This is a genomic window from Advenella kashmirensis W13003 (assembly GCF_000506985.1).
In the GTDB taxonomy this organism is placed as follows: Bacteria; Pseudomonadota; Gammaproteobacteria; order Burkholderiales; family Burkholderiaceae_B; genus Advenella; species Advenella kashmirensis_A.
This window is the reverse complement of sequence record NZ_KI650980.1, coordinates 807,401-864,755: the sequence shown is the minus strand read 5'-3', so window position 1 is coordinate 864,755 and position 57,355 is coordinate 807,401. Positions and strand designations below refer to the sequence as shown.

General features: G+C 51.7%; 59 protein-coding genes, 1 tRNA gene and 1 pseudogene (2 of these 61 cut by a window edge). 39 read left to right on the top strand and 22 right to left on the bottom strand.

Annotation, left to right across the window (positions count from 1 at the left end; genetic code table 11):
• From hisS to dnaG, 14 genes are all read left to right on the top strand, one after another.
• Positions 1-446: the final stretch of a histidine--tRNA ligase gene (gene hisS / locus W822_RS38715; RefSeq protein WP_051401770.1), read on the top strand. It extends 817 nt beyond the left edge of the window; only the last 446 of its 1,263 coding nucleotides appear in the window; its start codon lies beyond the left edge, outside the window; the stop codon is at positions 444-446.
• A gap of 74 nt (positions 447-520) precedes the next feature.
• On the top strand, positions 521-1,162 hold the full coding sequence (locus W822_RS38710) for a YfgM family protein (protein WP_024006090.1): 642 nt from the start codon (positions 521-523) through the stop codon (positions 1,160-1,162).
• A 2-nt stretch (positions 1,163-1,164) separates the two neighbouring features.
• Entirely contained in the window at positions 1,165-2,322 is a 1,158-nt protein-coding gene (gene bamB / locus W822_RS38705) for an outer membrane protein assembly factor BamB (RefSeq protein ID WP_024006089.1), read from the top strand.
• The gene (gene der, locus W822_RS38700) at positions 2,319-3,788 is read left to right on the top strand and encodes a ribosome biogenesis GTPase Der (protein WP_024006088.1); all 1,470 of its coding nucleotides are present in this window, start codon (positions 2,319-2,321) and stop codon (positions 3,786-3,788) included. Before bamB ends, der begins: the two co-directional genes overlap by 4 nt.
• A complete protein-coding gene (gene hisC, locus W822_RS38695) occupies positions 3,785-4,858 on the top strand; it encodes a histidinol-phosphate transaminase (protein ID WP_024006087.1) in 1,074 nt (357 codons plus the stop codon). Before der ends, hisC begins: the two co-directional genes overlap by 4 nt.
• A 126-nt stretch (positions 4,859-4,984) precedes the next feature.
• Complete coding sequence (gene hfq / locus W822_RS38690) at positions 4,985-5,227, top strand: RNA chaperone Hfq (protein ID WP_014750888.1); 243 nt, start codon at positions 4,985-4,987, stop codon at positions 5,225-5,227.
• Positions 5,228-5,293: 66 nt separating this feature from the next.
• Positions 5,294-6,382 (top strand): GTPase HflX, encoded by a 1,089-nt coding sequence (hflX, locus tag W822_RS38685; RefSeq protein WP_024006086.1) that lies wholly within the window; start codon positions 5,294-5,296, stop codon positions 6,380-6,382.
• Positions 6,369-7,700 carry an FtsH protease activity modulator HflK gene (hflK, locus tag W822_RS38680; protein ID WP_024006085.1) on the top strand — a complete coding sequence of 444 codons (1,332 nt, stop codon included), beginning with the start codon at positions 6,369-6,371 and terminating at the stop codon, positions 7,698-7,700. The genes hflX and hflK overlap by 14 nt, the downstream gene beginning before the upstream one ends.
• Before the next feature lie 11 nt (positions 7,701-7,711).
• Positions 7,712-8,632 carry a protease modulator HflC gene (hflC, locus tag W822_RS38675; RefSeq protein WP_024006084.1) on the top strand — a complete coding sequence of 307 codons (921 nt, stop codon included), beginning with the start codon at positions 7,712-7,714 and terminating at the stop codon, positions 8,630-8,632.
• 138 nt (positions 8,633-8,770) lie between these two features.
• Positions 8,771-9,934, top strand: coding sequence for an ATP phosphoribosyltransferase regulatory subunit (locus W822_RS38670; RefSeq protein ID WP_024006083.1), 1,164 nt, complete (start codon positions 8,771-8,773; stop codon positions 9,932-9,934).
• Between the two features lie 60 nt (positions 9,935-9,994).
• Positions 9,995-11,299, top strand: a complete 1,305-nt coding sequence (locus W822_RS38665) for an adenylosuccinate synthase (RefSeq protein ID WP_024006082.1) — start codon at positions 9,995-9,997, stop codon at positions 11,297-11,299.
• A 14-nt stretch (positions 11,300-11,313) separates the two neighbouring features.
• Positions 11,314-11,856 (top strand): phosphoribosyltransferase, encoded by a 543-nt coding sequence (locus W822_RS38660; RefSeq protein ID WP_024006081.1) that lies wholly within the window; start codon positions 11,314-11,316, stop codon positions 11,854-11,856.
• Between the two features lie 69 nt (positions 11,857-11,925).
• Positions 11,926-12,138: a 30S ribosomal protein S21 gene (gene rpsU / locus W822_RS38655; RefSeq protein ID WP_014750883.1), complete on the top strand. Its 213-nt coding sequence runs from the start codon at positions 11,926-11,928 to the stop codon at positions 12,136-12,138.
• Positions 12,139-12,147: 9 nt separating this feature from the next.
• A complete protein-coding gene (dnaG, locus tag W822_RS38650; protein ID WP_024006080.1) occupies positions 12,148-14,019 on the top strand; it encodes a DNA primase in 1,872 nt (623 codons plus the stop codon).
• 7 nt (positions 14,020-14,026) lie between these two features.
• On the opposite strand, the gene W822_RS46520 is transcribed toward dnaG, so the two are convergent.
• Complete coding sequence (locus tag W822_RS46520; protein WP_172642791.1) at positions 14,027-14,410, bottom strand: hypothetical protein; 384 nt, start codon at positions 14,408-14,410, stop codon at positions 14,027-14,029.
• Between W822_RS46520 and rpoD the strand changes: the two genes are divergently transcribed.
• Both rpoD and W822_RS38640 read left to right on the top strand, forming a co-directional pair.
• Positions 14,376-16,673 (top strand): RNA polymerase sigma factor RpoD, encoded by a 2,298-nt coding sequence (gene rpoD / locus W822_RS38645; RefSeq protein WP_031243076.1) that lies wholly within the window; start codon positions 14,376-14,378, stop codon positions 16,671-16,673. The genes W822_RS46520 and rpoD overlap by 35 nt on opposite strands.
• Before the next feature lie 8 nt (positions 16,674-16,681).
• Positions 16,682-16,758 (top strand) — tRNA-Ile (locus W822_RS38640).
• A 256-nt stretch (positions 16,759-17,014) separates the two neighbouring features.
• Here W822_RS38640 and W822_RS45930 read toward each other — a convergent pair.
• The 14 genes from W822_RS45930 to W822_RS38580 all read right to left on the bottom strand — a co-directional run bounded on the left by W822_RS45930 (position 17,015) and on the right by W822_RS38580 (position 27,244).
• Positions 17,015-19,750 carry a tape measure protein gene (locus W822_RS45930; protein ID WP_024006078.1) on the bottom strand — a complete coding sequence of 912 codons (2,736 nt, stop codon included), beginning with the start codon at positions 19,748-19,750 and terminating at the stop codon, positions 17,015-17,017.
• A gap of 338 nt (positions 19,751-20,088) precedes the next feature.
• A complete protein-coding gene (locus W822_RS0123810) occupies positions 20,089-20,643 on the bottom strand; it encodes an HK97 family phage prohead protease (RefSeq protein ID WP_024006077.1) in 555 nt (184 codons plus the stop codon).
• On the bottom strand, positions 20,636-20,935 hold the full coding sequence (locus W822_RS38635) for a hypothetical protein (protein ID WP_024006076.1): 300 nt from the start codon (positions 20,933-20,935) through the stop codon (positions 20,636-20,638). Before W822_RS38635 ends, W822_RS0123810 begins: the two co-directional genes overlap by 8 nt.
• Complete coding sequence (locus tag W822_RS38630) at positions 20,928-21,149, bottom strand: hypothetical protein (protein WP_024006075.1); 222 nt, start codon at positions 21,147-21,149, stop codon at positions 20,928-20,930. Before W822_RS38630 ends, W822_RS38635 begins: the two co-directional genes overlap by 8 nt.
• On the bottom strand, positions 21,142-22,152 hold the full coding sequence (locus tag W822_RS38625; protein WP_024006074.1) for a phage major capsid protein: 1,011 nt from the start codon (positions 22,150-22,152) through the stop codon (positions 21,142-21,144). The genes W822_RS38630 and W822_RS38625 overlap by 8 nt, the downstream gene beginning before the upstream one ends.
• 50 nt (positions 22,153-22,202) lie before the next feature.
• Positions 22,203-22,655, bottom strand: coding sequence for a hypothetical protein (locus W822_RS38620; RefSeq protein ID WP_024006073.1), 453 nt, complete (start codon positions 22,653-22,655; stop codon positions 22,203-22,205).
• 711 nt (positions 22,656-23,366) lie between these two features.
• Positions 23,367-23,852 carry a hypothetical protein gene (locus W822_RS45920; RefSeq protein ID WP_051401769.1) on the bottom strand — a complete coding sequence of 162 codons (486 nt, stop codon included), beginning with the start codon at positions 23,850-23,852 and terminating at the stop codon, positions 23,367-23,369.
• Entirely contained in the window at positions 23,849-24,085 is a 237-nt protein-coding gene (locus W822_RS38615) for a hypothetical protein (RefSeq protein ID WP_024006070.1), read from the bottom strand. The genes W822_RS45920 and W822_RS38615 overlap by 4 nt, the downstream gene beginning before the upstream one ends.
• A complete protein-coding gene (locus W822_RS38610) occupies positions 24,082-24,303 on the bottom strand; it encodes a helix-turn-helix domain-containing protein (protein WP_024006069.1) in 222 nt (73 codons plus the stop codon). The genes W822_RS38615 and W822_RS38610 overlap by 4 nt, the downstream gene beginning before the upstream one ends.
• Position 24,304: 1 nt before the next feature.
• Positions 24,305-24,547 carry a helix-turn-helix transcriptional regulator gene (locus tag W822_RS38605; RefSeq protein WP_024006068.1) on the bottom strand — a complete coding sequence of 81 codons (243 nt, stop codon included), beginning with the start codon at positions 24,545-24,547 and terminating at the stop codon, positions 24,305-24,307.
• A gap of 115 nt (positions 24,548-24,662) precedes the next feature.
• Complete coding sequence (locus W822_RS46380) at positions 24,663-25,274, bottom strand: hypothetical protein (protein WP_155848163.1); 612 nt, start codon at positions 25,272-25,274, stop codon at positions 24,663-24,665.
• A 100-nt stretch (positions 25,275-25,374) separates the two neighbouring features.
• Positions 25,375-25,620 carry a hypothetical protein gene (locus W822_RS38590; protein ID WP_024006065.1) on the bottom strand — a complete coding sequence of 82 codons (246 nt, stop codon included), beginning with the start codon at positions 25,618-25,620 and terminating at the stop codon, positions 25,375-25,377.
• Positions 25,621-25,630: 10 nt separating this feature from the next.
• The gene (locus W822_RS38585) at positions 25,631-25,888 is read right to left on the bottom strand and encodes a hypothetical protein (RefSeq protein ID WP_024006064.1); all 258 of its coding nucleotides are present in this window, start codon (positions 25,886-25,888) and stop codon (positions 25,631-25,633) included.
• Between the two features lie 57 nt (positions 25,889-25,945).
• Positions 25,946-27,244: a tyrosine-type recombinase/integrase gene (locus W822_RS38580; protein ID WP_024006063.1), complete on the bottom strand. Its 1,299-nt coding sequence runs from the start codon at positions 27,242-27,244 to the stop codon at positions 25,946-25,948.
• A 151-nt stretch (positions 27,245-27,395) separates the two neighbouring features.
• Between W822_RS38580 and W822_RS46375 the strand changes: the two genes are divergently transcribed.
• The gene (locus tag W822_RS46375) at positions 27,396-27,632 is read left to right on the top strand and encodes a hypothetical protein (RefSeq protein ID WP_155848162.1); all 237 of its coding nucleotides are present in this window, start codon (positions 27,396-27,398) and stop codon (positions 27,630-27,632) included.
• 87 nt (positions 27,633-27,719) lie between these two features.
• On the opposite strand, the gene W822_RS46370 is transcribed toward W822_RS46375, so the two are convergent.
• Complete coding sequence (locus tag W822_RS46370; protein WP_155848161.1) at positions 27,720-28,094, bottom strand: hypothetical protein; 375 nt, start codon at positions 28,092-28,094, stop codon at positions 27,720-27,722.
• Between the two features lie 260 nt (positions 28,095-28,354).
• Between W822_RS46370 and W822_RS38570 the strand changes: the two genes are divergently transcribed.
• The 5 genes from W822_RS38570 to W822_RS45915 all read left to right on the top strand — a co-directional run bounded on the left by W822_RS38570 (position 28,355) and on the right by W822_RS45915 (position 31,205).
• Complete coding sequence (locus tag W822_RS38570) at positions 28,355-28,849, top strand: hypothetical protein (RefSeq protein WP_024006061.1); 495 nt, start codon at positions 28,355-28,357, stop codon at positions 28,847-28,849.
• A gap of 81 nt (positions 28,850-28,930) precedes the next feature.
• Positions 28,931-29,152, top strand: coding sequence for a putative hemolysin (locus W822_RS38565; RefSeq protein WP_024006060.1), 222 nt, complete (start codon positions 28,931-28,933; stop codon positions 29,150-29,152).
• 82 nt (positions 29,153-29,234) lie between these two features.
• Positions 29,235-29,630, top strand: coding sequence for a GFA family protein (locus W822_RS46165; protein ID WP_437177158.1), 396 nt, complete (start codon positions 29,235-29,237; stop codon positions 29,628-29,630).
• Between the two features lie 361 nt (positions 29,631-29,991).
• The gene (locus W822_RS38560) at positions 29,992-30,402 is read left to right on the top strand and encodes a hypothetical protein (RefSeq protein ID WP_024006059.1); all 411 of its coding nucleotides are present in this window, start codon (positions 29,992-29,994) and stop codon (positions 30,400-30,402) included.
• A complete protein-coding gene (locus tag W822_RS45915) occupies positions 30,399-31,205 on the top strand; it encodes a Hint domain-containing protein (RefSeq protein WP_024006058.1) in 807 nt (268 codons plus the stop codon). The genes W822_RS38560 and W822_RS45915 overlap by 4 nt, the downstream gene beginning before the upstream one ends.
• 82 nt (positions 31,206-31,287) lie before the next feature.
• On the opposite strand, the gene W822_RS38555 is transcribed toward W822_RS45915, so the two are convergent.
• Positions 31,288-31,548 (bottom strand): type II toxin-antitoxin system HicB family antitoxin, encoded by a 261-nt coding sequence (locus W822_RS38555; protein ID WP_024006057.1) that lies wholly within the window; start codon positions 31,546-31,548, stop codon positions 31,288-31,290.
• Positions 31,549-31,623: 75 nt separating this feature from the next.
• Between W822_RS38555 and W822_RS38550 the strand changes: the two genes are divergently transcribed.
• The 6 genes from W822_RS38550 to W822_RS38535 all read left to right on the top strand — a co-directional run bounded on the left by W822_RS38550 (position 31,624) and on the right by W822_RS38535 (position 36,069).
• Positions 31,624-32,352, top strand: coding sequence for a class I SAM-dependent methyltransferase (locus tag W822_RS38550; RefSeq protein WP_024006056.1), 729 nt, complete (start codon positions 31,624-31,626; stop codon positions 32,350-32,352).
• A gap of 322 nt (positions 32,353-32,674) precedes the next feature.
• Complete coding sequence (locus tag W822_RS45910) at positions 32,675-33,586, top strand: Hint domain-containing protein (RefSeq protein ID WP_081724408.1); 912 nt, start codon at positions 32,675-32,677, stop codon at positions 33,584-33,586.
• Positions 33,587-33,692: 106 nt separating this feature from the next.
• On the top strand, positions 33,693-33,890 hold the full coding sequence (locus W822_RS38545; RefSeq protein WP_024006054.1) for a hypothetical protein: 198 nt from the start codon (positions 33,693-33,695) through the stop codon (positions 33,888-33,890).
• A 234-nt stretch (positions 33,891-34,124) separates the two neighbouring features.
• Positions 34,125-34,586 carry a GNAT family N-acetyltransferase gene (locus W822_RS38540; RefSeq protein WP_024006053.1) on the top strand — a complete coding sequence of 154 codons (462 nt, stop codon included), beginning with the start codon at positions 34,125-34,127 and terminating at the stop codon, positions 34,584-34,586.
• Between the two features lie 391 nt (positions 34,587-34,977).
• Positions 34,978-35,460: a hypothetical protein gene (locus tag W822_RS0123785; RefSeq protein WP_024006052.1), complete on the top strand. Its 483-nt coding sequence runs from the start codon at positions 34,978-34,980 to the stop codon at positions 35,458-35,460.
• A gap of 9 nt (positions 35,461-35,469) precedes the next feature.
• Positions 35,470-36,069 carry an OmpA family protein gene (locus W822_RS38535; protein WP_024006051.1) on the top strand — a complete coding sequence of 200 codons (600 nt, stop codon included), beginning with the start codon at positions 35,470-35,472 and terminating at the stop codon, positions 36,067-36,069.
• Between the two features lie 82 nt (positions 36,070-36,151).
• Here W822_RS38535 and W822_RS38530 read toward each other — a convergent pair whose 3' ends face one another.
• Complete coding sequence (locus tag W822_RS38530) at positions 36,152-36,514, bottom strand: pyrimidine dimer DNA glycosylase/endonuclease V (RefSeq protein WP_024006050.1); 363 nt, start codon at positions 36,512-36,514, stop codon at positions 36,152-36,154.
• A gap of 316 nt (positions 36,515-36,830) precedes the next feature.
• Between W822_RS38530 and W822_RS45905 the strand changes: the two genes are divergently transcribed.
• On the top strand, positions 36,831-38,039 hold the full coding sequence (locus W822_RS45905) for a Hint domain-containing protein (protein ID WP_024006049.1): 1,209 nt from the start codon (positions 36,831-36,833) through the stop codon (positions 38,037-38,039).
• Positions 38,040-38,277: 238 nt separating this feature from the next.
• Positions 38,278-39,222, top strand: a complete 945-nt coding sequence (locus W822_RS38520) for an alpha/beta fold hydrolase (RefSeq protein WP_024006048.1) — start codon at positions 38,278-38,280, stop codon at positions 39,220-39,222.
• Between the two features lie 83 nt (positions 39,223-39,305).
• On the opposite strand, the gene W822_RS46365 is transcribed toward W822_RS38520, so the two are convergent.
• Entirely contained in the window at positions 39,306-39,470 is a 165-nt protein-coding gene (locus W822_RS46365) for a hypothetical protein (protein ID WP_024006047.1), read from the bottom strand.
• 133 nt (positions 39,471-39,603) lie between these two features.
• Here W822_RS46365 and W822_RS38515 point away from each other — a divergent pair, with 133 nt between their 5' ends.
• A complete protein-coding gene (locus W822_RS38515) occupies positions 39,604-40,281 on the top strand; it encodes a class I SAM-dependent methyltransferase (protein WP_024006046.1) in 678 nt (225 codons plus the stop codon).
• Positions 40,282-40,410: 129 nt separating this feature from the next.
• Here W822_RS38515 and W822_RS38510 read toward each other — a convergent pair whose 3' ends face one another.
• Complete coding sequence (locus W822_RS38510) at positions 40,411-40,590, bottom strand: hypothetical protein (RefSeq protein ID WP_024006045.1); 180 nt, start codon at positions 40,588-40,590, stop codon at positions 40,411-40,413.
• Positions 40,591-40,774: 184 nt separating this feature from the next.
• Here W822_RS38510 and W822_RS38505 point away from each other — a divergent pair, with 184 nt between their 5' ends.
• From W822_RS38505 to W822_RS38490, 5 genes and pseudogenes are all read left to right on the top strand, one after another.
• Positions 40,775-41,407, top strand: coding sequence for a class I SAM-dependent methyltransferase (locus tag W822_RS38505; RefSeq protein ID WP_024006044.1), 633 nt, complete (start codon positions 40,775-40,777; stop codon positions 41,405-41,407).
• A gap of 513 nt (positions 41,408-41,920) precedes the next feature.
• Positions 41,921-42,004 (top strand): annotated as a pseudogene (locus W822_RS46795) (ESPR domain-containing protein); the annotation flags it as partial.
• A 228-nt stretch (positions 42,005-42,232) separates the two neighbouring features.
• Complete coding sequence (locus W822_RS38500) at positions 42,233-51,232, top strand: YadA-like family protein (protein ID WP_155848160.1); 9,000 nt, start codon at positions 42,233-42,235, stop codon at positions 51,230-51,232.
• Between the two features lie 72 nt (positions 51,233-51,304).
• Entirely contained in the window at positions 51,305-52,144 is an 840-nt protein-coding gene (gene bamE, locus W822_RS38495) for an outer membrane protein assembly factor BamE domain-containing protein (RefSeq protein WP_024006042.1), read from the top strand.
• A gap of 268 nt (positions 52,145-52,412) precedes the next feature.
• A complete protein-coding gene (locus W822_RS38490) occupies positions 52,413-52,667 on the top strand; it encodes a CsbD family protein (RefSeq protein WP_024006041.1) in 255 nt (84 codons plus the stop codon).
• A gap of 66 nt (positions 52,668-52,733) precedes the next feature.
• Here the strand turns inward: W822_RS38490 and W822_RS46355 are convergent, their stop codons facing one another.
• Positions 52,734-52,907: a hypothetical protein gene (locus W822_RS46355; protein WP_155848159.1), complete on the bottom strand. Its 174-nt coding sequence runs from the start codon at positions 52,905-52,907 to the stop codon at positions 52,734-52,736.
• Positions 52,908-53,060: 153 nt separating this feature from the next.
• Complete coding sequence (locus tag W822_RS38485; protein WP_024006039.1) at positions 53,061-53,351, bottom strand: hypothetical protein; 291 nt, start codon at positions 53,349-53,351, stop codon at positions 53,061-53,063.
• Between the two features lie 262 nt (positions 53,352-53,613).
• Between W822_RS38485 and W822_RS38480 the strand changes: the two genes are divergently transcribed.
• The 3 genes from W822_RS38480 to W822_RS38470 all read left to right on the top strand — a co-directional run.
• Positions 53,614-54,702, top strand: coding sequence for a metallophosphoesterase (locus W822_RS38480; protein ID WP_024006038.1), 1,089 nt, complete (start codon positions 53,614-53,616; stop codon positions 54,700-54,702).
• Between the two features lie 208 nt (positions 54,703-54,910).
• Complete coding sequence (locus W822_RS38475; protein ID WP_024006037.1) at positions 54,911-55,942, top strand: TRAP transporter substrate-binding protein; 1,032 nt, start codon at positions 54,911-54,913, stop codon at positions 55,940-55,942.
• Positions 55,939-57,355: the 5' portion of a TRAP transporter large permease gene (locus W822_RS38470; protein ID WP_024006036.1), read on the top strand. 467 nt of this gene lie beyond the right edge of the window; 1,417 of the gene's 1,884 nt are visible here — the first part of the coding sequence; the start codon lies at positions 55,939-55,941; its stop codon lies off the right edge, out of view. Before W822_RS38475 ends, W822_RS38470 begins: the two co-directional genes overlap by 4 nt.

The following is a 57,355-nucleotide window of genomic DNA, read 5'->3' as shown; positions in this document are numbered from 1 at the left end:
TATGCGGTGGCGGACGTTACGACGGCTTGATTGACTTGCTTGGCGGCAAGCCGGCACCGGCCATCGGCTTTGCTATCGGTCTGGAGCGCTTGCTGGCATTATGGCTGGATGAGGCGAAATCCCAGCCGAGCGACGAATGTGATGTATATTTCGTCCATAGCGATGCGCAATCGGCCAGAGCAGCGGCCAGACTGGCCGAAGGAGTGCGTGATCGGGGACTGCGTTGTATCGTCCATCCGGGTTCGGGTTCCTTCAAATCCCAGTTCAAACGTGCCGATGCCAGTGGTGCACGGCTGGCTGTGATTCTGGGTGAGTCGGAAATGGCCGATGGCACGGCGTCGGTGAAATTTTTGCGCGCAGGCGCAGACGGGGCAACAGCGCAGCAGTTCAGCGTAGCACAGGACGGGCTGGCAGACGCGCTTCTGGATAAACTCCAGGATCAGTAAATAACCAACAATCAACAGGCAGTCTTTTGACACGACCTGTAGTTTGAAAAATCAGTATAGGATAGTGGAAGAATATGGCTTTTGACCTTGAAGAACAGGAAAAGATCGATACGCTCAAGGCGTGGTGGGATCGTTTCGGCAGCATGATTCTGACTGCAATCATTGTTGTAATGCTTGGCATACTGGGCTGGTATGGATGGAATTGGTATCAGTCCTCGCAAGTCAAGCAGGCTTTGGGGTACTACGAGATCGTGCAGACATCTGCAATCTCTTCGGACGCGGACGGTGAAGCGCGCCTCGGACAGGCGGCGGCCGAGCTCAAGAAGGAATATGGCGACACGGCTTATGCTGCCAGGGGCGCCTTGCTGGCCGCGGATTTTTATATTCGTGGCCGCAATTATGAGAAAGCAGCAGAAGAGCTGAACTGGCTGGCTGCACGCGGCAGTGATTTCCCTGAGCTGGTACCCGTGGCAAAGCTGCGTCTGGCAAGTGTGTATGCTGATCAGAAAAAGTTTGACGAAGCACTGGCCCAGTTGAACAACCCGCCGGAGCCATTCAAGGCCCTGTACGATGACCGGAAGGGCGATGTCCTGGTTGCACAGGGCAAAAAAGCGGAAGCGGTCGCTGCCTGGAAGGCGGCGCTGGGTGACCAGCAGTTGCCCCCCGCATTTGTCAACACCATTCAATTGAAAATCAGCGCTTTAGGTGGAGAATAACCATGACGATTCAGTGTACTTCCCGTCGCTTTCTGAAACTTACGGTCCTGGCCGGCGTGCTGGCGCTTGGTGGATGTGGGTTGTTTTCCACGCCGTCCCAGTTTGAGCCGGTTGATTTGACTGAATACACCCAGACCACCGTCCCGGCCGCGTCCTGGAGTGCAACAATTGGCTCCGGCAGCGGGGTGGGCTTTGCGCCTGCCGTGGTGGGCGACAGCGTCTATGCGGCCACGCCCGATGGATCGGTCGTCAAGGTGGCGTTGTCCAATGGTGCTGTTCAATGGAAAACGTCAACGGAAAAAAATCTGTCCGCAGGCGTGGGAAGCGATGGCAATATTGCCGTGGTCGCGGCGGGTGATGGCACCATCATCGCGCTGGATGCCGCGGGCAAGAAGCTATGGACAGCCAAGGCCAGCACGCGTGTATCAACGCCACCGGCAGTTGGACAGGGCGTGGTCGTTGTCCGTGCCGATGACTACCGGGTACAGGGTTTTGATGCCGCCAGCGGCGAATTGCTCTGGAACTATCAGCGTACCAACGCTGCCCTGGCATTGCGTGCCGTTACCCGCATGATTATCGACAAAGGCAATGTGCTGGTCGCGGTTCCGAGTGGACGCCTGGTTGCCCTGGATCTGAAGACAGGCAGGCTGCAATGGGATATTCTGGCCGGTCCGATTCGTGGTATGACGGATCTGGACAGCGTGACCGATGTCGTGGGCGCGCCTGTGCTGGTGAACAACGGTATTTGCGTTGCGACCTATCAGGGCAATGCCGGCTGCTACACCCCTGGCCGTGGTAATGCACAGGCGTTGTGGTCACAGCCTTTTTCCAGTGCGACCGGCGTGACGCTCAATAACAATTCCTTGTATGCCACCGGCATCCATGGTGAAGTGACACGCATGGCTCTGGGGAATGGTCAGCAGCAGTGGGTTAATCAGGTACTGAAAAACCGTGGACTGACCAATGCGATATCCAATGGCAACATCGTTGCCGTGGGTGACTACGAAGGCTATATCCATTATCTGTCCGATGCCGATGGGCATCTGCTGGGCAGATCCGAATTTGGCGGCGAATCGATTGTTTCGCCTCTGACCGCGACGGCCCAGGGTATTCTGGTTCAAACCGGCGCGGGTAATCTTGTTATGCTTGGTGTGCGTTGAACTCCGTTTCCTTCAAACCCGTGGTGTCGCTGGTTGGCCGACCCAACGTGGGTAAATCAACCCTGTTTAACCGCTTGACGCGTTCACGCGCAGCGCTGGTGGCCGATTTTGCCGGTCTGACCCGCGACCGTCACTATGGCGAAGGCCGGGTGGGTGACATCCCGTTTCTGGTCGTAGACACGGGTGGTTTCGAGCCCGTTGCCAAAAGTGGCATCCTGATGGAAATGGCAAGGCAAACCAGTCTGGCGATTTCAGAATCTGATGTAGTGATCTTCCTGGTCGATGCCCGGGCAGGCGTCAATGCGCATGATCACGAAATCGCACGCCTCTTGCGCAAAACCCGCGCTCATGTATTTCTGGCGGTGAACAAAGCCGAAGGCATGAATCGGGGCGTGGCTACAGCCGAGTTTCATGAACTCGGGCTGGGTGAGCCGTATGCGATTTCTTCAGCCCACGGCGATGGCGTGGTCGACCTGATCGAAACGGCCCTGGCCGACGTATTGAAGAAAAGTGCGCCTTCGCTCGAATCTGTCGATGAAGAACAGGTCGACGACGAGGAATTGTCCGACGAGCAAATTGCGCAGGTCCTGGCTGCTGCCGAGACAGAAAGGGAAGAGGGCGTCGAGGTTCCGGTCGAAGAAACCTTTACCGATCACCGCTTGAAGCTGGCTATTGTAGGTCGCCCCAACGTCGGCAAGTCCACGCTCATCAATACATTGCTCGGAGAGGAGCGGGTCATTGCCTTCGATATGCCGGGCACCACCCGCGACGCCATCGAGATTGACTTTGAACGTAACGGCCGTCTATATACGCTGATTGATACTGCCGGTTTGCGCAAGCGCGGCAAGGTATTCGAGTCGATAGAAAAATTTTCAGTCATCAAAACATTGCAGGCCATTGAGGCCAGTAACGTTGTCGTGTTAATGCTGGATGCCCAAAGTGAGATATCGGAACAGGACGCCCACATAGCCGGGTTCGTGCTGGAGACGGGGCGCGCATTGGTCGTGGCTATCAACAAATGGGATGGACTCGATCGCGACAAGCGCGACTGGATCGAACGTGAGTTTGAACGCAAGCTGCGCTTTTTGTCCTTTGCAAAAATGCACACCATCTCGGCACTGAAAGGCGCGGGCATTACGCAATTGATGCGTTCGGTGCATGAGGCCCACGCCGCTGCCTTCGCCAAACTGTCCACGCCTCGTCTGACCCGCGAACTGCATGCCGCTGTTGAGCAGCAGCAGCCACCGCGCAAGGGCATATTCCGGCCCAAGATGCGTTACGCGCACCAGGGTGGCCAGAATCCGCCTCTTATTGTCATTCATGGCAACGCGCTGGATGCGATTCCCGAATCGTATCGACGGTATCTTGAATCGCGGATGCGCAGCGCCTTCAAGCTGCAGGGCACCCCTTTGAGGATCGAATTCAAGTCTTCCAAAAATCCCTACAAGAAAGCAGAGAAACAATGAGTGCGTACTGGAGTGATTTCGTCAAAACGCTGGACCCCTATGTGCCGGGGGAGCAGCCTAAACAGACCGATCTGATCAAACTCAATACCAACGAATCGCCCTTTGCGCCGTCGCCTGCCGTGCTCGACGCCATCCGCCAGGCGACTGCCGATCAGTTGCGTTTGTATCCCAGCCCTGAAAGCGATCGTCTGCGTGCCGCCGTGGCTCGATATTACGATTTGTCGGAAGATCAGGTGTTTCCGGGTAATGGCTCCGACGAAGTACTGGCGCATCTGTTTCTGGGATTGTTTCGGCATCAGGGTAAGCAGATTCTGTTTCCCGATATCACTTACAGCTTCTATCCCGTCTATTGCCGGCTTTATGATATTGATTATCAGAACGTGGCGCTGGCCGATGACTTCAGTATCCGCCTGCAGGACTATCTGGCGCTGCCGCCCGAAACGGTCAGTGCGGTTATCTTTCCGAACCCGAATGCGCCGACGGGCATGGCGATCGGGCGTGACGAGATTGAGCAGTTGCTGATCCAGCGTCCGCAATGGGTTGTCGCCGTCGATGAGGCCTATGTTGATTTTGGTGCGCAATCCTGCGTGCCGCTTATCAAAAAATACAAAAACCTCGTCGTGCTGCAAACGCTTTCAAAATCGCGCTCCCTGGCCGGTCTGCGCGTAGGCTTTGCATTTGCACAGCCCGAGTTGCTTGAAGGTTTGGTTCGCGTCAAAAATAGTTTTAATTCGTACCCCGTTGACCGGCTAGCCGAAGCGGGTGCGATTGCCGCTTTCGAAGATCAGTCTTATTTTGAACAAACGACCCGTGAGATTGTCCAAACTCGTGAGCAGTTGAGCGAGGCGATGCGCGCGCTTGGATTTACCGTCCTGCCGTCCAAAGCCAATTTCATCTTTGTTTCGCATTCCCAATACGATGCAGCGCAGTTGCTGGCATCCTTGCGTTCGCACGCCATTTTGGTGCGTCACTTTCGCCATCCGCGTATCGCTTCATTTCTACGTGTTACGATTGGCACAAAAAAACAATGCGAAACGCTCATTAAGTCATTGTCTGAAATAGTTTCTTAAACTAAGATAGTAAATTGCTGCTTTTTCCGATTATTCCTGTATTGTCATGTGTGGCTGAGCAGTGAACAGGATAATCGGTTAAGCCGTTTTTAGTTGCAAACCCAAATAACATATGGAGCCTAGCCAATGAGCACTAAAGGGCAATCACTACAAGATCCTTTCCTTAATGCATTACGTAAAGAACACGTTCCCGTTTCCATTTACCTGGTAAATGGAATCAAGCTGCAAGGACAAATCGAATCGTTCGATCAGTACGTGGTACTGCTTCGCAATACCGTTACCCAAATGGTATACAAGCACGCCATTTCTACGGTTGTTCCGGCAAGAGCAGTCAGTTTCCAAATTGATGCCCCTGCAGAACAGGAATAATTCTTTCAGGTCTATGCAAAAGCCCGCCAAGCCGTCTTGCGCGGGCCTTTTGTTTTTCAGGACGCTATGCGCGTATTAATTATTAGTGTGGATTCAGGTGACCTGGATCATGCGGCTCATGCCGAAGAATTTCAAATGCTGGCCGAAGGGGCAGGGGCGCAAATAGTCGCTACGCTGACGGTCAAGCGAGACCGGCCCGACGCGGCCTATTACATCGGAAAAGGCAAGCTTGAAGAAGCGGTGGCAATGGTCGAAGCCGAAGACGTCGATCTTATCCTTTTCGATCAGCCGCTGAGCCCGGCGCAGCAGCGTAACCTCGAACGCGCCTTCCAGCGACGCGTGGTAGACCGCGTGGCGCTGATTCTGGATATTTTTGCCCTGCGTGCCAAGAGCCATGAGGGCAAACTGCAAGTCGAACTTGCCCAGCTACAGCATCTCGTGACCCGTCTGACTCGCATGTGGACCCACCTGGAGCGGCAGCGCGGCGGTATCGGTATGCGCGGACCGGGCGAATCCCAACTGGAGATGGATCGCCGGATGATCGGCGCCAAGGTCAAAGTCTTGCGAGAACGCCTGGCGCGCGTCGAACGCCAGCGCAAAACCCAGCGTCGTTCGCGCGCCCGTGGCAATACGTTGTCCGTGTCACTGGTGGGATATACCAATGCCGGAAAAAGTACCTTGTTTAATGCACTGACGCGGGCCGACGCCTATACGGCCGATCAGCTCTTTGCCACTCTGGATACAACCACCCGGCGCATCTGGATCGAAGGCGCCGGCAATGTGGTCATTTCCGACACGGTCGGGTTCATCCGCGATCTGCCCACCACGCTGATTGCGGCCTTTAAGGCGACCCTTGAGGAAACGGTCCATGCGGACCTTTTATTACATGTCGTTGACGCCGCCAGCCCGCAAAGAGACGAGCAGATTGCCGAAGTTGATAAAGTTTTAGAAGAAATTGGGGCCAGTGAGGTCCCGCGCATACTTATTTACAATAAAATAGATCAAGCGGGCTATGAACCGCAAGTAGAAAGAAACGAAGAGGGCGTTCCAGCCCGCATATTTGTCAGTGCACTACAACGAACCGGTCTGGACGGATTGCGCGGGGCAATCGCACAGTTCAGGCCTTCAATAGGAAACGAAGTTGCGATTCTTTAATCTATTCAATCTTAACGATCCAGGCTGGGGACGCGGAAACCAGAACAACAATGATTCGGAGGATCCGTCCAAACGCCCTGGCAGGCCCAACGATGGCCCGCCAGATCTCGACCAGGTCTGGAATGATTTCAACAAACGGGTCAAAAACATCTTTGGTAAAAAGCAGGGTGGCGGCAACAACGGGTTTAACCGTCCTCCTCAGAACAACGGCTTTTCTCCTTCTCCAAAAGCGACACGCCTGGGCATTATCTTTATCCTGATCGCGGTCGTGGCCTTGTGGCTGGTGAGCGGCTTTTATATCGTACGTGAAGGTTACGTGGGTGTTGTCACGCAGTTTGGACGCTATCAGACCACGGTGTTGCCTGGCATGCACTGGCATCTGCCTACCCCTATCCAGACCGTAGAAAAAGTCGATATTGCCAATGTACGCAGTTTCACGTTCGGCTATAAAACCGATCTGAACAATAAGGTGCCGGCCGAATCGCTGATGCTGACCGAAGACGAAAACATCGTAGAGGTCCAGTTCGCAGTGCACTATCGCCTGAAATCCGAGCTCACACCGAACGAAGCGACACAGCGCTCGCCGGCAGCCGACTTCCTGTTTTCAATGGTCAATCCTACCGAGGCGGTGCGCCAGTCCGGTGAAACGGCCATGCGCGAAATCGTGGGCAAGGAATCCATGAACAACATTCTGTACGAAAGTCGTACAGCTGCGGCCAACAACGTGATGAAGCTGATGCAGCAGATTCTGAACCGTTATCGCTCAGGTATTGAAGTGACCTCGGTCGCCATCCAGAACGTACAGCCGCCGGAACAGGTTCAAGCCGCATTTGAAGACGCCATCAAGGCCGGTCAGGATAACGAGCGCCAGAAAAATGAAGGTAATGCTTACGCCAGCAAGGTCATTCCGGAAGCGCGCGGACGTGCATCGCGTCTGATCCAGAACGCTGAAGCCTATCGGGAAGCCATCGTGACGCAAGCGCGTGGTCTGGCTTCTCGCTTTGAAAGCATTCAGACTGAATACGCGAAGGCGCCCGAGATTACACGCGAGCGTATTTATATCTCGACACTCAGAGAGGTGTTTGAAAATACATCGAAAGTCCTTCTTGATACCAAGGACGGCAACAATATGATGTATTTGCCGATAGACAAAATCCTCGAAGGACAGAGTGGGCAGACGCCACGGCCTGCGCCACGCAAGCCTGCCAATGATCCATCCTCGTCAAATGCGGCGACAGATAATCCGTCACCCGTCAATAACACGGCTACACGCAGCAATGATCGTCTGAGCCGCGATAATTTTGACCGTAGCAGATAAGAGGACCCATCATGAATAAAACTATTTTTGGCGCGGTCGTCTTTGTCATAGCCGCATTTCTTTTCTCCTCATCGGTTTATACCGTGAGTGAGCGCAACACCGCCCTGGTCTTCAAACTGGGGCAATGGAAACGCACGGTCTCGGAACCCGGGCTGCATTTCAAATGGCCTGCGCCGCTGGAGACCATCGTCAAGCTCGATAACCGTATTCAGACCATCGAATCCGGTGATGCTGAGCGCATCCAGACATCCGAGAAGAAAAACCTGATCATCGATTCCTATGTGAAATGGCGCATCATCGATCCACTGCGTTACTACATTTCGTTTGGCGATCGTCTTGACGCGGCACAAAACCGCCTGGGCGCGCAAATCCGCGACGCGTTGAACGCTTCGGTCAATACCCGTACCGTGCGTGATGTGATTTCCCAGGAACGCCATGTCGTAATGGACGAGATTGTCAAAAACGTAGAACAGCGCGCCAAGCCCCTGGGTATTGAGGTAGTTGACGTGCGTCTGAAGCGCATCGAATTTTCGCCCGAAGTTTCAGAGTCGGTCTATGCCAGGATGCAGGCGGAGCGTAAGGAAGAAGCCAACAGCCTGCGGGCCAACGGTGCAGCCGAAAAGGAACGCATCCAGGCCGAGGCCGATCGCAAGGTGCGTGTAGAACTGGCTGAAGCGGATGCCAAAGCCGAAGTGCTGCGGGGCCAGGGCGACGCCCAGGCGGCAGATATTTATGCAGCGGCCTATGGCAAAGATCCGGCATTCTTCAGCTTCTACAATAGTATGGATGCCTACCGCAGCGCGTTCAGCAACCGCAGCGACCTGCTGGTAGTGGATCCAAAGTCTGAGTTTTTCCGATACTTCAACCAATCCGGCAGTGCCGGGCAGGGCGGTGCGTCCGGTGCGGCGCGTCAGCCGTTGCCGGTACAATAATCCGTAATTTACCCAATTGCGCGACTTACGGCAGATTAAAGAGTACAATATCCTGTAAGTTTTAAGTCACTTTATCAATGCGATCCGGCTGCTTACGCAACCGGGTCGCATTTTTGTTTGGTTTCTCCTTTTTCGGACATGACAACAAGCAACTGGCTCCTCCCCGAACACCTCTCGGACATCCTGCCTGCCGAGGCACGCAGGATAGAAGAATTGCGCCGCGCCATGCTGGACCTCTACCGCAACTGCGGTTTTGAACTGGTCGCGCCACCGCTGGTGGAATATACCGAATCGCTGTTTGTAGGCAATAGTCACGATCTGACGCTGCAAACCAACAAGCTGGTCGATCAGCTCTCGGGCCGCACCATGGGTGTGCGCGCCGACATGACCTCCCAGGTGGCGCGTATTGATGCGCATCTGCTGAATAGGGAAGGCGTTGCCCGTCTCTGCTATTGCGGTAGTGTCCTGCACGCCCGTCCATCGGGGTTGCTGGCTGATCGGGAGTTATTGCAGATAGGTGCCGAGATCTATGGTTACGCAGGCTACGAAGCAGACCTGCAAGTTATCGAACTGGCGCTGGAAAGTCTAGCGCTGGCGGGTGTGAAAGACCCAAGTCTGGATTTGAATCATCCGGGTGTGTCGCGCGCGCTGATCGAAGCGGCCGGCATGCAGGATCAGGCAGCTGAAGTGCTGTCGTTGCTCAAAGAAAAAGATGTGCCTGGCCTGCGGCAATTGCTCGATGCGGCAAAGGGCGTGCCGGACAATATCGCCACTGCACTTATTCGCCTGCCGTCGCTCTATGGCAATGCACAGGTGCTGGATGAAGCGGCCTCGGTATTGCCTGATTTGCCGGGAATCCGTGCCGCCCTGCAGGCGCTGCGCACCCTGGTTGAAGCATTGCAGGTCAGTGCCGTGGGCATTGATCTGGCCGATGTCAAGGGCTACGATTATCACTCGGGTGTGAGCTTTGCCATTTTCGGCGCTGGCTGGCCCGAGGCCATTGTGCGCGGTGGCCGCTACGATAGTGCCGCTACCTCATTCGGTCGCGCCAGAGCGGCGACGGGTTTCAGCCTGGATCTGCGCAAGGTCTCGGCAGGCCTGGCGCCTGCGGAGCCCTCGCGCGCCGTACGCGCGCCCTGGCTGGCCGAGCCGGCGCTGACTGCCAAAATCCGGCAATTGCGCCAGGAAGGCCATGTGGTCGTTCAGTTTTTTCCGGGCACCACGCAAAGTATTGATGAATTTGTTTTCGACCGTGAACTGGTTTGTGACAACGGTCAATGGGTACTGAAAAGTACCAACTAATCGGGTCTCGCGGGCATCGCCCGGCGGGAATAAGACGAACTTTTGTACAAAGTCACTTTTATGAGCAAGAACGTAGTGGTAATCGGCACCCAATGGGGTGATGAAGGAAAGGGCAAGATCGTCGACTGGCTGGCTGAGTCAGCCCAGGGCGTTGTCCGCTTCCAGGGTGGTCACAACGCTGGGCATACCCTTTGGATCAACGGCAAGCGCACCGTGCTGCGGTTAATTCCGTCAGGCATTATGCACCCGCATGCCATTTGCTACATCGGCAACGGCGTGGTGCTGTCGCCAGAAGCGCTGCTCAAGGAAATCGAAGAGCTGGAAGCGGCCGGGCTGGATGTCCGCAGCCGCCTGCGCATTTCCGAAGCATGTCCCTTGATTCTGCCTTACCACGTCGCAGTTGACCAGGCGCGTGAATCCCGCAAGGGCGACAACAAGATCGGTACCACCGGTCGCGGCATCGGTCCTGCCTACGAAGACAAGGTCGCACGTCGCGCGCTGCGCGTCCAGGATCTGTATGATCTGGAACTCTTTGACGAAAAGCTCAAGGAAGTACTGGAGTACCACAACTTCATCCTGACCCAGTACCTGAACGCCGAACCGGTTTCTTTTGACGAGGTCAAAAATCAGGCGCTCGCCCTGGCCCCCGTCATCAAGCCTATGGTGGCAGACGTCTCTGCGCTGCTTTACCAGGCCCAGAAAGAAGGGCAGCAATTGCTGTTTGAGGGTGCACAAGGCGCGTTGCTGGACATCGATCACGGCACCTATCCCTTTGTGACCAGCAGCAACTGTATCGCGGGTGCGGCCTCGGCTGGCGCCGGCGTCGGTCCGCAACGACTCAATTATGTCCTGGGTATCACCAAGGCCTACACCACGCGCGTGGGTTCCGGCCCGTTCCCGACGGAATTGATGAACGAAGTGGGTGCGCACATTGCCAAGGTCGGCAACGAATTCGGCGCCGTTACCGGACGTCCGCGTCGTTGCGGCTGGTTCGATGGCGCTGCGCTCAAGCGTTCGGTCATTATCAACGGTATCAGTGGGTTGTGTGTAACCAAGCTGGACGTACTTGACGGTCTGGAAAGCATCGGCCTGTGTACCGGTTATATACTGGACGGCAAGAAAATCGATTTGCTTCCCGCAGGGTACAAAGCAGTCGAAAAAGCCGAGCCTATTCTTGAAAGCATGCCCGGCTGGAGCGATTCCACGGTAGGTGTTAAAGAATACGATAAACTGCCGGAAAACGCGCGTCGTTTCCTGGCGCGTATCGAAGAGATCTGCGAAGTGCCGGTCGATATTATTTCTACCGGCCCGGATCGGATGGAAACCATCTTGCGTCGCCATCCGTTCCACGATCAGCCCGCCTGAAAGGACGATATCCTATGAGTATGCCGGAAAGCTCTGACAAACACTTGTGGATCAGCTGGGACGAATATAACCGGCTGATCGAGCGCCTGGCCCTGACGGTACACCAGTCAGGCTGGAAATTCGACAAAATATTGTGCCTGGCCCGCGGTGGCGTACGGGTGGGCGATGTCCTGTCCCGTATTTTCGACGTGCCGCTGGGTATTCTGGCCACCAGCAGCTACCGGGAAGCGGCCGGGACCGTGCAGGGGCAGCTGGATATTGCCAAATTCATCACCATTACCCGCGGCACGCTGGACGGTCGGGTGTTGCTGGTTGACGACATGGTCGATACCGGGCTTACATTTGCCCGGGTTCAGGAGCACCTGGTGACACAATATCCTGCCATTACAGAGCTGCGCTCAGCGGTTTTGTGGTGGAAAGGCCACGCCAAGGTTCAGCCTGATTATTACATTGATCAACTGCCGACCAACCCGTGGATCCACCAGCCGTTTGAAGATTACGACAGTTTACGCCCTCATCAGCTGGAAGCCTGGGTCAGAAAAGGTACACAATCCTAGAGTTTTGTGCTAGAATCCCTGATTATCCAAGATTTATTCTTCCAATTTTAAAGAACACGCCTACAATTCATGCCTAACGTACGCTTAAAAGAAAACGAGCCATTTGAAGCCGCTCTGCGTCGCTTCAAACGCACTATCGAAAAAACCGGTCTGCTGACAGAACTGCGCTCGCGCGAATTCTATGAAAAGCCAACAGCAGAGCGCAAACGCAAGCACGCTGCAGCGGTTAAACGTCACTACAAACGTATCCGTAGCCAGCAACTGCCTCCACGCATGTATTAATGTGTAAAGTTGATTCCTGACAGCTTTGTTCAGGACTTGCTGGCCCGGGTCGACGTTGTCGATGTGGTTGGCAAGTACGTTCAGCTCAGAAAGGGCGGAGCCAATCTTCTCGGCCTTTGCCCCTTTCACAACGAAAAATCGCCTTCCTTTACCGTCAGTCCGACCAAACAGTTTTATCACTGCTTTGGCTGTGGCGCGCATGGTACTGCCATCACATTCCTCATGGAGCACACCGGGGCCTCGTTTCCCGAAGCGGTGCGGTCTCTTGCTGCGAACGTGGGCATGGTCGTGCCCGAAGAGCAGCGCAGCCCGCAACAGCAGGTGCGTGCCCGCGAGAAAAAAGCCGAAGTCAACCGACACCAGCAGGTGCTTGAAAAAGCACAGGCGCGTTATCTGTCGCTGCTCCGGGAGAGCCAGGAAGCCATTGCTTACCTCAAGCAGCGGGGCATTACCGGCAAAACGGCCAAAACCTTTGGTTTGGGCTGGGCCGGACATGACCGCAGCGGCCTCAAGCAGGTTTTTGAGCATTACGAAGATCCCTTGCTGACCGAAGCCGGTCTTGTTATCGAGTCCGATGACGGGCGGCGTTACGACCGCTTTCGGGAACGCATCATGTTCCCGATTGTGAACGCCAGGGGCAACTTGATCGGTTTTGGCGGACGCATCATCGGCAAAGGCGAACCGAAGTACCTGAATTCGCCGGAAACCCCGCTTTTTAACAAAGGCCAGGAGCTTTACGGCCTTTGGGAAAATCGCCAGGGTATCCGTCAGGAAGGGTGCGTGCTGGTTGTCGAAGGCTATATGGACGTGGTCGGTCTGGCGCAACAAGATATCGGCTTTGCAGTGGCAACGCTGGGAACAGCCACCACGCCGCAACATATCCAGAAACTGCTTCGTACAAGCGATCGGATCGTCTTCAGTTTTGATGGGGATGGCGCCGGGCGGCGCGCCGCCTGGAAGGCGCTGAATGTGTGCCTGCCGTTCCTGCGCGACGATATTTCCCTGCGGTTTCTGTTTCTGCCTGACGATCACGACCCTGATTCCTTCGTTCGTGCAGAAGGCCCGGAGGCCTTTCGCAAGCAAGTCGCTCAGTCAAAAGTATTGTCCACCTTCCTGCTTGAAGAGCTGGCTTCGCGTCACAATATGTCCGAAGCCGAAGGCCGGGCAGCGTGCCTGCATGAAGCCAGGCCCTTGATTACCGCCATCCCGGCATCGGGCATTCGCACGCAGATCGAAAACGACTTCGCCAAACTGGTCTCGCTTACCTCTGCTGAATTGCTGGCCGATCTGGCACGCTTCGAAGAAACCGTGCAAAAACGCCAGGAATGGCAAAAAGCGTTACCTGAGGCGGCACCCAAAGGCCCCGGTGCGTCCCATGATGTGTCGCCGTTTGAAGGCGCCTCTGCTGCGTCGACCGACGCACAGCCAGCGGCACGCACAAATCGGGGCTCCGGTCGTCGTGGCGGGCGACAAGTAACGCCTCTGGCGCGTCGTTTAATCAAGCTGCTGGCCTCCAATCTGGAACTGGTACACAAAATTACCGACCAACAGCTTGAAGTTTTGGGGTTTAGCCCCCAATTCTCGTATGTAAGGGAATTTATTGCATTTGCCCAGACCACTCAGGCAACCCACCTCGCAGCGCTTATCCAACGCGCCGAACCTGGCTCCGAAATAGCCAATATGCTGACTGGCCTGACAATTGACTCTTTTTACGAAGAGGCCCTGCCTGACCCTGCTGCAGAATGGAATGATGCACTGCGCAAAATTGAATTCGAACGTCTCAACTTCGAAAAAGAGAAGTTGGTGGCGGGCGGGCTCAAAAGCGCGATAGATCAGGATCGCTACAAAGCCATCAATGCCCGTATCAGACTGTTAAAATAAGGGGTTTTTAAATAACTCGTGTATAATGTAAAGTTTGCTCGTTTCTATAATTGCGCCTCCTTTTGCTGCTTAAATAAAAAATAACAAGCGGTAAGAGCAGTGCGTGGTTTTGTTGTTTTTGTTTTGTTTGTGTTGATCTGAGATTGCCGGAACTGACTATGACCAAATCCAGTAGTAAACCAACTCCTTCCAAGACAGCAGTTAAGAAAGTGACCGCAAAGTCTTCTTCAAAAACCACAGCGACGTCCAGTCGTGTCCAGACCAAGGGCAAGGCGGCGCCAGCAGAGACCAAAGCAAGTTCTTCAGTGAAAAAAACGGCGGCTTCAGGCAAAGTCAGTAAAGCCGCCAAACCGGAAATGAATGTGAAAGATACTGCTGCAAAAGTAACCAAGTCAGCGTCTTCGGCTAAACCCGGGACAAAAACGCCAGTCAGCAAAACGGCGGCCTCTTCGCAGGCGGAAGACAAATCCGTAAAAGTGGCCGGCACGGTTGCAAAATCGGCTTCTGCGCGTCCGGCTGCCACCAAGACGCCCGTTGCCAGAAAAGTAGCGTCCAAAGCCGCTCAGGCCAAAGATACATCGCAAGATGATCTGGATGACGATTTCGACCTGGATGACCAGGATCAGGAAAAAGCCGGTAAACGCAAACCCAAAGTAGGTACAGGCCGTAAGCCGGGCCGTCCGTCAAAAAACAAAAACAGCGACGACGACGATGATTTTCTCGAGTCCGATAGCGATGAAGTAGAAGAAGTACCCGACTTTAAACCGGCCAAGCGCGGTAAACGCGGTGCGAAAGATACCAAAGAGGTCTCCAGTCGCGGCCCCGTTTCGCCTGAAGAACAGGAAGCTCGCCGCAACCGGCTCAAATTGCTCATCAAGCTGGGGAAGGACCGCGGCTACCTCACGTATGGCGAAATCAACGACCACCTGCCAGATGACCTGGTTGACGCTGAGGCCATTGACGGCATTATCAGTACCTTCAGCGATATGGGCATTTCGGTTTACGATCAGGCCCCCGATGCTGAAGCCCTGCTGTTGAGCGATAACGCACCCGTTGCTTCTTCTGACGACGACGTTGAAGACGAAGCCGAAGCTGCGCTCACCACCGTAGATTCCGATTTCGGGCGCACCACCGACCCTGTCCGCATGTACATGCGTGAAATGGGAACGGTTGAGTTGTTGACTCGTGAAGGCGAGATCGAAATTGCCAAGCGTATTGAAGAAGGCCTCAAGCACATGGTCATGGCCATTGCTGCGTGCCCGACCACCATTCAGGAAATCCTGAATCATATCCAGCGTGTGCGCGATGGCCAGGCGCAGATCGATGAAATCGTCGATGGCTTGGTTACCGAAGACGGCGAAGAATATGCCGGCTCTGGCGTACAGGAAGACGAAGAGGGCGATGACGGCCCGGCCGGCGGCATGAGCAGCAAACAGCTGGAAATGCTGCGCGAACAGGCACTGGAAAAATTCGACTCGGTCGAAAAGTGGTTTGGCAAAATGCGTACTGTTTACGAGCAGGGCGGCTATCGCACGCCGGATTACATCCGTGCACAGGAAGCTATCCTTGAAGAACTCATGGGCGTGCGCTTTACCGCGAAAATGGTCGAGCGCCTGGCAGACACGCTGCGTAATCAGGTAGAAGAAGTGCGCCAGCTCGAGCGCGCCATTCTGCATACCTGCGTCGATCGCGTCGGCATGCCGCGTTCCTACTTCATCAAAGTCTTCCCTGGTCAGGAAACCAACCTGAACTGGGTACAGGAAGAAGTCAACAAGAACGCTGCTTACGCAGAAACACTTGAACGTTCCATTCCTGACATTCACGAGATCCAGCAGAAGCTCATTGACCTGGAAAACGACGTTGTCCTGCCGCTGAAAGACCTGAAAGACGTTAATAAGCGCATGGTAACCGGCGAAGCCAAGGCCAAGAAAGCCAAACGTGAAATGATCGAGGCCAACTTGCGTCTGGTGATTTCTATCGCCAAGAAATACACCAACCGCGGCCTGCAGTTCCTGGACCTGATCCAGGAAGGCAACATTGGCCTGATGAAAGCCGTAGACAAGTTCGAATACCGTCGTGGCTATAAATTCTCCACATACGCAACGTGGTGGATTCGCCAGGCCATTACGCGTTCGATTGCCGACCAGGCACGCACGATCCGTATTCCTGTGCACATGATTGAAACGATCAACAAAATGAATCGTATCAATCGCCAGATCCTGCAGGAAACCGGAACCGAACCCGATCCCGCAACTCTGGCGCAGAAAATGGATATGCCGGAAGAGAAGATCCGCAAAATCCTCAAGATCGCCAAAGAGCCGATCTCCATGGAAACGCCGATCGGCGACGATGATGATTCGCACCTGGGCGACTTCATTGAAGACAATGCCACCCTGGCACCATCAGATAATGCGTTGTATGGTTCCATGCGCGACGCCTTCAAGGAAGTGTTGGATTCCCTGACACCACGCGAAGCCAAAGTGCTGCGCATGCGTTTCGGTATCGGCATCAGTTCTGATCAGACGCTGGAAGAGGTGGGCAAGCAGTTTGACGTTACGCGTGAGCGGATCCGTCAAATAGAAGCCAAGGCCCTGCGCAAGTTGCGCCATCCAAGCAGAGCTGATAAACTTAAAAGCTTTCTCGAAAATCAGTAAGTGGAACACCCCCTGTAGCTCAGTTGGTTAGAGCAGAGGACTCATAATCCTTTGGTCGCTGGTTCAAGTCCAGCCGGGGGGACCAAAATAGCAATAAAATCAATGCCTTGCAAATTTATGTTTGTGGGGCATTTTTGTATCTGCCGCTGGTTACCCTCTGGTTACCCTTTCGGAATGGATGGGTATGGAAAAATTGACTGTTGTTTTAGGGACAAATGCCGTGTTTGTTTTGGCTTATGTCCCTTTGGCGGAGTAACGGGTTACACCGACTACGAAATTTTCGTAGTGATCCACCAATGGTGGGAATCTCCTGAATTTCAAGGAGACCCCTTCAGCCACGATCAGAACCGACGCCGAGAGTGAGTGTTTTTGCTGAGTGCTCGGCTCACGCTGCTGTTCGGATTACCCAAGCTGGCAGCCACTGCGTTGACCGCTTCCTTAACGATCAGCACTCTTTCCCCTGCCGGCGTAGTGCTCTCCTCAAAAGTGAGTGGCTTGCTGGTGTGGGTCTGAATATTCAGCTTCAATTCGCCGGTGCTGGCGCCAGATGACAGACTGGCAATGTTTCCGGTTACCTTATCCCCACCGACATAGCCACCTTCGGCAAAGCCGCCCATCTGATCCAGCCTGCGCAGATTATCCAGTCCTATTTCCCGCACCCTCTGGGCATTGAACACATATTCCCCAGCATGTACCACCCCAGCGGGCGAATATTTGCCGCCAGGACCTGTAAACCCGCCCTCAGCGAACCCTTTGCCGAACAGCATGGGTAGCATGGTAACAACCGCCATGAGGCCAGCCAGACCGGCTACAGAGGCCCCGCCGAAGGTAGCCACCGAGGCCGTAGCTGCAGCAGGCGCCATAGCCGATGTAACCGCCGCACCGGTCGCTGTGGCTTCTGCCGTGCTGGCGGTATTAATAGCAGTACCAAGGGCCTTCTGAGCGAGCATCTGAATGCCCATTTTTGATAATGCTCGCACTACATCCACCCCGATCGATTTAGCCATATCTTCGAATGAGGCCTTTGTCTCGTTGCCATAGAAGAGCATTTGCCCCAGGGTGTCGCCTGCGCTATCAGAAAGACTGGCAAAGGAAGACCCGAGCGAATCCGCTATCGCTTCCTGGGTGCTTTTGAATCCATCGCTATATTTACCAAGAATGACCTGCATCATGTCCTGAGACGAACCCATTCCGCGGCTGATGCGTTCCTCGGCACCTTCCATGTTCAATTTGTTGAGTCGGGATGTATAGGCATCAAGGGACAGCGCCCCGGCTTGCCAGGCCATCCCCAACGCCTGGGCGTCCTTCAAGTGCTCTTTCATGAGCTTATCGCCGGTGATTTCCTCCAGGCGATCCAAGGTTTCATGATATTCCTGGGCCTTGTCCACCTGATCGGCCAGTGCCTTCATTTCTTCTTGCTGGGCTGCCGACAGCTTTTCCCAATTGCCAAGCTTCAACTCGGCGTTGATTTTCTCCAGTTCAGTTTCAGTGCCGAGCATGGCAATGCGCTCTCGCTGGTTCTTCATCCAGTCGAGAAATTGTTTCTGTTCCCGGTCGTAAGCTTTTTCCGCATCGGATTTGCCAGTACGGCCTTTTCGCCCCTTTCCGCCGCCGCCCGTAGCAGTGTCCCCGCCTCGTGTGCCGGTGTCGATATCCCTCAACTTCTCGTCGGCCTTGTAATATTCGTCGGCCAGTTTGATGTTTTCGCGGATAGCCGCGCCCAATTGGCGGGCGACCCTCGCATCGTCTCCGAATGTAAACCGCTTCATTCCATCTTCGAAGGCTTTGTTCTGCGCGGCGGTTGTATCTATAAAATCCTTATATACCGCCTTGTAGTCATCGAGTGGCTTTAAGCTTATGCCAATGGTTTTGCCGAAAACCTCTACACTGCCCAGTTGGTTGAGAGCCTTGATGACCTCGTTAATGGTAGACGTTGCCTTTTCTTTAAGGAATTCAAAACCATTATTGAAGGCTATTTTGAGGTTATCGGCGACCGCAGTAGTGGCGGCCTTGATCGATTGGTAAGTTCCATAAAAGAAATTTGCAAACCACTGCAACTCGGAAATAGTGTTTTCTACGAAGTCGGCAAAGCCTCGCTCCATGACCGCAGCTGTCGCATCTGTCTCATTTCCGAGTGCAGGCAGACCATCAGTGATGTTTGCCCAAAAACCATTTATTTCGCCGGCTACACGCTCATATTGATCTGCCAGCCAGTCAATATCAGCCACTAATTCATCGATTTTCTCAGTCTGGTCCTCTACATACCCGGTAATCGAGTTCATCATATTGCCGAATGCCACAGACCCGCCCAGTTCCGTGTCCAGCATGCCGATATATCGCTCAAGAGCGTTATTCAGGCGTTGCTGGTTCTGTGAAGCGGTCAAAGTAATGTTACTGAACTGTGTATCAATGAACCCAGCCGCTTTTTGCAAGGCCGCCACAACCGCATCGCCGGTCAGCTTGCCCTGCTTTCCCATTTCCTTCAGTGCGCCGACGGGGACGCCCAAACCCTTGGCAATAGCCAGAGCAAGCCCCGGCGTCTGCTCTAGGATCGAGTTCAGTTCTTCGCCGCCCAGCCGCTGGGAAGCTAGAGCCTGACCGAACTGCATCAGGCCAGCCGCAGCAGATTCAGCGGAAGTACCCGAAATGGCTACTGATTTCGATACGGTGTCAGTGATTTTCGCTACATCCTGCAGCGACAGGCCATAAGTCGTGGCGTTTTTTGCTATCCGACTGTAGACCTCAGATGTACCGGCCAGTGCCTGCCCCGTTTGCTGAGAAATGGCGTAGATATCTTTACTGGCCTGGGCCAGGTCTTGATTCGTTGCCGTTACCAACTTCAACCGGTTATTCAGTTCCGTCCAAGCCTGGGCGTATTGAGCAACCTGGCGCACAGAGAGGAATGCGGCGGCAGGTCCCGCCAAACGAACCAATTCTGCATGCGTATTGCGAATGCCGATGGTCAATTTCTTTGAAAACTCATTAGCCTTAATGTTGGCCCGTCGCATCGACTTCTCAAAGCCTCCAATATTGCCGATCAGATCAATACTTAAAACTCCAACAGTATGTGCTGCCATGGGTTTCTCCTAAAATAAATGAAAGGACTTTCGTTTGTGAAAATAAGGCATCAGCGCTTTGGCGGCCTCCAGACGCATGCGTATATCATTTGTAGGATCATTCATAACCGTGAGCAGGAACTGCCTTGAATCTTCTGTGAATGGGTACGAGCGCAATGCGATAGGCTTCCTAGGACGTCCTGCCCCGGGTCTTGCGCCGCCTGATCGTCCTTTTTTGCCAGTCATTTGGTTAACCGATTTGTTGATTTATTTGAAAAAGTGAAAATTTTCCGCGCGTGTGGGTACCGTGTGGGTTCCCCCATCGAGTCGATTTTCATCAAAATCATGCCCCCCCCTGATCATCGACCGAGCCTCACCGACCCCTCGCCGGGCTTGTGGGTGATAAGCCGCACCGCGCCAACGGAATCATGTGATACGGTCACATAGTCCGATCCATAGCTCTTGACGCCTGTGATCTGAGCAGACGCTAGGCACGGCACAGATACCGCACTGAGTTCGAGCCATTCCCACGACCGCACCTTGATCCCACGGCTATTGGTAATTGGCTCTGACTCCAGCACACGAAAGCCGATCGATACAGCTTTTCGCAATCCTGTTTTCACAAGTGACCAGGCATAGTCAGTCAGCCTCTTGAGCTCGCCATCTTCTTCCACCCGGGGGATATGTGCCCAGAATCGAATACCACTATCTGTCACTTCCACCCGGTCAACCTGTCCAACGGCCTTGGAGTGGTCATGATCCAATAGGAAGGGCAGAGGCAGTTTGTAGACAGCACCACGCGGGAGGACAATATCCCCGACACGGTCCTGTTCCGCGCGCGTTGCCCAGCCTTCCACAACGCGCTGCTCGCCGTCTATAGCCTTTACATTCAGAGTAACGAAAGCCTTATTCATTGAATGCCCCCTGAAGCTCTTTTAATACCATCCGGACAGCCTTCACTGACTCCAAGAAACCCGACAGTGTGATGAGAACACTGGTTCTTGTGGTGTCGCGCTCGTGTTCTGGGATGAAGGGCGCCATAGCAATGTTGTATTGCCCATTGGTCAACGTAACCAATACCTTTGTCTTATTGGGAAATTCGTCATCATCACTTAACTGAACATCGTGTATGCCGACGGGTGCCCCTTCATTGGCTACCTGCATCAGCCAGGCGAATATCGGTTTTATTTCGTTCGTATCAATCATGGCTAATCTCCAGTTGTCGTTCAAGTTCACGTACACGTTGCACCATTTTGCGAAGGCGCTCGTCCCTGCTTTTAAATCCATCACCAACAAGTTCATTCATCTGATTTTCCAAAGCGTCAATCCTGCGTGACAATTTGGACTCCGCCTTATTGATCTGCTCGCCTACAGCCGTGCCGAAATCCACCGGATCGAATGAAATTTCTGACTTAGCCATAGTTCGCTCCTTCGATCACAATCACAGATCCAGCCTGGCGGACGTTGCGCCAAGCAGTGGTAATCTGGCCCTGGAAACCCAGGCTATTGGTTTGGAACATGGAAACAAGCTGCGGCGTGTCATTTTCTGGGTCGGTCACCATATTGATCATGGCTTCTCCGCTTTTGCGCAAGCGAGCTGATTCATCTCCGCTGACCTGGATGGCGCTCTGATCCAGTAAAGTGACTATGCTTCCGTTTGAATCATTTGGCACCGCCTCTGATGTGATAGCGGGGATGCCGATAATCTCGCCGCCTAACACAGTCAGTTTGTTGAATGGTTCTCCCCGAAGTGCCAGATTGGCCGCTACATCAGGATGCATTACCCAAGCTGCACTGAGCAGCGAGCCGTTGTATGCCGCGATCGCATCTTTGAAATCAGCGACGGGGTCAGTAGTAGCCGGAATCGAAATTGCGTTATTAGTGATTGACGCCGGTTTTTCTTCAGGGATGCCGTCATTGGCAGGATCAATAAAGGCGCTATCGACGCCGGCAACGAGGGCATGAGCGAGGTCTCCAGAAATCCATTCCTCGGACATATCGAACCTGACACTTTCTTTTGAAGCAACAATGATCGCGCCCAGTTTGTATGGCCGCAACCCGGCCAATCGTTGAGTGGTCGGCAAAGTAATCGGAGTGGCCCCTTGCTCTCGTACCCAGTATGTCCCGGCACGCGACAATTGCTGCAATGTGATTAAGGCAAAAGGAACCTTACGGACCTTGGGAAGCTTGCCTAAAATGGACTGGGGATAAACAAGGCTGACAAAGTCGCGCTGTACTTGCCGTGCTGAATAGCCCTCGTCGTCGGTGGTAATGGCGCCAAGAGCATCTTTCAGCACGTCGGCGCCCAGCCAGTTTGAGGAAATGGCATACTCTTGAGCGGCGAATGGATCACCGTCGCAAACTGCCAATGACTTCAGAAACCGTCCGGACTGAAGGCCGGTCCTGATCTTTTGATCTGACATTTCGAACTCCTATAAAAATCGTTCTGGAGTTCAGTCTACATTTCAGCATTTCATCGGGTATCTGACTTCAAATTGCGTAGGCGGGAGACAGACCCAGGCGAGTTTGGCAGCCGTCCGAATGCCTTCAATTGGGAGTACAGACCCACCAAATTCTCCGGGCAAGGCTGCTTGCCATGGAATACCGCCTCTGCCTTCCCATCGCTGCCACACTCGTTTGCAAAGCGCAGAATCAGGTTGTTCCGCTGGGTTTGTTGCTTCCAGTTCGCGTATGTCTGCCTGGAGCCACGTGGGGGCCTGATGCCGAGCGTTTCATCAAGGGACTGATCGTTGTTCAATGCTTTCAAAATGTTATCCCCAAGCCAGGTATATGTCTTTTGATTCGGACCGGTTTGAGCCAGTAGCAAACCAGCACATCGGGCAAGTTCCTGACACCGCTCCAGATGATTCAGTTTTGAAGGACATACCAGCAGATGCCCAAATGGATTTCTTACCCGCTTATCCATGAGCGCCCCCTTTTTTCCGAAATGGGAAATAAATTCTGTATGGATATTTGGGTAAAGTAGTCGGGCCGTTTTGAATTGAATGGGGCCAAATTTGACCCATCCGCCACTTAAAGCAATAAGTAGAACTGCAAGATTTATCTATTGCAGATGGTATATCTAGAAGGTGTACGGAAATCGGTCCTAAGAAATTGCAATTTTGCCTTCCATAGGTACGGTTTTCGGTCCTATGATTGAGTTCTCTTGTACGAATTTCGGTCCTATGGGGGACTTCGTAGGCCCGGTTTCCGTACAAGAGGACGTAATTTTTTCCTGCCAGTGCGCGTACGCTCCCCTGGGCAATGACTGGGGTCCGCAATGCATATCTGAATGATGATATAAAGGCATCCAAGTTACAGCAAACCAACTTGTGCTTTTGGGAAAGCTGCCTTGTCTGGTGCAGAATATCAAACCCCGCTCTTGCAGCGCGACCAGTGCGCGATTTATCGTGTCCTTTGATGTCCACCCGCGGTCCTCGGATAAATAGCGCCAGGACGCTTGTAGGCGTCCGTTGTTCACATTTCCCTTGTTCAATTGCATGGCAATATCGAGTAGTAGTTTGATCTGGTGCCCGGTCAATGATTTGAAGGCCTCTGATTCCAGCACGACATGGGGCAAGGCAAGAAACCGGCTCCCGTCGCGATTTTGGCGAGGCGAAGTAGTTTTTCTCGCCATTCATTTCGCCTCACCCGTTATTTCGCGGAGTACTTCGAGAAAGCCAGTTTCAGACCCAGGAAGCCACTGATTGCCATCCCAAACCTCATAACTGACAGCGATGAGCGGAATATATACGGGAGTGGCAAACCAATGGCCGGGAAATGCACCCATACGCGCTCCGAGGCGCTCCATTGCTTCGCGTAATTTTCTCGGGGTACGGGCATGCTTACATGCTGCCCTCCAATCCAACAGCCTTCCGTCATCAGCATCTAACCCAAATCGGACGCACCCCATCAGTTTAAATTGCTCTTCAAATGTGAGGTTTTTCAGGTTGCCCAAAGCATCACGCACCATTTTTGTTGCAGTAGGCTCCCACGCCTGATTTGATGAGAACCAGAGCATGGGCAACTCATCCGGTGCTCCCGCATTGCTGGGCAGTAACATGCCACTCGCTGCGATACGAGGCAAATGAATTCCCGTCGTATAGTGCCAAACCTGAGTCATTGCAACACCCCCTCAGGACGGACCACCCCAGCAGGATCGATGCCGTCCGCATATGTTTGCAGAACTTCTTTTAACTCAGCGGTGGACAAGTCCATGAGCAGTACACCGGCCAATCCAAGCCAAGCTGCCAGAGCTGCGGTTTTGGCTGAGCACTCCATTGCGTTCGCGTGATCAAAAATTACCGGGAACAGAATGTCCTTAATGAACATTTCGTGTTTTTCTATATCAGTCATCGCGCACCCCGCAGCAGAAAATAACGTTTTACACGTGTCTCGCCATCGAAGCGGTTCGGCACCGTTTCCCACGATGACGTTATACTGTGGCCGTCATTGCGTAGCTCGGAAATGGTGCTGTGTAAACAGTGATCGCCGATCCGTTCGGCCTCAAAGCGGTTTAGGCTGCGTTTATGGAGTGCGGCCAGAATGGCGGCTTTTTTTGTGATGGTAGCCATGTCATACCTCGCCACGGCTTTTTTTGATCTGGTCCTGTACCCAGGCTTCCACTTCGGACAGCAACCAGCGTTTGGAACGATCACCAACAGAAATAGGCCGAGGCAGCCCATCACTTGCCATCTTGTCGTAGATCGTTTGCGTTGAGCGGTAGCCGATTTTTTTCTTGAGGTCGGCAATGGTCAGAAGGATTTCACCTAGGGGGATATTGCTCGCGGAGATTCTGGTCGGATTGGTTTGGTTCATAATTAAGTTCCGTTAGTATGTAAATGGAAATCACTACGGAACGAATTATGTATTTGTGTAGATAAATCAGATAGATAGCTGAACCGGTATGGTGCGCACTATACCGGTTGAATGCTCATTGTGCTGGTTGGGTGGTGGTTTCTTTTTCCCACTCTCGACACCAATCTTCAATTTTCTTCGTGCTGGTAAGGTATTCGCATTTTTCAATCATATCTCTTGCAAATGCGGCTTTGCTTTTGTAGTTGATACTGTTTTTTTTCCATTCTTTCCAGCATTCATAAATAAATTTTTTCTCTTCTTGTTTAGGATCATTCAATAAACGCTTCGCGGCAGCTTTAGAGCCAGCTAAAGATTTCTGAACATCCATACCAGCCATGAATGCGCTCGACATACTGGGACCTTTATCAAATTCCAGTGACATGCGAGCAATATTCCGTTTTATATGCGGGGGGACATGAGCGGCAGTAACGTAATGATGATCCTTATGAAATTTATTGAGTTTTTCCACAAGCTCTTCATTTTCTTTTACAAGTTGATTTACGTGAAGAGTTTGCTGAGCCGCTATTTTTTTGAGAGTATCAATATCAAGGGTTACTTTCAAAAAAGCATACATCTCTTCCAACTTTTGGACCGCCGCCTTTATTTCGGCATCGCGCTTTCGTCTAAAGGCATCCAGATCGCGTTTGTTATTTCTACGCCGCTCGGCTAATGCTTGAGTATCTGTCATTTCTCAGTCCTCTACAAAGTCCGTTCAATAGGTGCCAGCGCCAGGCCGGTGGACTAACCCGGCTTTTCCCGCCGTCGCGGTAGGCGCTGGGCTTGGCTGGCTATGCTGCTTTCTTGCTGACAAATGATCGGCGCCGACCTTGTTCTTTGATGGCGCGCCGCATCTCGATAGACAGATTGTTTATCGCGAATAGATAGTCATGCTGGATTTCATCGTTTTGATCTTTGAATCCATCAAAGCCAGCGCCTGTACACATGCAAAGCATGGAGTCGATGAATTTGCTTGTCCAGTCAATATGATCGATCAATTCTATTTCGGACATTTTCGTATAGTCATATTCGGCCATGATCTACTCCTTACGCAGCTTGCGCTATCAGTGATTGTTCAAGTTCGTCGATATATTTTTTCATGAGATAAAATTTCGACGCTTCTTCCAGCAAATCCGCGAGAGTCAATGACAAATAGTAATTCGCGCCATCCTCATCCTCGACTTCCAAACGCTCTCTAAGCAGACTAGCAATCGTATATTGCTTGGCTCCTTCGGTTTCTATTTCATCCAGTAGGGTTTTGATTGACCCAATACGATGAATCGGACTTATACTCATATTAGCCATGGTTCTACTCCTTATAAGTAGGGTTGTGGTTAGGTCTGATCGGTAGGCCAATACCGGTCAGACCGCATTAAAATGGATCAAATCAGCGCCTTTCTGCTCCAGAACGTTGTACAGCTTGAGCAGGGCAGCGCGTTTTTCGGGCAAATAATCATGGGCGTCATAATGCTTATCCTGTACTCCAGCGATGCCATGCGATTGCAAGCGCCCCCGGATTTCCTTACTGACTCCCAGGCTGGCAAGCAACGTTTCCACGCCGCTGCGGATCTGCTTGGGCTGGAATGACGGCAAGACATCTGCCACCGCCTCCTGCGCCCATCCGGACAAGGTAGCATTACTGATATGGGTTTTCCCATTCCCAGTACTCAGGGCGTACAGTCCAATCGGGCTGGCATCGTCCAGTGCTTTTCTTGCTGCGGGGATCAGCGGCACAATGTGCGGCCGTACTTCGCTCCCTGGTCTGCCTTTGCCATCGTATAGCGTAATGTGTTCTTTCGTAATGTCTGCCGTCAGCAGGGCCACCAGTTGCTGAATGCGCTGGCCACCGGTTAGCAGGTGTAGCCGTATCACGGCACCACGCAGGCCCGGAACGTCTTTTATTGTCTGCCAGTAGGTAATCAGATCGGATTTGTGCAATGGGCGCTTATCTGCCTTATTGGCCTTGCGGTCTGGCCGCGTGTCAGCCGCAGGATTGACGGTAATCTTGTAGTTTTTGAATGTGACCGGTACTGACGCATCCAGCCGGGCATCCTTTGCCACCTGATAAGCAGCGCGGATATAGGACCGGACCTTATTGGCGGTACGGCCTTTGCCGGCCTCGTGAATTTTACGAACAATGTCTGCCACATCATCAGGGGTCAGGGATGCGGCGGGCAGGGTAGCCAGATCGGGCCAGGCATCGATAACGTGAAGGGACAGGGCGCTGCGAGCCTCACGATGGGACACACGGCCCAACTTGTCCAGATAGTCGCAGTACGCCAGGCACAATTTCTTTACCGTCCATTCTCTGGCCTCGACCTTTGACTGATATTGCCGGCGTTCCTGTTCCTTCTTATCATCCAGCAGGGCAGGATAGCCGCCGGCATCCTTATTGTCCAGGTGGGCCTGTGCAATTTGTTCGGCTTTGCGGATGGCAGCAGGGATGCTGTAACCCATGACCGTGGGCTTCAGGGATTTCGGCGGCGCGCGGTCATCGAATAAGCCAATCGGCACGCGAACCTGTTTGCCGTTCAATTTACTACGCCAATAGAATTGGATGGCGCCAGTAGATAGCAGGCGCGCTTCAAGACTCCCGGCCACTTGTATGGTGCAGAGCTTGCGAAACTTCCCGGGTTCTAAATCCTTTATTGCCTTGTGCATTGCGCGTTATCCAATCGGGTGAACGGTTACTCCCAATCCCTTTGCCTATCTGGTTACCCTTTGGTTACCCTTTTGCGTTGGATGGGTTTATGTCGCTAATTTATCAGATTGGAAATTAAAGTCAATGTTTATGCGGTTATTGAGAGTTCCAATGAAATCCAATAAAGCTCAGTTTAGCTTAGTATTTCAAGGACTCATAATCCTTTGGTCGCTGGTTCAAGTCCAGCCGGGGGGACCAGAAAACTGTAGTAGAATCAATAAATTAGCCGCTTTCGTAGCGGCTTTTTTATTGTCCAAATACGCTCAAAATGCAATTATATTTGCCATTGGCAAAGATCCAGTAGTCCGTACAGTATTGTATAAAGATCAGATTTTGCTTCATTTTTGAGAATCTTGCAGTGGCCTCAGAGGCATATATTTCTGCTTCATATTCTTCTGGACGAGGCTAGTTACTTTGAATGAGGCAAGAATGTCATCATTCAAGCGGTCGATGAACTTTTGATTTATTGCCAGTACCGAGGGGACGGCCACGTACGACGCTATCCTGCTCATAAGGAATCCATCCAGTCACAGGCTGTTTGGTTTTCCTATCTATTCGAGGCGAGCCATGCTTGTCGGTCTTTTGACCATGACACATTATTTTCAGGCCACGCGTTTTCATTGTTCGTTTTGCGAGTTCTATCCAATCGTGGCAGAATTGCGGCGCGTCATAGGCAGGCGACACTTGCCGGTGCGGGCCTGCCTTGTATATGCGCTCCTGATATTCTTCGTAGAATTCTTCGGTGGAACCTTCCCAAACAAGGGGAGGTGATTTTTTGCTTGCCGAAAGTTTGGCAATGGCATCTGTCATGCCATATACACAAAATGCACTCATAGCGTTTACTTCTGGTAGTGATTTTTAAAGATGTGGGAGTGTATACCGAGCCAGCTGATTTAGCAAAAGATGTCGCGATTCAGCCTTTTGCATATATACAATCATGTGCCTTCCCAGGTCCTATATAAACAAGTCACACTGCTATCAGGCAGCGTGACTTAATTGCGTCTGACTCGGTTGCGCATATCTCGAAAATCGTTGAAAATAAAGTGAGAGGACGCCATTGTATTTAAGACATGAACACCATTCCAACACACATCTATATCGACAAAAATATCGCCTCGTTGGAAAAAACAATGTCGGATAACCTCGCCCGTATGGAAGCGATTGTTGCAAATAATGTTGAAGCAAATAGGGTCGCCAATGAAAACTTAAAATCCCGGCTTGATGAAAATAATGCTTCTTTTAAAGCGACAACGGCAGAGATGAGGGAAATCAACAACGACATCCGCGGCTATATATCAAATCTGAGAATTCAGGCTATTTCGATAGCTGTTGGCGCGGTGCTTGGTCTTGCCATGCTCAATTATGCTCTGGTGCAGAACGTAACTGCCTCTTTCTCCTTAGGGCAATCGCTCACTGGCGTGGTGAAAAATGAAGCGGCAAATCAAATAAGCAATTTGCTTGCAAGGATTTCGCAGTCCGACTCCAAGATCGATAAAATGAATGAATTGCTGAATCGTTTGATTTCAGAACATACGACGCGCTCCACAGCCAAACCTTCGCCATAGCCATAATACTGTTACCCAAAAATAGCGTGATACCAATCCGTTCATTACGTAGAGTTAAACCCTATACTATCGGAGGCCGATATGAAACACGTGCTTGTATTACTCATCCCTGGACTATTCCTGACTGCCTGTGCGCAACAATCCGTCGGCATGGCGAATCCCGCCTCCGTGTACTGCACAGAGAAGGGCGGTACGCTCGTTATCAAAAACACTGACAAAGGCCAAATCGGAATTTGCCAGTTGCCTGACGGAAGCGAAATAGAAGAATGGGAACTCTACCGCCGGGATCATAAGCAACAATGAAACCGCAAGCAGCTGTCTGGCGTGGCTTGTTCATCCAATTACTTGTAATGCTCCTGTGCAAGAAGAGGTTGTTTTGACCAAAATACTCGGAAGCTGCCTTTGCAGAGGCGTGCGATTTCAGATTAACGGGCCATTAACCGGGGCCCTGAATTGTCACTGCTCAATGTGTCGCAAAGCCCATGGCGCAGCATTTAGGAGTCGGGCAAGGGTAGAAGCGAGGGATTTTGAATTTTTACTGGGCGAGAATTTGGTAAAGTTCTACGAATCGTCGCCAGGCACGCATCGAGGATTCTGCAGTGTCTGTGGGTCTCCAATATTTAGTCGTTTTGATGACGATAAATCAAGCTACGGATTACCACTTGGCGCACTGGATACCGATCCGGGCGTAAAGCCTGAGTTCCACGTTTTCGTCAGTGATAAAGCGTCGTGGCATGAAATATCGGACGGACTCGTGCAACACGATTTAGAAAAGAAGTAAAAGAAGATTCTATTCGCTTTCTGATATCAAACGTAATATTACAAAATCAAAGGTTTCTCGCCCAAATATCTTTTTGTCGATGGGAAATGGCGGGATCATGAGAGATGGGCGATCCTGAACGAATAGGCAACTTTACTTATACTTTTTATCAAATATTATTCGCGGGCGTTTTTCAGCGCTACCATTTCCTGCTTTTTTCCTCAGCAGTAGCCTTTTGCAAACAAAAACATTGATTTTCATACGACATCTGATAATAATCGCTCTATAAAATATTTCAAAATTTTACAGCCGGTGTGGGTCAATCATATGGTTCACCCGAAATTGAAAAAAATAATCGTAGAATCAATAGGATAGGTGAAATATGGCTACAGTAGACGTGAATATTGATAGTGCAACCAGAGATCTGGAGATTGATCAGGCTGACTACGGCGGAGACACGACACTCAGTGTCAATGTAGGAATGCTCGGTTCTCTCACTTACCTCAATATAACAAATCCAACGGGTACATCAGATGAGCTTGAGCTGAAATTGGTCAACGATTCAGTCATGAATTATCAGCCATCCCCCTACGTGCTTGAACTCCAAAGTGGCGCAAACGTTGCATTGTCTAGTATGTCAGGGCCGGATTCGGTCGATATGCAAGGAATGATTGTTCAAGTATCGGAGAACTCCACGCTCCGATTCACCCCCGAAATGGCATCGACGCTCCATCAAATCTCGATATCCGTGTGTATACCAATTCAAAGTTCATATATGACACGACCGGAGTGACGATAGATCATTCCGATCCTGCATTTCTATTGCACTTGCAGCCAGGTGCCGAGTTTCAGGTTATGGGGGCAAGCACTTATGAATACGCGGATGGAAAACTCTCGTTCAAAGACGCTCAGGGACAAACGGTGGGCAATTTCAATGCGCCGTGGATTAGTTCATACAAATTTGAAATGGAAGGCGATACATTGGTGGTTGCTTGTTTTCTTAAAGGAACACACATCGCGACACCGACCGGCGAGGTCAAAATAGAAACGCTCAAGCGCGGAGATAAAGTATTGACGGCCTCTGGCGGGGTTGCAACAATCAAATGGATCGGATATCGCACGCTTTTCAAAAATCGCATCCGTGATAAAGACGCAAAGCGTGCCTTCCCTGTCTTGTTTAAAAAAGGCTGCATAGCTGATAACGTTCCGCACCGTGACTTGGTGATGTCTCCTGGCCATCACGTCAGCTTCGATGGCAATCTGATCTCTGCCATGAATCTTGTGAACGGTAAATCGATCATCCAGCTGTTTGATATGCCTTCGTTCCAGTATTTCCATCTTGAGCTCGAACAATTCGATATCTTGTTGGCCGAAGGGGTACCGGCTGAATCCTATGTAGACACGGGCAACCGGGACATGTTCCAGAATGCCCATGAAGTCGCAATGGATCCCGACTTTGGACCGGCGACAGGGCGTCCGGACATCCCTGGCATTATGGTGATTCGCAAGGGCCCGGTTTTTGAGGCAATTCGTGCGAAACTGCTTGAACGAGCGAACTGGATACCAGTCCCTGCAGATATGAAATACGTTGCTTAACACACAACGTTTGTTCCCGGCTTGGCCGGGGACATTCCCTCAGGTCATGCTGAAAAAGTAGCGTAGGCCAGAGTGTAGAGCCTCAACTTCTGCGGCTAAAGCACGTGCCTGAGCCGGAGCTTAATTTTCCTGAAAACTGCTTTTTCGGCTCAATGCCGCGTTTTTTGCATTCGTCCAGGAAGATGCGCAGCGAGGTATTTGCTTCCTGTTTGAGATTCGTTACATCGGAGGCGTAAAAATCCGCGCCGCCGTTCAGGTCGATAAACTCTCCTCGAAACATTTCAGTTTCGGGATCGAAAGAAATGACGGCTTTATAGCCATCGATACTCAGAATGTTATTCATGGTTTAACCCCATTTTCTAACAGTGTTATTGTATAACGGTATCAGATCGTCTTCCCAAAACTCAAAGAGAAAGCGATGGCACAAAATATCTACGATAATCAGAAATTTTTCGACAGTTATAGCCAACTTCCGCGGCAAATTCACGGTCTTTCCGGCGCGCCCGAATGGCCTGCCACACGCGCAATGTTACCCGCTATTAAAGGCAAAAAAGTAATTGACCTTGGCTGCGGATTTGGCTGGTTCTCCCGTTGGGCCAGAGAAGAGGGCGCCCGGTCGGTACTGGGATTGGATATCTCGGAAAAAATGATTGCCCGAGCAATCCAGAGCACCGACGATTCTGCTATTGAATATAGAGCGGCAGATCTCGAAGTGATTGAATTATCGCAGGACACCTTTGATCTTGCTTACAGTTCTCTGGCCTTGCATTACGTCGACGATTTCAGTCGGTTGGTACGCCAGGTGCATAGAGCCCTTAAACCAGCCGCACACTTTGTGTTTTCCATCGAACATCCGATCTACATGGCGGCTACTCATCCTCGCTGGTGGAATGACGAAGACGGGCGAAAAACGTGGCCGGTGAACCGTTATGCATTGGAAGGTGAACGACGTACCCATTGGTTTACTGATGGCGTTCTTAAATATCATAGAACGATAGGTACCACATTAAATACGCTGATCGCTGCGGGGTTTTCAATCTGCCACATAAAAGAGTTTGCTCCGACGGCAATCCAGGTCAATGACAATCCCGTGCTCGCGGAAGAATTGGAACGGCCGATGATGCTACTGGTATCTGCCAAACGGTAAATGTTCCCCCCTGACTACGGCTGCGCGATACGTTCACGGTTCATGGCCATCGCTTCTTTCGCAGGTTCGCAGTCATTCCAATATTCATCAGCGATGTCTGGAAAAGTCTCCGGTTGCACACCATCTGCGGGCCGGAGAGTTCTTCTACTGGGATGCAATTGATTCGGGTCATGGGGAATCCTAGTCCGGGTAGTCATTCATACTCTCTGTATTACAAAAGAATACAATTAGAAATTAAGTATTTATTGATTTTTTTAAAACATATAAGTATAAGTAACAAAACATAAATTTATATTAAATAATCAATAAATTGGGTGGGTCAATGTCAACTTATACAACGTCATACACGAGCGCCGTTCAGTTAAATGGTGATAACACTTTTACAGTGCTGGCCGTCTCTCCATCAAATAGCGTCGCAACCGAAGCGACTGATGATGGGGTTTTGCAGACAGGCGAAGAGGTCACTATTGATACTGATATGAATTCCAATCAGCTACAAGCACCGATAGAAGGTTTTCATGACGACGGATATGTAGTATTTGCTGATGGCGGGTATGTCTTTTTTTCAAATACCAGTTACGACGCAGGTACCACTTTGTCTTTGGAAACGGATGAAACTGATCACCCGGGTCTACCTGTGTGTTTCACAAAAGGCACGCTTATTGATACGCCGCAAGGACCTATGCCTGTTGAGCAACTGAAAGAGGGTGATACGGTTATTGGTTCCATGGGGACGGGACGAGTCAAATGGATTGGATGGCGCAATTACACTCTTAATAATGTCAGACTGTCAGAAGATCTGCGCAAAAAATCAGCGCCGGTTCGAATCAAACGCGATGCCATTAAAGATAATGTGCCCAGCATGGATCTGCTGGTGTCTCCGTGGCACCATATTCAAATAGAGGATGTGCTTGTCCGCGCCAATGATCTTGTCAATGGGCAGACGATTATTCAAGAGCTCGATGTAAAACAGGTGCATTACTTCCACATCGAACTGGAACAGTTTGACGTTGTGCGTTCACATGGCGTTTACTCTGAATCGTGGGCCGATGGTGGAAACCGGGACTTCTTTGAAAATGTGGACGTCACCGCACTGCGTCCCTCTGACATGCAACGGCGTCTGGCAGACCGCCCCGGGTTTACGGTTCTTAGAGACCGGACCAAAATCAGCGCAATCAGGAATATGCTGTTGGAACGTGTTTGTCGTTTGACAGGTCACGAGAAGGCTGCCTGAGTGCCTGTCGGCAATTAAACGCGCAATGACGGTGCAATAAATATGACTTGTCTATGTAATAGAATTTCTCCTGGATTTAAATCACATTGTTTCCACGGAGAATGAAATGACGAGCCCAGAACTGATAGCGCCAATTGATCGCGAATCGTTGAAAGTCCAGGTAGAGGCGTATAAGAGATTCAAACAAAACGGTTACATTGAATCCGCTGGCAAGGAGCTGGATGAGATTGAAAGAAAACTTGAAAAAATCCAGGCTGCTAATCCAGCGGAATATGACGATGTACTAGCCTATCTGGATTTGTGAGCGAGGTATCGCGGTGGGCGTGTTTGGGTGTCCAAGAATACCGTAAAAAATAAGCGAACAGATCGTTAGCAAAGATCAAAGCGATCAATCCCCCTGATCTCAAAACATTATCTTCGCCGCTGGCGGATATACTTGCGGAAAACGGTCATAACGCCATAGCGATGACGCTTTCGGGGCTGGATGACACTCCCGCGCCTATGGGCAACCTTACCTAGCATGTTTTGATAGGGCTTTATGAAAATTCGTAATTTTGAACCAGGCGATGAGGTTTCATTATTCCAAGTGTTTTACTCCTCCGTTCACCTTATTGCATGTCGTGACTATTCGCTGGAGCAAATAAATGCCTGGGCGCCGGCCGATTTTGATATCCAGCGCTGGTCAGATCTCATCCAAAAAATTCGGCCTTTTGTCGTTGAGGTTGATCATCAAATCGCAGGCTATGCGGATCTTCAACAAGACGGACATATAGACCATTTCTTTGTATCCGGTTTATACCCACGACAAGGGATAGGGCGATGTTTAATGGCGCGAATTTTTGAGGAAGCCGCCTTGCTGGAACTGAAGGTACTGTCCTCGAATGTGAGTAAAACCGCAGAGCCATTTTTTTCTGCCTTCGGATTCAACGTTGTTGAGCGAACTTCGGTAATGCGACGCGGGATCAGTATTTCAAATGCTGTAATGCGAAAGATACTTTAATTCATATTTAATACAAGCCCATGAATCAAAGAGGCTGCGAAGCAAACAATAATAAACGATGCCATCCGTTGTCAGTTACTTTGATCGATCACTCTACCACTGTTTTTTGAGAAAGCGCGGCCTATCGTGATCCACAAAACTGAGATGGGAATAATCAACAAAAAAACATCATCATATGAAAAACATATTCAGCGCCGGGGCGCCAGACATAAGCCGGAAAGACAGTGCTGAGTCACACACAAGCGGCACAAGTATTCATAAACAGTACATAAAATTGTCACGTAAGAAACGAAATGTAGGAATATAAACATTTCTATAAATATATAATTCGCCTGCGTAAATTAGTTAACGGTCTTTCCTCAATGTTCAGCTATTCAAAGGATTAGCTCATATGAAAATTCGTGCTGCAGTGAAGGTTATCTCGGTATTGCTTGCATCTGCGACGTCTGGGTTTGCATTTTCTCAGAGTGTAGATTCAGCACCGAAATCGGTTTCTAAAGCGAGTGGCCTTGTCGCAAATGGCGGATCAACTGCAGAGTTGACGACAGTAGCGAAATCCGGAGATCGAGTGACTGTCAAAGTGCGTTTCGTGGAATCCGATCCGGCCGTGACGGGCATTTACATGCTGTATGGTAATTTGGATAAAAAGGCCTACGAAAACGATATTTATCTGCTCGCAGGCAACAAGAAATACCTTTTGTTCAAAGATTCCGCTGGAAAGCCGTTGGCTCCGGGAAACGTCCATTTGGCAGCGAAAGGTAAAGTTCGGGGCGTGTGGTATGGAACATTTCCAGCGCCACCAGAAAATGAAGACATCATGTTGTTCCTGCCGAACGTTGAGCCCCTGGGTCCGTTTTCACTCTCCGATAGTTGATCGCCTGCAATGAGTAATTTAAAGCGCTCCATTCGAAGCTGGATTCTACTTGCTGCGACTGTCTCGCCCAATCTCGTAGGAGCGCAGAATAGTGCTGACAACGGCGCTTTCGTTCTAGACTTGGTCCCGACAATACTTGATCTACAAGCTGGTTCAGACCAACTGAATGCCCAGATTAAAGATCTTTCTGCAAATGCCTCGGCAATTATTAAGAAGAATGGCAACATAAGTGTCCGTGATTCTGAGCAGGGCAAAGTTTTGTATATTGCCAGCGATGTGCTTTTTAATTTCGACAGCGCTCAGTTGTCGACCAAGGCTGAAGCCAACTTAAAAGATATTGCAACAATAATTAACGAAATTCCTGAAGGGGTGGTGAAGGTTATTGGCCACACAGATGCAAAGGGTACAGATCAATATAATTTGAAATTATCAAAATCACGTGCGCAATCGGTAGCCGAATTTCTTGTTAAACAAGGAGTTGACCGATCGAGGCTGTCACCTGAGGGGCGCGGAGAAAAAGATCCTATTGCCAAGAATGAAATGAATGGCAAAGATAATCCTGGCGGCCGACAAAAAAATAGGCGAGTGGAGTTTATCCTGCCTGATTAGATGGATGCACCAAATGGACAATCATGTCCATTCAGCGGTCGCCCGGGAAATGAAAAGCGTCGATTCTTCGGCGCGTTTTTGTTTAACTGCGCTGCAATATCCGTTCTCTGTTTATTGCCATCGCTTCGCTGGTTGGCTCCCAGTCGTTCCAATACTGGTCGGGGATGTTTGGAAAGTTTTCGCGTTGCACGCCCTCAAAGGCAGGTTTGTAATTTCGATTGCGCATTTCTTTAACGAGTTGGCCGTGGCGCTTGGCCAGATAGCCCAAGCGGGTATAGAAAAACAGAATATGGCCAGGCCCCAGGGTATATTGCCCGGGCTGGGTAAAGCTGCCACGCAGCGCCGCCTTCTCGGCCAGTCGAAATACACGCGGCAGTTCGCGGTATTCGGCGACTAAGTGCGGGCCCGACAGTTCTTCTACTGGAATGCAATTGATTCGGGTCATAGGAACAACCGTGAAAACTGACTTTATATCACTGATCATCCGTCGGCAGGGTTTATCGGCCAAGTGAGCAAGTAATAGCAGCAGACCGATTCTGCTTGTTCTGCTCACTTCTGGCAATTGCCTGAATTTTCTTAATGCCTTGTTTTCTTTAAAAAATATCCGTTTTTTTTGAAAAAAGTCATAAAAACGTTGATTTTCACCTGATATCTGTTAATAATCGGTTTGTAAATATTTCAAATATTTACAAATGATCGAGGTGAATGAGCTGGCTACCTCATTAAAAAGAAGAAATATTCAATTACAGGATAGGTGAACCATGGCTACCGTAGACATCGATTTGTCGGAGAATTCCTATGTAGTAATAGATCAGCCGGATTACGATGGCGACACTGTTGTAAATTTTATAACAGACGGCAGTTTGAACGTTGTCGTTATCAATAGCGAGCATACGCCGGACGTACTGGAAATTCAGCATACATATACTTCACATGAACCGTCGGAAATCTATGATTATTTGACTGTGAATGAGAATGTAAATATCAAACTATTGTCTTCAATCAACCCGCCAGAAGGTCTCTACCATCACCACTATGGTGTCTATGGTAATTCGAAATTGGAAATTACCCCGGAATTTCTTTCCCAAGCACCGGACCAACACGTGTTCGAGATTCAAGGGCTTGGAGGAGAGGTCGTTTTCAATACTGCCGGTTTATCGCCGGATAATTTGAACATATCGTTCAGCCCCGATGCCGAGGGTTCTGAAATCACGTTTGCCAATGCAACCAGCAGTGAATATTCCCCTTCTGAGAATTCACTGGTTTTTAAAGACAGCAATGGTGATATTGTTGGGCGCGCAACGATCGATACCCGTTACACGGATCCGGACCAATTAGGGTTTGATGGCGGCACAGTTTACTATGCGTGCTATCTGCAGGGCACCCATATCGCCACGCCTAATGGTGAAACCAAAGTTGAGCACCTGAAGGCAGGTGACAAGGTGCTAACGGCCGATGGAAGAGTCGCTACCGTCAAATGGCTTGGTTTTCGCATTTTATATAAGAGCCGAATCCCCGAAAAAGACGCCTATCGCGCCTTCCCGATTCTGTTTAAAAAGGGATGCATCGCCAACAATGTGCCGCACCGGGATTTGTTAATGTCCCCTGGGCATCACATTAGCTTTGACGGTAACCTGGTTCCTGCCATGTGTCTGGTGAACGATAAAACGATCGTGCAGCAATTTGAATTGCACGCGTTCCAGTATTTCCATGTTGAGCTGGAGCGATTCGATATTCTGCTGGCTGAGGGATTGCCGGCAGAGTCTTATGTCGATACCGGCAATCGCAATATGTTCCAGAATGCCGCAGAGGTGGCAATGAATCCAGATTTCGGTCCGGCCCCGGGGCGACCCGACAGACCCGGCTTGACTGTCGTGCGTAAGGGCCCGACTGTTGAGGCAATTAGGGCAAAACTTCTTGAGCGCGCAAACTGGATGCAAACGCCTGTGGAAAAGAGACGCGTTGCGTAAAACTTTCTCACTCTTCCGATGTTGTCGGGGGATGTGGCCGAGGCGTTGTATTCCCGACCGACGCTAGCGTCGGTGCGGGCACTGCTTACTTGCCTGGTCGAAAACATGCCGGCAAAAATGATCTCATATTCACTCTCGCTATAACAGAAATCGTGCTTTCCTCATCGCTTGCCGTAGAAGAATACGGCATGATGCAGAGGTCTACACATAAAATGAACTGACCTCGTAGGAGATGAATATGAATTTACGACGAAGAACGCTTAACCTTGCGCTGGCATTTTCGGCCATTTTGCCTGCCACCGGTGTGTGGGCAGCGACGGGCTCAAGCACAGCCAATCATGCATTGCACAGTAATGACACGCATTCAAGCGCTAGCAGGGTCGAAGGCACTCGAACACAGGTTATCAGTACTCCGCAGGGTTCGAAGGTGGAAGTCTTTGTTAACGGCCAGGGCACGCCCATTGTTCTGCTGCCATCTCGCGGACGCGGCGCGGAGGATTTCGATCCTGTTGTGCCGTATTTGGTGAAGCGTAACTATCAGGTTATTCGGCCCGAGCCACGCGGTATCGGCAAGAGCCAGGGCGCCATGAAAGACATTACCCTGAAGGATCTGGCCGGCGATATTGATGAAGTTCTCAAGCAGGTGGCAGGGGGTAAGCCAGTCGTAATCGTCGGGCATGCATTCGGAAACTGGGTAGCGCGCATGACAGCCGTAGAACACCCCGAACATGTGCGCGGCGTGGTGATTATTGCCGCCGCCGCCAAGAAGTATCCTGGCGCTATGCCTGAGCTGGTTGAAAAGGTCAGGCACGCTACCGATATGACGGTGCCTGAGGCGGATCGTTTGGCTGCGCTCAAATATGGTTTTTTTGTCAGGGAAAAGGACGCACGCGCCTGGCTGGGTGGCGGTTACGCTGAGGTCAGCAAAAGCCAGCGTGCTGCCGGCAATGCTACGCCCCAGGCACAATGGTGGTCGGGCGGCGACACTCCCTTGCTGGAAATACAGGGCGAGTTAGATCCGTTCAAACCGAAGGAAACACGCGGAGAAATGAAGGAAGAGTTTGGAGATCGGATCACCACTGTGGTGATCCCCGATGCGAGCCACGCTCTGGTTCCAGAGCAGCCTGAGAAATTGGCCGAGGCGCTGGATGGGTGGATCGGCACACTGCCTGCAGTCAAATAAAACGCCATGCTGCGCTCTTGAGCTTTTTCGAATCATAGTTTGATGCTCTGAAAACCGGCGATGATACATCGCCCACGTCGCATTCACGCAGGACGCCGATACACTTCGACTTTCCGCACATCCACCACGGTAATATCATCGGGTGTACACTTTTCCTGCTTAATCGCTTTCTTCATCGCCTCGCCGCCACTTTTTGCCAGCACCCGAATGGTGCGTCCGTTGGAAATTTTCAGGGTGTATTCGTTCATTTCATTCCTTATTATGCTGCGCGCGTGTCTGTGACTGCCCAAATCGGATTGGCAATCTACGGTACGATAATATCTGAAAATACCCCGCAATCTTCTAACCCACACTTTATTTAGAACGAAAAGGCCTGATCTCATGACAGTGTTTTCCGACCCCAAGCTGGTTGAAAATTACGCATCAAGAACCCAGAAAATTGTGCCAGGATTTTTTGATCTGCACAGAATGGCAATTGTGTTATTGGATGAGTGCGTGTCCGATGATGCGCATATTTTGGTGCTTGGAGCAGGCGGGGGACTGGAGCTGAAGACGTTCTGTGAAGAGCGTCCAGGTTGGACGTTCGAAGGTGTAGACCCGTCTGCCGAGATGCTGGATCTCGCTCGTGAGCAGTTGGGGCCTGTAGCGTCCCGGGTCGATTTCCGGGTGGGTTACATACATGATGTTCCACAAATGTCTTTTGATGGTGCCACGTGCTTTCTGACGCTTCACTTTTTATCCGAACGTGAACGGCGCAAGACGCTGCAGGAAGTCTTTCTTCGACTCAAGCCTGGCGCGCCATTCGTCCTGGCCCATTACAGCTTTCCAGACCAATGTACTGATCAGGAAAAATGGCTTTCCCGGAACGCTCAATTTGCTAATCGTTCCATGCTTCCTGATGAGCAGATCCAAAAGGGGGTGTCGGAAATGAGAAAAAGATTGCCGATTTTGTCCGTACGCGAGGACGAGGCATTATTGCGTGCCGTGGGATTCGAGAATATCGAGATGTTTTATGCTGGATTTTCGTTAAAAGGTTGGGTTGCATATAAGCCTTTGTGAGTTCAGGCGCGCGTGTTTACGCGGCCCGATCGCTTCGTCCTACCCCAAATCAGAACGGTTGTGGCGAGTTGGTTGACGATATTGCAGTCGTGGGAACGGCTATCGCTCAAACTCGTGCGGCCTCAATACTCAAAAGAACTGTCTCCCGCGTGCCGCGTGATCCTCGCGAAGCCGTTCCAGATGCTGTTTGCGGATCCCTAAATCCGTTACATTTTCATCCAGCCAACGGCGAAGTTCGGCTTCCTCTTGTTGAAAGTCCTTTTCTGATGTGAGTGGCACATTCAAGTACTGACGGCTCAAATCATTCATTTTGTATTTCTCCTGATATACGTTTTTCTATCTATCGCCTTAAATAGCTTTTCGCCCCTGAATCCCGCTGTTCTTTTTGTTCAAATATTAACATTTAAATAACATAAATAAAATATTGTTACTTGAGAAGAAAATATTTCAGTTGTCAAATGTAATGCTCCTGCCAGCCTTTTAAAGGTTAGAAATGAAAGACTATTACGCTGCACGTGCAAATGAATATGACAATATCTATTTAAAACCCGAGCGGCAGGATGATCTTCAAGACATCCGTGCATGGCTCACAGCGGAGTTGACTGGGCGCAAGGTTCTGGAAATTGCCTGTGGCACGGGTTACTGGACGCAATTTTATGCTCCGTCGGCGCAGCGGGTGGTGGCGGTAGACGCTGCGGATGAAACGCTCGTCATTGCGGCCGAACGAGTATCCCCTAATGTGCAGCTCCTGCAAGGAGACGCCTTTGACCTTCCGGCGTTCGATATGTCTTTTGATGCTGCTTTTGCGGGTTTTTGGTGGTCGCATATTTCGCGAAAAGACATTGTTCGCTTCCTGACTGGCCTGCATGGTTCGCTGGAGCCTGGCGCCGAAATCATCTTTCTGGACAATCGTTTTGTGCCAGGCAGCAGTACGCCCATTGCAGAGCAGGACGCTGCAGGAAATACCTATCAGCGACGCGCTTTACAAGATGGCTCAACGCACCGGGTGCTCAAGAACTTTCCTACCCGAGAGCAGTTGCTGGCCGACATATCGCCGCACGCGAAATTGTCACAATATTGTGAATGGGAGTATTTTTGGGCGCTTAAATATTCTTTAAAACGCTGATCGCTTTGACAACACTATATTTGATTGGTTAATATCTGCCTATGCAATTAAATTCGTAACCCAGGTTTGTTTGCATCGCCCTGTTCAGGTTAGTCCCCGGCAGGGCGTTATTTTGTGTGCACGCAAATGTATGGCCCACCTCAGGTGGGCTTATCGTTGAATGAACAGTCAGTAGCGCTCAGAAGGAATCTAACTCTAAATCGCTGTGTGTGCAAAACTATCCGACGCGAGTCATTGCCACGAATTCTCACAGTGAAAATATTCCCCTCGCATGCAGACATGCACAGACACAAAAAATTCACCTTCCAAAAAATTGTCAATTCTTGACAATTGCAGGCCAGAAAATTGATCTGGATCATTTTTGGAAATTCCTCATAAAAATAGAATGTGGCTACTACCAAGCCACCTTTTGGACGCGTTGCGCGCGCTCAAAACAGTAACCGTCCGAAAACAAAGGCTTAACGGTAAGACTGAACGATTTATCAGGTTTACATTTGTGTTAAGGATTTGTCTGTGAATAAAATATATCGCGTCATTTGGAATGCGGCGACTGCGAGCTGGGTCGTCGTTTCGGAAATTGCCAAAACGGTATCTGGAAAATCTCGCAGCGTTTGCGTGTCAGATTTACCATCAGGGGCAGCTCGTGTGAGAGCGGATCATTTCAGACTGACTGAAATCGCCAGTGTCCTTTGCATCGCTGGGCTAATATGTGTTTCGTCTCCTGCCTCGGCCGTGCAAAAACTGGGGAACATAGCAGCGGGGGATCTCGTCGCTGGAACGACCTCCGGTATTGAAATTTCCCCGGCCGATTCCCTTTGCAGTACCATGGCCTCTGCTAGCGGGCCTGGATCAATGGATGAGATTGCGATTGGTTGCGGGGCTAAGGCGGAGACGACCAATGCCGCTCTCTCGAGCAGCGAGAATCCCCACGAACAACGTGACGACGTCACCCGGCCTGACCGTGCATTGGATGGAAAGGGTGCAGTAGCGATTGGTCATGATGCATATTCAAACGTGAGCTCCATTTCAGTGGGTGGTGGTGCGAAAGCGAAAGGGCCTGTTTCTGTGGCAGTCGGTGAATGGGCGTATAGTGAAGGTCCATCAAGCGTTGCCTTGGGTATGCGCACTCACGCAAAAGGAAATGCCAGCCTGGCCGTTGGACGCGGGGCGGTGGCAAATGGCGCTCTATCACAGGCAATTGGTGCTACTTCTGCGGCGACCGGCCTGGGTGCTCAGGCAATAGGCTACTCGGCCACTGCGACCGGAGCCAGGTCTATTGCATTGGGTGCTGCAGCCCGTGACCCAAACGTGCCAACGGGCCGCTATACTGAAGCAATGGCGACGAAGGCCGAAGGTACATCCTCCATCGCCATTGGTAGCGCAACCAAAACAATCGGCAAGGATGAGTCGAAAGACGCGGTAGCGATTGGTACGAGTGCCAGAGTATCAGGGGTGTCGGGCGTGGCACTTGGTAAAGATGCCACAGTAACACGGATGGACGCCGTGGCACTTGGTAGCGGGTCCACGACCGATCTGGCCGCTACTGCAGTGACGCAAGCAACGGTAGGAGGCAGAACCTATAGCGGCTTTGCTGGTGTTGCCACTAGTGCAGATCGGGTGGTTTCAGTCGGTGCAGCTGGTGCCGAGCGTCAGTTGAAAAATGTCGCCTCCGGTGAGATTTCCGCTTCCAGTACCGATGCTATCAACGGCAGTCAGCTTTATGCCGCAATGAATCAGGCGGCAAGTTCATCAGGGTCATGGAAACTTCAGGCTAATGGCGATACTGCAAGCACAATTGCATCCGGTGCGACCGTACAGTTCCTTGATGGTGCGAATATCGATGTCACTCGCAATGGCAACAACGTTACAATTGCAACGTCTCCGGCACTGACTGCAAACAGCCTGACGATTAACAACGGCGGACCCGTACTTAACGGGACTGGCTTGGCGATGGGCAATAAAAAAATCACAGGCGTGGCTAACGGTACGAATCCGAACGACGCCGTGAATTTTTCACAATTGGGTGCGGTAAAAACAATCGCCGATAGTGCAAAGACCGAAGCCGCCAAAGGCTGGAATCTCAGAGCCAACGGCGACGCCGCGAGCAAAATCGCTCTTGGAGGCACGGTCGAGTTTCTAGATGGCACGAATATCGACATTACCCGTAGCGGCAACAGCGTGACGATTGCTACGTCACCTGCGCTGACCGCAGACAGCCTGAGCATCAACAACGGCGGTCCGATCCTTAACGGAACCGGTCTGGCGATGGGTAACAAAAAAATCACCGGCCTGGCCAATGGTACCAATCCGAATGATGCGGTGAATGTGTCGCAGTTGCGCGGTGTCAAGTCCGCGGCCGACAATGCGTTAACTCAGGCCACCAGGGGATGGAACCTGCAAGCCAACGGCGATGCTGCAAGCAAAGTCGCGCCCGGCAACACGGTCCAGTTCCTAGATGGCACCAATATCGATATCACGCGAGACGGCAATAATATCACCGTCGCCACCACCGCCAATCTGAAGGCGGACAGCCTGACCATCAATAACGGTGGACCGGTGCTCAATGCCGACGGCATTGCAATGAGCGACAAGAAAATTACTGGTCTGGCTAACGGGACTGACTCCAATGATGCTGTGAATGTCTCCCAGCTGACAGGTGTTAAAACCGTAGCTGACAAGGCATTGACTGAAGCATCCAAAGGCTGGAACTTGCAGGCGAACGGGGATTCCACCAGCAAAGTGGTTCCCGGCGGCACGATTCAGTTCCTGGATGGGACAAATATCGATATTACCCGAGAGGGTAACGATATCACGATCGCGACTTCGCCCAATCTGACCGCAGACAGCCTGGCTATTAACAATGGCGGCCCGGTGATTAGTGGAACCGGTGTAGCCATGGCAGGCAAGAAAATCGTCGGTCTGGCCGATGGGGTAGACGCCCACGACGCTGTGAACGTGTCGCAACTGAATGCAGTGAGTACAATGGCCAATAAGGCCTTGACCGAATCATCCAAGGGATGGAGTCTGCAGGCTAACGGTGACACTGCAAGCAAAGTCGCTCATGGTGATACCGTTCAGTTCCTTGATGGAACAAACATTGACATCACCCGAGATGGTAATAATATTACGGTGGCGACCGCACCAAATCTGAAAGCTGATAGTTTGACCATTAACAACGGTGGGCCTGTTATCAACGGCGAAGGCATCAACATGAGTAACAAGAAACTCACCAATGTTGCGCCTGGTACGTTGGCGGCCGACAGCAAGGACGGTGTAAATGCCAGCCAGCTGTTCGCAGTAGGCAACAGCACAGCCTCCTCATTGGGTGGTGAAAGTGCGTTCAACCCTGAGACTGGCGCTGTGACTGCTGCGTTGAAACTGACTGAGGGAAATCAGACGTTCAACAATGTCAACGATGCATTGAACGCGGTCAACACCCAGGCCAATAAAGGTTTCAACCTGCAAGCCAACGGTGATGCTGCAAGCAAAGTCGCTCCAGGCGATACGGTTCAGTTCCTCGATGGTACGAACATCGATATCACCCGCGATGGCAACAATATTACGGTTGCGACTGCGCCTAATCTGACGGCAGACAGCTTGACGATTAACAACGGCGGTCCAGTTATCAATGTTGATGGTATCAACATGAGTAACAAGAAACTCACTAATGTTGCGCCAGGAGCATTGGCTGCTGATAGCAAGGATGGTGTCAACGCCAGCCAGTTGTTTGCAGTCGGTAACAGCACCGCCTCATCATTAGGTGGTGACAGCACGTTCAATCCTGAAACGGGTGTCGTGACAGCTGCACTGAAACTGACAGAGGGTAATCAGACCTTCAACAACGTCAACGATGCATTGAATGCTGTCAATACGCAGGCTAACAAAGGTTGGAACTTGCAGCTCAATGACGAAGCAGCCAGCAAAGTGGCACCGGGCGATACAGTCAAGCTCGCTAATGGTACCAACATCAGCATCACCAAAGATGGCGATGCAATCTCAATTGCGACAACGCCCGCTTTGACGGCTGATAGTCTGACCATTAACAATGGCGGGCCTGTTATCGACGGTACTGGCATTAACATGAGTAACAAGAAACTCACCAATGTTGCGCCCGGTACACTGGCGGCCGACAGCAAGGATGGCGTAAATGCGAGCCAGCTGTTTGCGGTGGGTAACAGCACAGCCTCTTCACTGGGGGGAGATAGTGCGTTCAATCCCGAGACAGGCATGGTGACCGCTGCGTTGAAGCTGACCGAAGGCGACCAGACTTTCGACAACGTCAATGACGCGCTGAATGCAGTTAACGGTCAGGCCAGCAAGGGATGGAACCTGCAAGCCAATGGTGACACCGCAAGTAAAGTGGCTCCTGGCGATACGGTTCAGTTTCTCGATGGTACGAACATCGATATCACCCGCGATGGCAACAATATCACGGTGGCGACTGCGCCTAATCTGACGGCAGACAGCTTGACGATTAACAACGGCGGTCCAGTTATCAATGTCGGGGGCATCAACATGAGCGATAAAAAGCTTACGAATGTTGCACCGGGTACATTGTCCGCTGACAGCAAGGATGGGGTAAATGCCAGCCAACTCTTTGCGGTGGGCAATAGCACAGCAAACTCTCTGGGTGGCGATAGTACGTTCAATCCTGAAACGGGGGTTGTGACTGCTGCTCTGAAACTGACCGAGGGCGACCAGACCTTCGACAACGTCAATGACGCGCTGAATGCAGTTAACGGCCAGGCTAGCAAGGGATGGAACCTGCAAGCCAATGGTGACACCGCAAGTAAAGTCGCTCCCGGCGATACGGTTCAGTTCCTTGACGGTACAAACATTGACATCACTCGCGACGGCAACAATATTACGGTTGCAACTACTGCTGATCTCAAGGCAGACAGCCTGACGATTAACAACGGTGGTCCTGTCGTCAATGGCACCGGCATCAACATGAGCGATAAAAAGCTCACGAATGTTGCGCCTGGAACACTGTCCGCTGACAGCAAGGACGGCGTAAATGCCAGCCAACTCTTTGCGGTGGGCAATAGCACCGCCTCATCACTGGGCGGTGACAGCACGTTCAATCCAGAAACCGGTGTCGTGACTGCTGCGTTGAAGCTGACCGAAGGCGACCAGACTTTCGACAACGTCAACGATGCACTGAATGCTGTCAACAGTCAGGCGAATAAGGGATGGAACCTGCAAGCCAACGGTGACACGGCAAGCAAAGTTGTTCCTGGTGATACGGTTCAGTTTCTCGATGGAACCAATATCAACATCGCCCGAGACGGTAACAACGTTACGGTGGCTACGGCTCCGAATCTGACGGCAGATAGCCTGACGATTAACAAGGGCGGTCCAGTTATCAATGTCGATGGTATCAACATGAGCGATAAAAAGCTCACCAATGTTGCTGCAGGTACATTGTCTGTTGATAGCAAGGACGGTGTGAATGCCAGCCAGTTGTTCGCAGTGGGCAATAGTACCGCCTCTTCTCTGGGGGGAGATAGTGCGTTCAATCCCGAGACAGGCATGGTGACCGCTGCGCTGAAGCTGACCGAAGGCGACCTGACTTTCAACAATGTCAATGACGCACTGAATGCTGTCAATACGCAGGCCAACAAGGGTTGGAATTTGCAGCTGAACGACGAGGTGGCCAACAAAGTGGCACCAGGCGATACAGTCAAACTGGCTGATGGAACCAACATCAGCATTACCAAAGATGGTGACGCAGTATCAATTGCGACAAAGCCAGATCTGACTGCTGACAGCCTGACCATTAACAATGGTGGGCCTGTTATCAATGTCGATGGCATCAACATGAGCAACAAGAAGCTCACGAATGTTGCGCCTGGTACATTGTCAGCCGACAGCAAGGACGGTGTAAATGGCAGCCAATTGTTCGCGGTAGGTAATAGCACCGCTTCTTCGCTGGGTGGCGACAGCACGTTCAATCCAGAAACAGGTGTCGTGACTGCTGCGCTGAAGCTGACCGAAGGCGACCAGACCTTCGACAACGTCAACGATGCACTGAATGCTGTCAACGGTCAGGCGAATAAGGGATGGAACCTGCAAGCCAATGGTGACACCGCAAGTAAAGTGGCTCCTGGCGATACCGTTCAGTTCCTCGATGGTACGAACATCGATATCACCCGCGATGGCAACAATATCACGGTGGCGACTGCGCCTAATCTGACGGCAGACAGCATGACGATCAACAACGACGGTCCTGTTATCAACGTTGATGGTATCAACATGAGTAACAAGAAACTCACGAATGTTGCGCCAGGAGCATTGGCTGCTGATAGCAAGGATGGTGTCAACGCCAGCCAGTTGTTTGCGGTTGGTAACAGCACAGCCTCTTCTCTGGGCGGCGGTAGCACGTTCAACCCCGAAACCGGTGTCGTGGCAGCGTCGTTGAAAGTCGGTGAGAACACATTCACCAATGTCAACGATGCACTGGATGATCTCAATTCCACCCTGGCATCAACTACTGCGGAAGCGGCCAAGGGCTGGAACTTGCAACTTAACGACGAAGCTGCCAGCAAAGTGGCACCGGGCGATACCGTCAAACTGGCTGATGGAACCAACATCAGCATTACCAAAGACGGTGATGCGGTTTCGATTGCGACAACACCTGATCTGACGGCTGACAGCCTGACCATTAACAACGGCGGTCCGGTTATTAATGGAGATGGCATCAACATGAGTGACAAGAAGCTCACCAATGTTGCGCCAGGCACGTTGTCTGCCGATAGCAAGGATGGCGTAAACGCCAGCCAGTTGTTTGCAGTGGGCAATAGCACCGCTTCTTCACTGGGTGGCGATAGCACGTTCAATCCTGAAACCGGTGTCGTTACAGCATCGCTGAAACTGACCGAAGGTAATCAAACCTTTGATAATGTTAACGATGCATTGAACGCGGTTAATAACCAGGCCAATAAGGGATTCAACCTGCAAGCTAACGGTGACACTGCAAGTAAGGTTGCTCCTGGCGATACCGTTCAGTTCCTTGACGGAACGAATATTGACATCACCCGCGATGGCAGCAACATTACAGTTGCAACTACTGCTGATCTCACGGCCGATAGCCTGACGATCAATAATGGTGGTCCTGTGATCAATAGCACTGGCATCAACATGAGTGACAAGAAATTCACCAATGTTGCTCCTGGCACACTGTCTGCCGATAGCAAGGATGGCGTAAACGCAAGCCAATTGTTTGCTGTAGGAAACAGCACCGCCTCGTCACTGGGTGGCGACAGTGCGTTCGATCCTGCTACAGGGGTTGTCACAGCGTCGCTGAAAGTGGGTGATAGCACCTTCACCAATGTCAACGATGCACTGGATGATCTCCACTCCACTCTGACATCAACCACTGCGGAAGCGGCCAAGGGTTGGAACTTGCAACTGAACGATGAAGCGGCCAGCAAAGTGGCACCGGGCGATACCGTCAAACTGGCTGATGGAACCAACATCAGCATTACCAAAGACGGTGATGCGGTTTCGATTGCGACAACGCCTGATCTGACGGCTGACAGCCTGACCATTAACAATGGCGGTCCGGTTATTAATGGAGATGGCATCAACATGAGTGACAAGAAGCTCACCAATGTTGCGCCAGGCACGTTGTCAGCCGATAGCAAGGACGGTGTAAATGGCGGCCAGTTGTTCGCGGTAGGCAATAGCACCGCTTCTTCACTGGGCGGTGACAGCAGGTTCGATCCGAAAACAGGGACGGTGACTGCGGCGCTGAAGTTGACCGAAGGCAATCAGACCTTCGATAACGTCAACGACGCACTGAACGCGGTCAACACTCAGGCCAATAAAGGCTTCAACTTGCAAGCTAATGGTGACGCTGCAAGTAAGGTCGCGCCTGGTGATACGGTTCAGCTCCTGGACGGAACCAACATCGATATCACCCGCGACGGAAACGTGATCACTATCGCAACGTCACCGGATCTGACCGCAGATAGCCTGACGATCAACAATGGTGGCCCTGTCCTGAACAGCACGGGCATTGATATGAGCGGTAAGAAGATCACCAATGTCGGTGCCGGTACCTTGTCTGTTGACAGCAAGGACGGTGTCAATGCCAGCCAGTTGTTTGCTGTGGGTAATAGCACCGCAAACTCACTGGGCGGCAATAGCGCATTCGACCCGGCTACGGGTGTCGTAACGGCATCGCTGAAAGTGGGTGAGAACACGTTCTCCAATGTCAACGATGCGTTGGGTGATCTGCATACGAGCCTGACAGAGACTACGGCAGTTGCCTCCAAGGGTTGGAGCCTGCAGGCTAATGGTGATACCGCAAGTAAAGTTGCCCCTGGTGATACTGTCCAGTTCCTGGATGGAACCAATATCGATATCACCCGCGATGGCAATGTGCTCACTATTGCAACGTCACCAGATCTGACGGCCGACAGCCTGACGATCAACAACGGTGGTCCGGCCCTGAGCGGCACAGGCCTTGATATGAGCGGTAAGAAGCTCACTCATGTCGGTGCCGGCACTTTGTCTGCTGACAGTACAGACGGTGTCAACGCCAGCCAGCTGTTTGCTGTGGGTAACAGTACAGCAGCCGCTCTGGGTGGTGATAGCAAATTCGATGCTGAAACAGGTTCTGTGATCGCTGGTTTGAAAATCGATGACCAGACCTACAAGAATGTGAATGATGCATTGAACGCGATCAACACCAATGTAGGCGCCGTGGCTCGCCGTGGTTGGGACATTGCAGACGCAGGAGGAATTGTCGGAACCGTGGGCTCCGGTGGTCAGGTCCAGTTCGTTGCCGGCAACACAAACACGAAAGTGGATGTGACCCAGGAAAACGGTATTGCCAAGGTAAGCGTATCTGCAGCGGCTTCGCCATTGCAATATTCACAGACTGCAAATGCTAACGGTAAAAACGACCCTGTGACCGATCCGTTTGGAAAAACCAATTCCGTCACGCTGGTTGGTCAGGATGGCGCAGCGCCAGTCAGCCTGAACAATGTAGCCAAAGCCACGCTGTCTGAAGACAGCCTGCAGGCAGTCAACGGTTCGCAGCTTCACGGCCTTGGTCAGAGCATTGCCAGCACATTGGGCGGTGATACTCGCTTCAATGCCGAAACCGGCAAGCTGGAAACGAAAATCAATGTTGGAGGTGATTCCTACAACACCGTTACGGACGCGTTGAACGGCATTGGTGCGACAGCTTCTCAAGGGTGGCAGTTGCAAGTCAATAACGATGATCCGCAAAAAGTGGCTCCTGGCTCTACTGTCGGCTTCAATCAGGGTAGCAACATTCAGCTGACGCGCGACGGTAATTCAGTCACCATCGCGACTGCACCGAATGTGACATTCGAGTCTGTCAAAACCGGCAAGCTCGAGGGCGATTCGATTTCAGCCAAATCCTACCTCGGTGTGATTGATGGTCCGGCCTTGACTCAATCTGGCATTGATGCCGCCGGCAAACGGATCACCAATGTCCAGGCAGGTGAGATTGCTGAGGGCAGTACCGATGCGGTCAACGGTGGTCAATTGCATAGCCTGGCCAGCGGCACGGCTTCTGCAATCAACAATCTGCAGGGCAATCTGGATCGTGTTGCGAAGGATGCCAATGCAGGTAGTGCGACTGCCGGTGCCATGGCCAATCTGCCTCAGGCCTATCTGCCAGGCAAGAGCATGTTTGCGCTGGCAACCGCCCGATACGTTGGCCAGCAAGGCTTTGCCGCTGGTTTGTCCAAAGTTTCCGATAATGGAAATTGGATTATCAAAGGCAGCGTAAGTGGCAACACGCGTGGCAAGACCATGATTGGTGCCGGCATCGGTTATCAGTGGTAAGTCGTTAAATTCAGTGCGGGCCCCGGCGCAAGCCGGGGCGGTGATTGATCAGATTGAAGAATTTGGATGATTATGAAATATTCGATACGTAAAAGTGTAATGTCGGCGAGCGCCCTTGTTGCCGCCATGGTGCTGAGCGGATGCGGCTCGCTCAGTCATGTTACCTCCAACGGTACGACGGACACACCCGTGTTTCCGGACCCGCAGAACGTGACATTTAATGATAAACAGGGCACGTTCCCTAATCGCGATTCCCTAAACGAGGTCAAAGCGGGCATGACCAAGGACCAGTTGTATTACCTGCTTGGCCGTCCGCATTTTCAGGAAGGCTTCTTTGGAGTCAAGGAATGGGACTACCTGTTCCATTTTCACACGCCTAAAAATGGTAAAAATAGCGTTGCGACCTGCCAGTTCAAGGTGTTGTTCGATGAACACTATCGTGCCCAGAGCTTCTTTATGCGCGCTGTCGGTGAACCCAATGAAATTTGTACACTTGGGCAATCAAAAAAAATCCGGCAGTTCGACCTGGATACCGACGGGGTGTTCGCTTTCGATAAATCGGATTTGCGAAACTTGACGTCAACCGGACGTGCCAGACTGGACAACCTGGTCCGTCGGATTGGACAGATCGGAACGGTCGAGTCGATCGAAATCACCGGTTATACCGATCCGCTAGGTTCGGACGCCTACAACCGTGCCTTGTCGCAGCGGCGGGCACAAACGGTCCGGCAGTACCTTGGAAGTCAGGGCATCCCGATGGAGCGGATGACCACTCGGGGCGCTGGCGCAACAACCGCGTATGCACAATGCGACAGACGGATGGGCAAGACTGCTCTGATTGCCTGCTTCGCACCAAATCGCAGGGTTACGCTGCGTGTCACGGGAGCAGGAAATACGCCGGCAGATAAATAAACCGGTGATTGTCATAACAGGCCGACTGTTGCCAGGAATCAGGGCGAGTCGGCCTGTTTTTTTGCACTTATCTTCTCATCCTTGGGGATATTCCATAAATATGATTCGCATTTGTGCTGGCCGTAGAACGACAAGGAACGGTTTTTAAAGGAAAAATCGATAAATTCGTCCTAATGTTGGCCGGTCTATGTTAAAGATAAGGCATGAGGCATTTTTACTCAATCTGCGGATAAAGCGCCTCTATTTTTCCGCTTAAAAGGTGAATCGAATGACCAGTGCGAACACGATCAAAAGCAAAGCAGAAGAAATGGTAGGAAAAGGGCAGTCTGCCCTGGGCGATGTACTTGACGATCCCGAAATGCAGGCCGAGGGCAGGGTGCGCCAGGCATCCGGTTCGGCTTCCTATGCGGTCAATTCATTTGTTGATTGCATCGTCGATGGTACTCGAAGTAATCCGCTGGGCGCGTTGCTTGGCGCAGCCGCGATCGGACTGGTGCTCGGCCGTCATTTTTATAAAAAATAAGCGATAAAGGCTCAGTATTCGAGCACGTCGTCAGAAGGCCGGGAGCCAGGCTCCCGGATCTTCCACCTACCAGCGATGACGACCACGTCCGTAGTGGCCATAATCTGAATAGTGATGACGATCACGATAGCCATAACCATCGCGATCATTCCAGCGCCCACCGCGCCCATGATCATGAATAATGCAACCCGACAACAGAATAAGTGATAGAAAAATGGCGGTTGTGCTAAGTAGTTTCATATCGTACCCCCGAACACAGGTTAGTCACGCTATCCATATTATTTGAACAGTCAACAGATAGATTTGCTGAATGGTTACCGCAATTTCAATGGGTTACCCGCCGGTGGCCCGGAAAGGGCAAAATAGCTTCAGCTCGTTTCGGCGCTGGCCAGTTTAATAGTTGTAAATACCGACTGTCGGGTGCGCTTGCAGGCAGGCATACCAGCTTCTTTGTGCCACCATGCCCGCCGATAAATCAGGATCGGTTGGAGCGATTGTCCCAGCTACCATCGCGATTGTGATTCTGCCAATCGCGTTCGCGATTATTTTTGTCGCTGCTGTTCCACCGTCCATCATGTCGACCATCCATGCCGGGTCGTTGATTGTTGTCTGTTCTGTTGTATCCCGGACGGTCTTGCTGGTAGTCGGAGCGGTCGCGGTGAGAGTAGCGGTCGTTTGACCCATGCATCCCACATCCTGCCAGGGCGGCCAACGAAACGATTATTGCACCTGTAGTCATGCCTTTCACTTTCATTGTCTTTCCTTTTTGAGGTCCGTGAATGTTCAGTTAAACACAGGAAGAGGGCGAAAACCTTTCTTAAGGGTTACGCAGGGTATCAATGTGTTACATTTGTCGGCGTCATGTGCCGTGTTGTGAGCAAAAGGGAAATCCAATCGACCCGGTACAATAGCCTCATTGTTTTTCTTCTACAGGCAACATTGCAGAATGAGCACGCTTTCGAGTTATCAGGCCATTGCGTCCCTTCCATCCGGTCAACTGGATATTGTCGGCGATATTCATGGAGAATTTGAGGCCTTGTGCCAGTTGGTGGAGCATCTTGGGTATGACGCTGCCGGCAGGCATCCCGAAGGACGCAAATTGGTTTTTGTCGGAGACCTGTGTGATCGTGGGCCGGACAGCCCGGCTGTGATCAGAATGGTGCAAAACCTGGTCAATCTCGGCAATGCCGTCTGTATTCTGGGCAATCACGAGTTGAATATATTGCGTGGACAGCGCAAGGACGGAAATAGCTGGTTCTGGAACGAGACATCTAAAGGCGACGAGAAATTCGGTGTGGTGCGCAGTATCACGAAAGCCGAGCGCCAGCCCATTCTGGATTTTTTCGCCCGCCTGCCCATCATCGCCTGCAATGCAGAACTGCGGGTTGTACACGCAGGCTGGCATACCGCATCGGCCCAGGCGCTGGCTGCGGGACCGTTTCCCTCTCTTTTGCAGTTTTTCAATGAACGTGAGCAGCACACCAGCGCTGTGATGGAACGGGATCGTTTTTTCCAGGACTATGTCGCCGAGCAGCAGCGCTGGCGTGTGCATGTGTCTGATCAATCACAGGCAGTCCCGTTTCTGAAGGCGACGGCCTATATGCGCGAACTGCGGCAGATGGCCAATCCGGTGAGGGTGTTGACGTCCGGCGTCGAAGCGCCAGATAGCGATGCGTTTTTCAGTGGCGGTGAGTGGCGTTTTGTCCAACGGGTGCGCTGGTGGGATAGTTATACGGACCCCGTGCCGGTGCTGATCGGTCATTATTGGCGCAACCCTCAGTCGGAGTCCAAATCGGATGCGCTGGCGCGTGGCCGCGATTTGTTTGCCGGTATCGCGCCGTTTGCCTGGCATGGGGCGCGCAGGAATGTTTTTTGCGTAGATTATTGCGTGGGTGCGCGTTTTCTGGAACGTAAAGGCGTCATGGCGCCCGGCCAGACGCGCCTGGCCGCGCTGCGCTGGCCGCAACGCACGCTCATGTTCGATTCAGGCGAGCAGGTACAGACCTCTGGCTTTGTTGCGAATGCGGGTTCCTGACACGGGCAGGAGCATTCTTTTTGGGCTATTCGGGCATACCCCTGTTGAAAAATCACTTAAATAATTGCAATATGCGTTGATAGCATAAATGTGATCACACAACAGACAAGCAGGCAGGTCGACGGGCGGGCGTCGACGTAATAGGCTGCAGTTTAAAACAGACAGACAATTGAAGAGCGACGCTTAAATTTTCCTGGAGGAGGGAACCATGGCAGTTGTAAAACGCAGGAGTTTTCTGAAATCGGTATCTGCCGTTACCGCGGCCTCGGCTTTCGGGCTGGGTTATTCAAATGTGATATTTGCGCGGCGTGCCGATTTCCGGCTCAAGTTTGCCAATAATCTGCCCGTTTCCCACCCCATGAATATCCGCGCCAAGGAAATGGTCGAGGCCATCAAGAAAGACACGGATGGCGCCGTTGATATTCGTGTGTATCCAAGCAGCCAGTTGGGTAATGATACCGACACGCTGTCGCAGATCCGCGCCGGCGCCGTTGATTTTTTTACCCTCTCTCCCATTATCATGGGTACGCTGATCTCTAAAACGCAAATTTCGGGCATCGGCTTTGGGTTCAAGGATTATGACCAGGTCTGGAAGGCCATGGATGGCGAACTGGGCGCGGCAGTGCGAGAGGAAATTGAAAAGAGTTCCAATCTGACGGCATTCGACAAGATCTGGGATAACGGATTCAGGATTATTACCACCAGCTCTAAACCCATCAAAGTGCCGGATGATCTCAATAGCGTCAAATTGCGCGTTCCCCCCAGTCCGCTTTGGACCTCCATGTTCAAGGGCCTGGGCGCTTCGCCTACAACGATCAACTTTGCCGAGACGTACTCGGCGTTGCAGACGCATATTGCGGACGGCCAGGAAAATCCGATTACCCTGGTAGAAACAGCCAAATTGTATGAGGTGCAGAAGTATGCTTCCCTGACCAATCACATGTGGGACGGGTTCTGGTTTCTCGCCAACCGCGATAATCTGGCCAAGGTGCCCAAGGATATGCAGGAGATTATTCGCAAGCATGTCATGAGTGCCAGCCTGAGCGAGCGGGACGATCTGGCCAAACTGAGCCTGACCGTCAAGCAGACGCTGGAAGGCAAAGGCATGGCGTTTAACGATGTCGATACCAATGCGTTCCGTGGGAAGCTGAAGGAAGCTGGTTTTTACGAAGAATGGAAAAAAACCTTCGGTGACGAACTCTGGGGCAAGCTGGAGAAATTTACCGGGGCTCTGTCTTGAATGTAAGCATCGCCAGTCAGCCGGCTGGCGTCAATACTCATTTGTTGAGCCGGAGCGTGGTGGTCATCAAGACCGCCGTATTAAAGCTGGTGGCGTTGCTTGCGGTGCTGATGCTGGTGTTCGAATCGACGCTCTTGTTTACGGGTGTGATCTTTCGCTACTTTTTGCACAAGCCCATCATCTGGTCAGACGAGCTGGCGCAGTCGGTTTTTATCTGGCTGTGCATGTTCGGTGCTGCGCTGGCGCTGGACCGGCACGAACATATGCGCTTGACTGCGGTGGTCGCGCGGTTCTCGCAGCGGGCTCAGGCCTGGTTTGAAACTCTGGGCCTGGTCATTATTCTGACGTTTGCCGTTTATCTGATTGGTCCGGGCTTTCATCACGCGTCGGGGCAGATGATCGTCACCTCGCCCGCCTTGAATATTCCCGATGGCTATAGGGCGCTTGCGATTCCGGTTGGATTGTGTCTTTTTGCCTTTATCGCGTTAAGTCACCTGCTGGCATACTCGCGCTGGCTCGATATCCTGACCTCATGCCTGGCCGTTGCCATCGTTGGCTACGCGCTCTGGTATTTCGCTGACTTTCTGTACGATCTGGATAACCTGAATCTGATCGTCTTTTTTGTCATTGTCCTGGGTGCCTGCGTGATGTGCGGGGTGCCTATTGCATTTTCTTTCGGTATTGCGACACTCGCCTATATCGTTAATATTGCAGAGGTCCCGCCGTCTATCGTGGTGACCCGGATCGACGAAGGCGCTTCGCATCTGGTGCTGCTGGCTGTCCCGCTGTTTGTGGTCTTGGGCGTACTGCTGCAGATCAGCGGCATGGCGCGCAAGCTGATTGATTTTATGTCATCTGTGCTAGGGCATATTCGCGGCGGACTCAATTACGTATTGCTGGGCGCCATGTTTCTGGTGTCAGGCATTTCTGGTTCCAAGGTGGCCGATATGGCGGCTGTGGCGCCTGCGTTGTTTCCTGAAATGAAACGCAAGGGTGCGGACGAGAATGATCTGGCGGCGCTGTTGTCGGCCACCGGGGCCATGACGGAAACCATCCCGCCCAGTCTTGTTCTGATTACAATCGGCGCGGTGTGTGGCGTCTCAATTAGTGCACTGTTTATCGGCGGACTGGTTCCCGCGCTGGTGTGCACGCTGGCGATCGCACTGGTCTGCTATCTGAAGTCTCGCAGCGCGCAACAGGGCACGCTCAAACGGGCGGCCGCGGCGGAAATCGGCCGAACGTTTCTGTGGGCGCTGCCTGTTCTGATTTTGCCCGTGATCATCCGCGTGTGTGTGGTCGAGGGCGTGGCCACGGCAACCGAAGTCGCTTCGATCGGCATTGTCTATGTGATTATTTATGCGGTCATCCTGCAGATTCTGGCCGGCGGTGTGGAAACATCCCGAATTTATCCCA

Excerpts from the sequence above, each read along its gene's own strand:
- W822_RS38710 (WP_024006090.1), top strand. The coding sequence starts at position 521 with ATGGCTTTTGACCTTGAAGAACAGGAAAAGATCGATACGCTCAAGGCG.
- bamB (WP_024006089.1), top strand. The coding sequence starts at position 1,165 with ATGACGATTCAGTGTACTTCCCGTCGCTTTCTGAAACTTACGGTCCTG.
- hisC (WP_024006087.1), top strand. The coding sequence starts at position 3,785 with ATGAGTGCGTACTGGAGTGATTTCGTCAAAACGCTGGACCCCTATGTG.
- hfq (WP_014750888.1), top strand. The coding sequence starts at position 4,985 with ATGAGCACTAAAGGGCAATCACTACAAGATCCTTTCCTTAATGCATTA.
- hflX (WP_024006086.1), top strand. The coding sequence starts at position 5,294 with ATGCGCGTATTAATTATTAGTGTGGATTCAGGTGACCTGGATCATGCG.
- hflC (WP_024006084.1), top strand. The coding sequence starts at position 7,712 with ATGAATAAAACTATTTTTGGCGCGGTCGTCTTTGTCATAGCCGCATTT.
- W822_RS38670 (WP_024006083.1), top strand. The coding sequence starts at position 8,771 with ATGACAACAAGCAACTGGCTCCTCCCCGAACACCTCTCGGACATCCTG.
- W822_RS38665 (WP_024006082.1), top strand. The coding sequence starts at position 9,995 with ATGAGCAAGAACGTAGTGGTAATCGGCACCCAATGGGGTGATGAAGGA.
- W822_RS38660 (WP_024006081.1), top strand. The coding sequence starts at position 11,314 with ATGAGTATGCCGGAAAGCTCTGACAAACACTTGTGGATCAGCTGGGAC.
- rpsU (WP_014750883.1), top strand. The coding sequence starts at position 11,926 with ATGCCTAACGTACGCTTAAAAGAAAACGAGCCATTTGAAGCCGCTCTG.
- rpoD (WP_031243076.1), top strand. The coding sequence starts at position 14,376 with ATGAATGTGAAAGATACTGCTGCAAAAGTAACCAAGTCAGCGTCTTCG.
- W822_RS45930 (WP_024006078.1), bottom strand. The coding sequence starts at position 19,750 with ATGGCAGCACATACTGTTGGAGTTTTAAGTATTGATCTGATCGGCAAT.
- W822_RS0123810 (WP_024006077.1), bottom strand. The coding sequence starts at position 20,643 with ATGAATAAGGCTTTCGTTACTCTGAATGTAAAGGCTATAGACGGCGAG.
- W822_RS38635 (WP_024006076.1), bottom strand. The coding sequence starts at position 20,935 with ATGATTGATACGAACGAAATAAAACCGATATTCGCCTGGCTGATGCAG.
- W822_RS38630 (WP_024006075.1), bottom strand. The coding sequence starts at position 21,149 with ATGGCTAAGTCAGAAATTTCATTCGATCCGGTGGATTTCGGCACGGCT.
- W822_RS38625 (WP_024006074.1), bottom strand. The coding sequence starts at position 22,152 with ATGTCAGATCAAAAGATCAGGACCGGCCTTCAGTCCGGACGGTTTCTG.
- W822_RS38620 (WP_024006073.1), bottom strand. The coding sequence starts at position 22,655 with ATGGATAAGCGGGTAAGAAATCCATTTGGGCATCTGCTGGTATGTCCT.
- W822_RS45920 (WP_051401769.1), bottom strand. The coding sequence starts at position 23,852 with ATGACTCAGGTTTGGCACTATACGACGGGAATTCATTTGCCTCGTATC.
- W822_RS38615 (WP_024006070.1), bottom strand. The coding sequence starts at position 24,085 with ATGACTGATATAGAAAAACACGAAATGTTCATTAAGGACATTCTGTTC.
- W822_RS38610 (WP_024006069.1), bottom strand. The coding sequence starts at position 24,303 with ATGGCTACCATCACAAAAAAAGCCGCCATTCTGGCCGCACTCCATAAA.
- W822_RS38605 (WP_024006068.1), bottom strand. The coding sequence starts at position 24,547 with ATGAACCAAACCAATCCGACCAGAATCTCCGCGAGCAATATCCCCCTA.
- W822_RS46380 (WP_155848163.1), bottom strand. The coding sequence starts at position 25,274 with ATGACAGATACTCAAGCATTAGCCGAGCGGCGTAGAAATAACAAACGC.
- W822_RS38590 (WP_024006065.1), bottom strand. The coding sequence starts at position 25,620 with ATGGCCGAATATGACTATACGAAAATGTCCGAAATAGAATTGATCGAT.
- W822_RS38585 (WP_024006064.1), bottom strand. The coding sequence starts at position 25,888 with ATGGCTAATATGAGTATAAGTCCGATTCATCGTATTGGGTCAATCAAA.
- W822_RS38580 (WP_024006063.1), bottom strand. The coding sequence starts at position 27,244 with ATGCACAAGGCAATAAAGGATTTAGAACCCGGGAAGTTTCGCAAGCTC.
- W822_RS46375 (WP_155848162.1), top strand. The coding sequence starts at position 27,396 with ATGAAATCCAATAAAGCTCAGTTTAGCTTAGTATTTCAAGGACTCATA.
- W822_RS46370 (WP_155848161.1), bottom strand. The coding sequence starts at position 28,094 with ATGACAGATGCCATTGCCAAACTTTCGGCAAGCAAAAAATCACCTCCC.
- W822_RS38570 (WP_024006061.1), top strand. The coding sequence starts at position 28,355 with ATGAACACCATTCCAACACACATCTATATCGACAAAAATATCGCCTCG.
- W822_RS38565 (WP_024006060.1), top strand. The coding sequence starts at position 28,931 with ATGAAACACGTGCTTGTATTACTCATCCCTGGACTATTCCTGACTGCC.
- W822_RS38560 (WP_024006059.1), top strand. The coding sequence starts at position 29,992 with ATGGCTACAGTAGACGTGAATATTGATAGTGCAACCAGAGATCTGGAG.
- W822_RS38555 (WP_024006057.1), bottom strand. The coding sequence starts at position 31,548 with ATGAATAACATTCTGAGTATCGATGGCTATAAAGCCGTCATTTCTTTC.
- W822_RS38550 (WP_024006056.1), top strand. The coding sequence starts at position 31,624 with ATGGCACAAAATATCTACGATAATCAGAAATTTTTCGACAGTTATAGC.
- W822_RS45910 (WP_081724408.1), top strand. The coding sequence starts at position 32,675 with ATGTCAACTTATACAACGTCATACACGAGCGCCGTTCAGTTAAATGGT.
- W822_RS38545 (WP_024006054.1), top strand. The coding sequence starts at position 33,693 with ATGACGAGCCCAGAACTGATAGCGCCAATTGATCGCGAATCGTTGAAA.
- W822_RS38540 (WP_024006053.1), top strand. The coding sequence starts at position 34,125 with ATGAAAATTCGTAATTTTGAACCAGGCGATGAGGTTTCATTATTCCAA.
- W822_RS0123785 (WP_024006052.1), top strand. The coding sequence starts at position 34,978 with ATGAAAATTCGTGCTGCAGTGAAGGTTATCTCGGTATTGCTTGCATCT.
- W822_RS38535 (WP_024006051.1), top strand. The coding sequence starts at position 35,470 with ATGAGTAATTTAAAGCGCTCCATTCGAAGCTGGATTCTACTTGCTGCG.
- W822_RS38530 (WP_024006050.1), bottom strand. The coding sequence starts at position 36,514 with ATGACCCGAATCAATTGCATTCCAGTAGAAGAACTGTCGGGCCCGCAC.
- W822_RS45905 (WP_024006049.1), top strand. The coding sequence starts at position 36,831 with ATGGCTACCGTAGACATCGATTTGTCGGAGAATTCCTATGTAGTAATA.
- W822_RS38520 (WP_024006048.1), top strand. The coding sequence starts at position 38,278 with ATGAATTTACGACGAAGAACGCTTAACCTTGCGCTGGCATTTTCGGCC.
- W822_RS46365 (WP_024006047.1), bottom strand. The coding sequence starts at position 39,470 with ATGAACGAATACACCCTGAAAATTTCCAACGGACGCACCATTCGGGTG.
- W822_RS38515 (WP_024006046.1), top strand. The coding sequence starts at position 39,604 with ATGACAGTGTTTTCCGACCCCAAGCTGGTTGAAAATTACGCATCAAGA.
- W822_RS38510 (WP_024006045.1), bottom strand. The coding sequence starts at position 40,590 with ATGAATGATTTGAGCCGTCAGTACTTGAATGTGCCACTCACATCAGAA.
- W822_RS38505 (WP_024006044.1), top strand. The coding sequence starts at position 40,775 with ATGAAAGACTATTACGCTGCACGTGCAAATGAATATGACAATATCTAT.
- W822_RS38500 (WP_155848160.1), top strand. The coding sequence starts at position 42,233 with ATGGCCTCTGCTAGCGGGCCTGGATCAATGGATGAGATTGCGATTGGT.
- bamE (WP_024006042.1), top strand. The coding sequence starts at position 51,305 with ATGAAATATTCGATACGTAAAAGTGTAATGTCGGCGAGCGCCCTTGTT.
- W822_RS38490 (WP_024006041.1), top strand. The coding sequence starts at position 52,413 with ATGACCAGTGCGAACACGATCAAAAGCAAAGCAGAAGAAATGGTAGGA.
- W822_RS46355 (WP_155848159.1), bottom strand. The coding sequence starts at position 52,907 with ATGAAACTACTTAGCACAACCGCCATTTTTCTATCACTTATTCTGTTG.
- W822_RS38485 (WP_024006039.1), bottom strand. The coding sequence starts at position 53,351 with ATGGGTCAAACGACCGCTACTCTCACCGCGACCGCTCCGACTACCAGC.
- W822_RS38480 (WP_024006038.1), top strand. The coding sequence starts at position 53,614 with ATGAGCACGCTTTCGAGTTATCAGGCCATTGCGTCCCTTCCATCCGGT.
- W822_RS38475 (WP_024006037.1), top strand. The coding sequence starts at position 54,911 with ATGGCAGTTGTAAAACGCAGGAGTTTTCTGAAATCGGTATCTGCCGTT.